Origin of the sequence: Amycolatopsis sp. cmx-11-12, assembly GCF_046269425.1 — a bacterium.
Classification (GTDB): Bacteria; Actinomycetota; Actinomycetes; order Mycobacteriales; family Pseudonocardiaceae; genus Amycolatopsis.
This window is the reverse complement of the sequence record NZ_JADNQM010000012.1, coordinates 1-56,021: the sequence shown is the minus strand read 5'-3', so window position 1 is coordinate 56,021 and position 56,021 is coordinate 1. Positions and strand designations below refer to the sequence as shown.

Annotated in this window: 59 protein-coding genes (1 of these 59 running past the window's edge); 36 read left to right on the top strand and 23 right to left on the bottom strand. The window is 68.0% G+C overall.

Annotation, left to right across the window (positions count from 1 at the left end; all coding sequences use genetic code 11):
- From ACLARN_RS18530 to ACLARN_RS18510, 5 genes are all read left to right on the top strand, one after another.
- Positions 1 to 153, top strand: the final stretch of a protein-coding gene (locus ACLARN_RS18530; protein ID WP_409492672.1) for a nitroreductase/quinone reductase family protein. Its footprint begins 243 nt before the window's first position; the window shows 153 of its 396 coding nt (coding positions 244-396); the start codon falls outside the window, past its left edge; it ends in the stop codon at positions 151 to 153.
- 42 nt (positions 154 to 195) lie between these two features.
- Positions 196 to 591, top strand: coding sequence for a MerR family transcriptional regulator (locus ACLARN_RS18525; RefSeq protein ID WP_409492671.1), 396 nt, complete (start codon positions 196 to 198; stop codon positions 589 to 591).
- A complete protein-coding gene (gene trxA / locus ACLARN_RS18520) occupies positions 592 to 930 on the top strand; it encodes a thioredoxin (RefSeq protein WP_409492670.1) in 339 nt (112 codons plus the stop codon).
- A gap of 701 nt (positions 931 to 1,631) precedes the next feature.
- Positions 1,632 to 2,255, top strand: a complete 624-nt coding sequence (locus tag ACLARN_RS18515) for a LysE/ArgO family amino acid transporter (protein ID WP_409492669.1) — start codon at positions 1,632 to 1,634, stop codon at positions 2,253 to 2,255.
- A 42-nt stretch (positions 2,256 to 2,297) separates the two neighbouring features.
- The gene (locus ACLARN_RS18510; protein WP_409492668.1) at positions 2,298 to 2,720 is read left to right on the top strand and encodes a VOC family protein; all 423 of its coding nucleotides are present in this window, start codon (positions 2,298 to 2,300) and stop codon (positions 2,718 to 2,720) included.
- On the opposite strand, the gene ACLARN_RS18505 is transcribed toward ACLARN_RS18510, so the two are convergent.
- The 5 genes from ACLARN_RS18505 to ACLARN_RS18485 all read right to left on the bottom strand — a co-directional run bounded on the left by ACLARN_RS18505 (position 2,717) and on the right by ACLARN_RS18485 (position 7,089).
- Positions 2,717 to 4,480: a prolyl oligopeptidase family serine peptidase gene (locus ACLARN_RS18505; protein ID WP_409492667.1), complete on the bottom strand. Its 1,764-nt coding sequence runs from the start codon at positions 4,478 to 4,480 to the stop codon at positions 2,717 to 2,719. The genes ACLARN_RS18510 and ACLARN_RS18505 overlap by 4 nt on opposite strands.
- A 19-nt stretch (positions 4,481 to 4,499) precedes the next feature.
- The gene (locus tag ACLARN_RS18500) at positions 4,500 to 4,937 is read right to left on the bottom strand and encodes an SRPBCC domain-containing protein (protein WP_409492666.1); all 438 of its coding nucleotides are present in this window, start codon (positions 4,935 to 4,937) and stop codon (positions 4,500 to 4,502) included.
- Entirely contained in the window at positions 4,934 to 5,251 is a 318-nt protein-coding gene (locus ACLARN_RS18495) for an ArsR/SmtB family transcription factor (protein ID WP_409492814.1), read from the bottom strand. The genes ACLARN_RS18500 and ACLARN_RS18495 overlap by 4 nt, the downstream gene beginning before the upstream one ends.
- 67 nt (positions 5,252 to 5,318) lie before the next feature.
- Positions 5,319 to 6,017 carry a lysoplasmalogenase family protein gene (locus ACLARN_RS18490; RefSeq protein WP_409492665.1) on the bottom strand — a complete coding sequence of 233 codons (699 nt, stop codon included), beginning with the start codon at positions 6,015 to 6,017 and terminating at the stop codon, positions 5,319 to 5,321.
- A gap of 61 nt (positions 6,018 to 6,078) precedes the next feature.
- Positions 6,079 to 7,089, bottom strand: a complete 1,011-nt coding sequence (locus ACLARN_RS18485; RefSeq protein ID WP_409492664.1) for a GlxA family transcriptional regulator — start codon at positions 7,087 to 7,089, stop codon at positions 6,079 to 6,081.
- Positions 7,090 to 7,132: 43 nt separating this feature from the next.
- Here ACLARN_RS18485 and ACLARN_RS18480 point away from each other — a divergent pair, with 43 nt between their 5' ends.
- The gene (locus ACLARN_RS18480; protein ID WP_409492663.1) at positions 7,133 to 7,912 is read left to right on the top strand and encodes an NAD(P)H-dependent oxidoreductase; all 780 of its coding nucleotides are present in this window, start codon (positions 7,133 to 7,135) and stop codon (positions 7,910 to 7,912) included.
- A 3-nt stretch (positions 7,913 to 7,915) separates the two neighbouring features.
- On the opposite strand, the gene ACLARN_RS18475 is transcribed toward ACLARN_RS18480, so the two are convergent.
- Entirely contained in the window at positions 7,916 to 8,485 is a 570-nt protein-coding gene (locus ACLARN_RS18475) for a flavodoxin family protein (protein ID WP_409492662.1), read from the bottom strand.
- A gap of 97 nt (positions 8,486 to 8,582) precedes the next feature.
- On the opposite strand from ACLARN_RS18475, the gene ACLARN_RS18470 reads away from it, so the two are divergent.
- The 9 genes from ACLARN_RS18470 (at position 8,583) to ACLARN_RS18430 (ending at position 15,320) form a co-directional block, all read left to right on the top strand.
- Positions 8,583 to 8,999: a MarR family winged helix-turn-helix transcriptional regulator gene (locus tag ACLARN_RS18470; RefSeq protein ID WP_409492661.1), complete on the top strand. Its 417-nt coding sequence runs from the start codon at positions 8,583 to 8,585 to the stop codon at positions 8,997 to 8,999.
- A gap of 52 nt (positions 9,000 to 9,051) precedes the next feature.
- Positions 9,052 to 9,879 carry an SRPBCC family protein gene (locus ACLARN_RS18465; RefSeq protein ID WP_409492660.1) on the top strand — a complete coding sequence of 276 codons (828 nt, stop codon included), beginning with the start codon at positions 9,052 to 9,054 and terminating at the stop codon, positions 9,877 to 9,879.
- A gap of 68 nt (positions 9,880 to 9,947) precedes the next feature.
- Positions 9,948 to 11,099, top strand: a complete 1,152-nt coding sequence (locus ACLARN_RS18460; RefSeq protein WP_409492659.1) for a histidine kinase — start codon at positions 9,948 to 9,950, stop codon at positions 11,097 to 11,099.
- Entirely contained in the window at positions 11,096 to 11,758 is a 663-nt protein-coding gene (locus tag ACLARN_RS18455) for a response regulator (protein WP_409492658.1), read from the top strand. The genes ACLARN_RS18460 and ACLARN_RS18455 overlap by 4 nt, the downstream gene beginning before the upstream one ends.
- A gap of 59 nt (positions 11,759 to 11,817) precedes the next feature.
- Positions 11,818 to 13,455 carry an acyl-CoA carboxylase subunit beta gene (locus ACLARN_RS18450; protein ID WP_409492657.1) on the top strand — a complete coding sequence of 546 codons (1,638 nt, stop codon included), beginning with the start codon at positions 11,818 to 11,820 and terminating at the stop codon, positions 13,453 to 13,455.
- Positions 13,452 to 13,670, top strand: coding sequence for an acyl-CoA carboxylase epsilon subunit (locus tag ACLARN_RS18445; protein ID WP_409492656.1), 219 nt, complete (start codon positions 13,452 to 13,454; stop codon positions 13,668 to 13,670). The genes ACLARN_RS18450 and ACLARN_RS18445 overlap by 4 nt, the downstream gene beginning before the upstream one ends.
- An 84-nt stretch (positions 13,671 to 13,754) precedes the next feature.
- The gene (locus ACLARN_RS18440) at positions 13,755 to 14,588 is read left to right on the top strand and encodes a helix-turn-helix domain-containing protein (RefSeq protein ID WP_409492655.1); all 834 of its coding nucleotides are present in this window, start codon (positions 13,755 to 13,757) and stop codon (positions 14,586 to 14,588) included.
- 208 nt (positions 14,589 to 14,796) lie between these two features.
- Positions 14,797 to 15,003 (top strand): DUF397 domain-containing protein, encoded by a 207-nt coding sequence (locus ACLARN_RS18435; RefSeq protein WP_409492654.1) that lies wholly within the window; start codon positions 14,797 to 14,799, stop codon positions 15,001 to 15,003.
- Positions 15,000 to 15,320, top strand: coding sequence for a hypothetical protein (locus tag ACLARN_RS18430; protein WP_409492653.1), 321 nt, complete (start codon positions 15,000 to 15,002; stop codon positions 15,318 to 15,320). Before ACLARN_RS18435 ends, ACLARN_RS18430 begins: the two co-directional genes overlap by 4 nt.
- A 223-nt stretch (positions 15,321 to 15,543) precedes the next feature.
- On the opposite strand, the gene ACLARN_RS18425 is transcribed toward ACLARN_RS18430, so the two are convergent.
- Entirely contained in the window at positions 15,544 to 16,923 is a 1,380-nt protein-coding gene (locus tag ACLARN_RS18425) for a serine hydrolase domain-containing protein (RefSeq protein WP_409492652.1), read from the bottom strand.
- A gap of 160 nt (positions 16,924 to 17,083) precedes the next feature.
- Between ACLARN_RS18425 and ACLARN_RS18420 the strand changes: the two genes are divergently transcribed.
- Both ACLARN_RS18420 and ACLARN_RS18415 read left to right on the top strand, forming a co-directional pair.
- On the top strand, positions 17,084 to 17,710 hold the full coding sequence (locus ACLARN_RS18420) for a PadR family transcriptional regulator (RefSeq protein WP_409492651.1): 627 nt from the start codon (positions 17,084 to 17,086) through the stop codon (positions 17,708 to 17,710).
- Positions 17,691 to 19,307 carry a DHA2 family efflux MFS transporter permease subunit gene (locus tag ACLARN_RS18415; RefSeq protein ID WP_409492650.1) on the top strand — a complete coding sequence of 539 codons (1,617 nt, stop codon included), beginning with the start codon at positions 17,691 to 17,693 and terminating at the stop codon, positions 19,305 to 19,307. Before ACLARN_RS18420 ends, ACLARN_RS18415 begins: the two co-directional genes overlap by 20 nt.
- 9 nt (positions 19,308 to 19,316) lie before the next feature.
- On the opposite strand, the gene ACLARN_RS18410 is transcribed toward ACLARN_RS18415, so the two are convergent.
- Positions 19,317 to 19,763, bottom strand: a complete 447-nt coding sequence (locus ACLARN_RS18410; protein WP_409492813.1) for an anthrone oxygenase family protein — start codon at positions 19,761 to 19,763, stop codon at positions 19,317 to 19,319.
- Positions 19,764 to 19,854: 91 nt separating this feature from the next.
- Here ACLARN_RS18410 and ACLARN_RS18405 point away from each other — a divergent pair, with 91 nt between their 5' ends.
- On the top strand, positions 19,855 to 20,433 hold the full coding sequence (locus ACLARN_RS18405; RefSeq protein WP_409492649.1) for a TetR/AcrR family transcriptional regulator: 579 nt from the start codon (positions 19,855 to 19,857) through the stop codon (positions 20,431 to 20,433).
- Between the two features lie 67 nt (positions 20,434 to 20,500).
- On the opposite strand, the gene ACLARN_RS18400 is transcribed toward ACLARN_RS18405, so the two are convergent.
- Positions 20,501 to 22,306 carry a glycoside hydrolase family 3 protein gene (locus ACLARN_RS18400; protein ID WP_409492648.1) on the bottom strand — a complete coding sequence of 602 codons (1,806 nt, stop codon included), beginning with the start codon at positions 22,304 to 22,306 and terminating at the stop codon, positions 20,501 to 20,503.
- Positions 22,307 to 22,472: 166 nt separating this feature from the next.
- Here ACLARN_RS18400 and ACLARN_RS18395 point away from each other — a divergent pair, with 166 nt between their 5' ends.
- Positions 22,473 to 23,120 carry a Maf family protein gene (locus tag ACLARN_RS18395; protein WP_409492647.1) on the top strand — a complete coding sequence of 216 codons (648 nt, stop codon included), beginning with the start codon at positions 22,473 to 22,475 and terminating at the stop codon, positions 23,118 to 23,120.
- A gap of 100 nt (positions 23,121 to 23,220) precedes the next feature.
- The gene (locus ACLARN_RS18390) at positions 23,221 to 24,588 is read left to right on the top strand and encodes a dicarboxylate/amino acid:cation symporter (protein WP_409492646.1); all 1,368 of its coding nucleotides are present in this window, start codon (positions 23,221 to 23,223) and stop codon (positions 24,586 to 24,588) included.
- 130 nt (positions 24,589 to 24,718) lie between these two features.
- On the opposite strand, the gene ACLARN_RS18385 is transcribed toward ACLARN_RS18390, so the two are convergent.
- Positions 24,719 to 25,408, bottom strand: coding sequence for a hypothetical protein (locus ACLARN_RS18385; RefSeq protein ID WP_409492812.1), 690 nt, complete (start codon positions 25,406 to 25,408; stop codon positions 24,719 to 24,721).
- 83 nt (positions 25,409 to 25,491) lie between these two features.
- On the opposite strand from ACLARN_RS18385, the gene ACLARN_RS18380 reads away from it, so the two are divergent.
- From ACLARN_RS18380 to ACLARN_RS18360, 5 genes are all read left to right on the top strand, one after another.
- Positions 25,492 to 25,776 (top strand): SAV_915 family protein, encoded by a 285-nt coding sequence (locus tag ACLARN_RS18380; RefSeq protein ID WP_409492645.1) that lies wholly within the window; start codon positions 25,492 to 25,494, stop codon positions 25,774 to 25,776.
- Positions 25,777 to 25,926: 150 nt separating this feature from the next.
- Entirely contained in the window at positions 25,927 to 27,720 is a 1,794-nt protein-coding gene (locus ACLARN_RS18375; RefSeq protein ID WP_409492644.1) for an acetyl/propionyl/methylcrotonyl-CoA carboxylase subunit alpha, read from the top strand.
- 46 nt (positions 27,721 to 27,766) lie between these two features.
- Positions 27,767 to 28,231 (top strand): DUF1707 domain-containing protein, encoded by a 465-nt coding sequence (locus ACLARN_RS18370; RefSeq protein WP_409492643.1) that lies wholly within the window; start codon positions 27,767 to 27,769, stop codon positions 28,229 to 28,231.
- A gap of 41 nt (positions 28,232 to 28,272) precedes the next feature.
- The gene (locus ACLARN_RS18365) at positions 28,273 to 28,647 is read left to right on the top strand and encodes a DUF1707 domain-containing protein (protein WP_409492811.1); all 375 of its coding nucleotides are present in this window, start codon (positions 28,273 to 28,275) and stop codon (positions 28,645 to 28,647) included.
- A 21-nt stretch (positions 28,648 to 28,668) separates the two neighbouring features.
- A complete protein-coding gene (locus ACLARN_RS18360; protein ID WP_409492642.1) occupies positions 28,669 to 29,199 on the top strand; it encodes a GNAT family N-acetyltransferase in 531 nt (176 codons plus the stop codon).
- A gap of 85 nt (positions 29,200 to 29,284) precedes the next feature.
- Here ACLARN_RS18360 and ACLARN_RS18355 read toward each other — a convergent pair whose 3' ends face one another.
- Both ACLARN_RS18355 and ACLARN_RS18350 read right to left on the bottom strand, forming a co-directional pair.
- The gene (locus ACLARN_RS18355; RefSeq protein ID WP_409492641.1) at positions 29,285 to 30,745 is read right to left on the bottom strand and encodes a benzaldehyde dehydrogenase; all 1,461 of its coding nucleotides are present in this window, start codon (positions 30,743 to 30,745) and stop codon (positions 29,285 to 29,287) included.
- Positions 30,746 to 30,959: 214 nt separating this feature from the next.
- Positions 30,960 to 32,699, bottom strand: coding sequence for a glycerol-3-phosphate dehydrogenase/oxidase (locus ACLARN_RS18350; RefSeq protein WP_409492640.1), 1,740 nt, complete (start codon positions 32,697 to 32,699; stop codon positions 30,960 to 30,962).
- Between the two features lie 234 nt (positions 32,700 to 32,933).
- Between ACLARN_RS18350 and ACLARN_RS18345 the strand changes: the two genes are divergently transcribed.
- Together ACLARN_RS18345 and glpK are read left to right on the top strand one after the other, a co-directional pair.
- Positions 32,934 to 33,689, top strand: a complete 756-nt coding sequence (locus ACLARN_RS18345; RefSeq protein ID WP_409492639.1) for an MIP/aquaporin family protein — start codon at positions 32,934 to 32,936, stop codon at positions 33,687 to 33,689.
- Between the two features lie 13 nt (positions 33,690 to 33,702).
- The gene (glpK, locus tag ACLARN_RS18340; RefSeq protein ID WP_409492638.1) at positions 33,703 to 35,217 is read left to right on the top strand and encodes a glycerol kinase GlpK; all 1,515 of its coding nucleotides are present in this window, start codon (positions 33,703 to 33,705) and stop codon (positions 35,215 to 35,217) included.
- 988 nt (positions 35,218 to 36,205) lie between these two features.
- On the opposite strand, the gene ACLARN_RS18335 is transcribed toward glpK, so the two are convergent.
- The 4 genes from ACLARN_RS18335 to ACLARN_RS18320 all read right to left on the bottom strand — a co-directional run bounded on the left by ACLARN_RS18335 (position 36,206) and on the right by ACLARN_RS18320 (position 39,563).
- A complete protein-coding gene (locus tag ACLARN_RS18335) occupies positions 36,206 to 36,748 on the bottom strand; it encodes a hypothetical protein (protein WP_409492637.1) in 543 nt (180 codons plus the stop codon).
- Positions 36,749 to 36,753: 5 nt separating this feature from the next.
- Positions 36,754 to 37,422, bottom strand: coding sequence for a class F sortase (locus ACLARN_RS18330; protein WP_409492636.1), 669 nt, complete (start codon positions 37,420 to 37,422; stop codon positions 36,754 to 36,756).
- Positions 37,423 to 37,613: 191 nt separating this feature from the next.
- Positions 37,614 to 38,078, bottom strand: coding sequence for a hypothetical protein (locus tag ACLARN_RS18325; RefSeq protein WP_409492635.1), 465 nt, complete (start codon positions 38,076 to 38,078; stop codon positions 37,614 to 37,616).
- A gap of 81 nt (positions 38,079 to 38,159) precedes the next feature.
- The gene (locus tag ACLARN_RS18320; RefSeq protein WP_076163186.1) at positions 38,160 to 39,563 is read right to left on the bottom strand and encodes an NAD(P)H-quinone dehydrogenase; all 1,404 of its coding nucleotides are present in this window, start codon (positions 39,561 to 39,563) and stop codon (positions 38,160 to 38,162) included.
- A 127-nt stretch (positions 39,564 to 39,690) separates the two neighbouring features.
- Between ACLARN_RS18320 and ACLARN_RS18315 the strand changes: the two genes are divergently transcribed.
- Entirely contained in the window at positions 39,691 to 40,143 is a 453-nt protein-coding gene (locus tag ACLARN_RS18315) for a gamma-glutamylcyclotransferase (RefSeq protein ID WP_409492634.1), read from the top strand.
- A gap of 42 nt (positions 40,144 to 40,185) precedes the next feature.
- Here ACLARN_RS18315 and ACLARN_RS18310 read toward each other — a convergent pair whose 3' ends face one another.
- From ACLARN_RS18310 to ACLARN_RS18285, 6 genes are all read right to left on the bottom strand, one after another.
- Complete coding sequence (locus ACLARN_RS18310) at positions 40,186 to 41,079, bottom strand: endonuclease domain-containing protein (protein ID WP_409492633.1); 894 nt, start codon at positions 41,077 to 41,079, stop codon at positions 40,186 to 40,188.
- 178 nt (positions 41,080 to 41,257) lie between these two features.
- A complete protein-coding gene (locus ACLARN_RS18305) occupies positions 41,258 to 42,556 on the bottom strand; it encodes an amidohydrolase (protein WP_409492632.1) in 1,299 nt (432 codons plus the stop codon).
- Between the two features lie 239 nt (positions 42,557 to 42,795).
- Complete coding sequence (locus tag ACLARN_RS18300; protein ID WP_409492631.1) at positions 42,796 to 43,104, bottom strand: hypothetical protein; 309 nt, start codon at positions 43,102 to 43,104, stop codon at positions 42,796 to 42,798.
- A gap of 71 nt (positions 43,105 to 43,175) precedes the next feature.
- Complete coding sequence (gene meaB, locus ACLARN_RS18295) at positions 43,176 to 44,174, bottom strand: methylmalonyl Co-A mutase-associated GTPase MeaB (protein WP_409492630.1); 999 nt, start codon at positions 44,172 to 44,174, stop codon at positions 43,176 to 43,178.
- A gap of 3 nt (positions 44,175 to 44,177) precedes the next feature.
- Complete coding sequence (gene scpA, locus ACLARN_RS18290; protein WP_409492629.1) at positions 44,178 to 46,346, bottom strand: methylmalonyl-CoA mutase; 2,169 nt, start codon at positions 46,344 to 46,346, stop codon at positions 44,178 to 44,180.
- Positions 46,346 to 48,217, bottom strand: coding sequence for a methylmalonyl-CoA mutase family protein (locus ACLARN_RS18285; RefSeq protein WP_409492628.1), 1,872 nt, complete (start codon positions 48,215 to 48,217; stop codon positions 46,346 to 46,348). The genes scpA and ACLARN_RS18285 overlap by 1 nt, the downstream gene beginning before the upstream one ends.
- A 128-nt stretch (positions 48,218 to 48,345) precedes the next feature.
- On the opposite strand from ACLARN_RS18285, the gene ACLARN_RS18280 reads away from it, so the two are divergent.
- Entirely contained in the window at positions 48,346 to 50,148 is a 1,803-nt protein-coding gene (locus ACLARN_RS18280; RefSeq protein WP_409492627.1) for a serine/threonine-protein kinase, read from the top strand.
- On the opposite strand, the gene ACLARN_RS18275 is transcribed toward ACLARN_RS18280, so the two are convergent.
- Positions 50,128 to 50,769 carry a MerR family transcriptional regulator gene (locus ACLARN_RS18275; RefSeq protein WP_409492626.1) on the bottom strand — a complete coding sequence of 214 codons (642 nt, stop codon included), beginning with the start codon at positions 50,767 to 50,769 and terminating at the stop codon, positions 50,128 to 50,130. The genes ACLARN_RS18280 and ACLARN_RS18275 overlap by 21 nt on opposite strands.
- A gap of 120 nt (positions 50,770 to 50,889) precedes the next feature.
- On the opposite strand from ACLARN_RS18275, the gene ACLARN_RS18270 reads away from it, so the two are divergent.
- From ACLARN_RS18270 to ACLARN_RS18240, 7 genes are all read left to right on the top strand, one after another.
- Positions 50,890 to 51,864 carry a hypothetical protein gene (locus ACLARN_RS18270; RefSeq protein WP_409492625.1) on the top strand — a complete coding sequence of 325 codons (975 nt, stop codon included), beginning with the start codon at positions 50,890 to 50,892 and terminating at the stop codon, positions 51,862 to 51,864.
- Positions 51,861 to 52,292: an ABA4-like family protein gene (locus ACLARN_RS18265; RefSeq protein ID WP_409492624.1), complete on the top strand. Its 432-nt coding sequence runs from the start codon at positions 51,861 to 51,863 to the stop codon at positions 52,290 to 52,292. Before ACLARN_RS18270 ends, ACLARN_RS18265 begins: the two co-directional genes overlap by 4 nt.
- Positions 52,285 to 53,070: a purine-nucleoside phosphorylase gene (locus ACLARN_RS18260; RefSeq protein ID WP_409492623.1), complete on the top strand. Its 786-nt coding sequence runs from the start codon at positions 52,285 to 52,287 to the stop codon at positions 53,068 to 53,070. The genes ACLARN_RS18265 and ACLARN_RS18260 overlap by 8 nt, the downstream gene beginning before the upstream one ends.
- A 120-nt stretch (positions 53,071 to 53,190) precedes the next feature.
- On the top strand, positions 53,191 to 54,828 hold the full coding sequence (locus tag ACLARN_RS18255; protein WP_409492622.1) for a phospho-sugar mutase: 1,638 nt from the start codon (positions 53,191 to 53,193) through the stop codon (positions 54,826 to 54,828).
- A 1-nt stretch (position 54,829) separates the two neighbouring features.
- Complete coding sequence (locus ACLARN_RS18250) at positions 54,830 to 55,282, top strand: flavodoxin family protein (protein ID WP_409492621.1); 453 nt, start codon at positions 54,830 to 54,832, stop codon at positions 55,280 to 55,282.
- Positions 55,283 to 55,399: 117 nt separating this feature from the next.
- Entirely contained in the window at positions 55,400 to 55,825 is a 426-nt protein-coding gene (locus ACLARN_RS18245; RefSeq protein ID WP_409492620.1) for an IS5 family transposase, read from the top strand.
- A partial coding sequence (locus ACLARN_RS18240; protein ID WP_409492810.1) for a transposase occupies positions 55,801 to 56,021 on the top strand: 221 nt, incomplete at its 3' end. The genes ACLARN_RS18245 and ACLARN_RS18240, both read left to right, overlap by 25 nt.

Below are 56,021 nucleotides of genomic sequence, written 5' to 3'. Positions count from 1 at the left end.
CGACTCAAGGGCCAGTGGCACACCGGCACGGCGCATCTGCTCCCGGACGACGATCCCCGCGCCAGGCTGAAGGCCCTGCCGAGGTTCAACAGCGCCGCCGTGCAGGCGATCGGCACGAACCTCCTCACCATCCGGGTCGATCTCGACGACTGAACGTTTGCCTTGACGCCAAGGGCAAGGTTTAGGCTCGGAACCATGCGGATCGGCGAACTCGCCGCGCGTACCGGAACCACCACCCGCGCGCTGCGTTTCTATGAGTCACAAGGACTTCTCGACGCACGGCGCGCGTCGAACGGGTACCGGGAGTACGACGAGGACGACTACCGTCTGGTCAACGAGATCCTGACCCTGCAAGCGGTCGGGCTCAGCCTCGAAGACACCAGGCCTTTCGTCGAGTGCTTGCGCGCCGGTCACGAGACCGGCGACTCGTGTGCCGATTCGATCGAGGTCTACCAACGCAAACTCGCCGAGGTGGACGCCTGTCTGGCCAGGCTCAACGACGTGCGGAACAGCCTGCTGGCCAAGTTGGCGGGCGCGCTGAAAACGCCGCCGGGTCCGTGTGTCGTCGTGCCGGAATACGAGGAGACCTGAATGTCACCCCTTTCTGTCGTCACCGATGAAACCTTCCGAGAACTCGTCCTGAAGCAGGACAAACCCGTCCTGGTGGACTTCTGGGCGCAGTGGTGCCCGCCTTGTCACATGATCGCGCCGGTGCTCGCCGAGATCGCCGATGAACGTGCCGACGCGCTGATCATCCGCAAGCTGAACTCCGACGAAAACCCTCTTACGGCAAGGGATTACCAGGTCATGTCCCTGCCGACGCTGATTCTCTTCCGCGACGGGAGTCCGGTGTGGACGACCGTCGGCGCCAAGCCGAAAGCCCGGCTGCTGGCGGACCTGGATGCCATTCTGCAGACGACCGGCGTCTGATCACCTCCCCTTCACCCGGCCTTGCTGCTCACGTTCGACATTAGCACCAGCCGAACATATGTACTAGCGCTAATTCCGTAATGAGCAGCACTGTCATATTCACCTGATAGGTGACTCTGCCCAGATACGGCTGCGACAGTGCGCTATCGAGCCTGACGAACATCTGTCGTGATAGGTCCCTTCAGAGCGCGAAGTGTCCTGAAAGGCCCTATGGCGACATCTCCGGAATTGACTCGCAATACTTCGGCAGCGAGCCATGCGAAGCGCTTTCACCTGCTTCGCAGTTCATGCGGATCGCTGGCGGCCTGACGAGTCGGGCCGCGAGTGATTCGCGCGGAAACACTTCCGTGGCGGCGAAGCTGCCCTCGGCGACCGTTTAAGCGCGAAGGTCAAACACGTAGCCGGAGTCCCGAGTGGCAATTCAGGTTCTCTTTGGGCCGCAGTCGTTGTCGGGTGGCGGGTCGTATCACCGCCTCTCTGCATGGTGACCGGCAGAGACGGAAGGCAGCGAGCCAGGACGGGGGCTTCACCTGGAACCACCGATCGACTGAGCCCATAATTGTGTTGCGCTCGGAGCGTTCAGTTCGCATCCTTCAGCACATGACTTCGACCCTCACCTTCCTGCCGTTGCCCGCCGTCGTCCGACGGGTGCGGGTGCAGCAGCAGGCCGTGACCGGTGGAAGGCCGACTCCAGTCCGACCGTGAGCACCGCGTTCGTCGCGGGCCTGCTCGCCGGCTATGGCATCGCCATACCGGTGGGCGCGGTCGGGACCTATCTGGTGGTGCTGACGGCTCGGGCAGGACTCAGGATCGGCGTGTATGCCGCGTTGGGCGTCGCCACGGCCGACGGGCTCTACGCCTTGATCGCGGTGCTCGGCGGCAGCAGGCTCATCCCGGTCATTCAGCCGATCGCCGTGCCCCTGCGCTGGATTTCGGTGGTGGTACTGCTCGGGCTGGCCCTCCACATCGGATTAACCGGGATCCGGAACTACCGCGACTCCGCGAAGGCCGAAGTGACCCAGCCAGTGGCGATCGGACCACTGAAGGCCTACGCGAGTTTGCTCGGGATCACGCTGCTGAACCCGACGACGGTGGTCTACTTCGCGGCACTCGTGCTCGGCAGCGAGGACATGGCCGCGGCGAGCGGGGCGGAACACGTGGTCTTCGTGATCGCGGCACTCGCGGCCTCCGCGAGCTGGCAACTGTTCCTCGCGGGCGGCGGCGCGGTGCTGGGCAAGGCGCTCACCGGACGGCGCGGGCGGCTGATCACCGCGCTCGCGTCCAGCGTGCTGATCGCGGGGCTCGGTATCCGCCTGCTGTGGTGATCGAGGACTGTAGTTGTCCGCATCGGTTGCGAGGCTGTGCCCATGACCGAAACCACGGAACGCCCGGCCTCCCTCCACTCCTACCTCGCCTACCGCGACGCGCCGAAGGCGCTTCGCTGGCTCGAAAGCGCCTTCGGCTTCGAGACCGTCATGGAGTTCCCCGACGACAAGGGCCTGATCCTGCATTCTGAACTGCGGCTCGGCGGAGCCTCCATCGTCGTGTTCAGCGCCGAGGACGACTACGACCGCGCGACCCGCAAGGGTGAGACCGTCGGCCACGGCCTCTACGTCAGCCTTGCGACGCAAGAGGCCGTGGACGCCGTCTTCGCCTCCGCCATCGAAGCCGGCGCGACGCAGGTCTGGGAACCGGTGAACACCGAATGGGGCAACTACCGCTGCCGGGTCGACGATCTCGAAGGGTACGAATGGACCTTCGGCACGCACATTCCCGGACAGCCAAGCTAGAGCAGGCGCGCGAACCACTCGTGAGTGCGGCGAAGCAGGTCCAGCTGGTGTTCCCGCCCGCGGAACGAATGCCCTTCGCCGGGATATACGACGAGGTCGTGTTCGACGCCGAAGTGGCGTAGCGCGCGGTGGAAGAATTCCGCCTGGGACAACGGGACATTCGTGTCTTCCGCACCGTGCACGATCAGCACGGGGGTCTCGATCTTCGACGCGTAGGAGATCGGGCTGAGCTGATCGTGCCGGTGCGGGCCTGTCCCTTCCCAGCCAATACTCCCGCCATGCGCGGCTTCCATCAGCGGACCGAGTTCACCGGTCGCGGCGAGCATTCCCCAGTCACAGATCCCGGCAACCATCAGCGCCGCCTTGAACCGGCGGGTCTGCCCGACGGCCCAGGCCGTCATGAATCCGCCGTGACTCCCGCCCACGATCCCGAGCCGCTCCGGATCGGCCACTCCTTCGGCGATGAGGAGATCGATCCCGGTCTCGAGATCACCCCATTCCTCCAGGCCTACCCGTCCCGCGACGGAGGCGGCGAATTCATGCCCATGGCCTTGTCCCCCACGGGGATTCGGCAGGAAGACCGCGTGCCCTGCCAGGGCCAGCCACTGCGCAGACGGGAACCAGCCGAGCATGAAGCCGTCCGCGTACCGGTCGTACGGTCCGCCGTGAATCCGCGTGACCAGCGAGAAAGGTCCGTCGGCGCGGGTCTTTCCCGGCGGCAGAACGAGCAGGCCGTCCAAGGCGAGGCCGTCGGACGCCTTGTAGGACAATCGTTCCTGCGAACCCCACGAGATTCCGGCGAACTCCGGCGCCGTATCGCTGACTCGCGTCAACGCTCCACTCAAAGGTCCACAGTGGACATCTTTCGGCCGGTGCGCGGTGCTCAGGACGGTGACCACGATCTCGCCGTTCGAGGCCAGCGCGTCGGCTTGCCCGCGCCAGAACGACACTTCGCCGGACCCGAGCCGATGGAGGGCCGTGTCGAGCCCGTCGGCGACGAGCACCAGAGGAGCACCGGAATCGACCTGCGCGAGCTTGACCGGGCAGGTCGATTCCTCGGTCAGGTTCCGATGCTCCCCTGTTTCCACGGAAACGTCGAAGACCGCCCGGCCACCCACCAGTTCCGGATTCCCGAGATACGCGATGTGCCAGCCGTCCTCGTCCCGCCACCAAACGGGGCTGGTGGCTTCGAACGCGACCCGGCCGAGATCGTGCCGCTCACCGGTTTCCAGGTCCAGCACGGAAAGCCGGGGTTCGAGTCCGCCGTGGTCGAGTTCGGGCGTCGGCCAGGTGACGACGGCGAGAGCCCCCTCGTCCGGGCGGCGGGCGGCGTCGACGACGTGGTCTTCGATCAGCGACCTGATCTCGCCGGTCCGCGGGTCGAAACTCCGCAGCCGCGCCGGGCGAAGGCTCTCGCTCCAGACCCAGACGGCTGGGGCGGGCGTCTCGTCCTCGGCGATGAACACGATCCGGTCGTGCAGCGGAAGGAACCCGGAGATCTCACTCCGCCAAGTGAACAGCTCCTCGTCCCCCGAACAGACACGGCCGTCCCGGAGGAAATAGAGAGCATCCGTGGACCATTGGGGCGAGGACCCTTCGGCCAGCTTCCGCGGCTTTTCGCTGCCGTCCACAGCGGCGAGCCAGATCTCGGGGACGCTTTTCGTGATGGTCGAGACCTGGTAGGCCACCCATTTCCCGTCGGGGGAAAGCGCGGGTTCCGACGGGAAATGGCTGTCGACGATCAGCTCAGCGGTCAGCATGTCCCCATCCTGCCGGAAATTATTGCGACAGTGTTTTGCCCAGTTTGTCGAGCCAGTCGCCGGTTCCCTGCTCCCGCCAGCTCGGTTCTTCGTGCCCGTCGAGGAAGGTGCCCTGTTCGATCAACGTCAGCCGGGTGCCGCCCGCCTCGGCTTCGAACAAGATCGTCGTGACGGACACGGTCGCCAGGACGTCGTTCGCGGAGAGCGTGCCCGCGTAGACGATCCGCTCGTTCTCGGCGATGTCCTCGTAGCGCGCCTCGAAGGCCATCCGCTTCCCGTCATCGGAGGGACCGGTGGTGACCTCCTGGCCGCCGACACGGAAGTCCAAGGAGTGCCCGCCGCCCACCACGGTGAACCAGCCGGCTTTCGCGGCGGGATCGGCCCAAGCGGCGAAAACGCGTTCCGGCGATACCGGATAGACGCGTTCGAGGGTGAAGGTGGCCTGTTTGACGGTCATGACCGTTTCCCTTCATCGGAGTTCAGAAAGTCACCAAGGTGATCGAGCCGGTGTTCCCAGCCGGTGCGCTGCCCGCCGAGCCAGTCCTCGGCCATCCGAAGGCCGTCCGGCTCGAGGTGGCAGGTGCGGACGCGCCCCGCCTTCTCCGACCGGACCAGCCCACAGGTTTCGAGCACCTGGAGGTGCTGCATCACGGCGGGCAACGACATCGACAACGGCTGCGCGAGCTCCCCCACCGAGGCAGGCCCCCGGGTGAGGCGCTCGATCATTTCGCGGCGCGTCCCATCGGACAGCGCCTTGAACACCTGGTCCATCCGTTGGTTAGGCACATGCTTAACTATCCGCCCACGCCGAGCGATAGTCAAGTAGATGCTTAACTTTCTACTTCTCCGCGGTCATCCCCTCGACGAGCAGCCACTGGGAAGCCAGGTACGAGGTCAGCACAAAGGTTTCGAGATTGGCCCGCACCCGCTCACTGGTGACGAAGTTGCGGCGGACGAGGATCGCCAGGTCCGACGCGGAGAACAGCAGTGCGCCGGCAGCGAGCCAGGTCCGGCGGTCGCCCGACGGGACCACCATCCCGCCCGACACGCGAGCCTTCGGCGCCAACGCCGGGTCGGCCGCGAGGGTCGACGTCGTGCTCAGGAGGCCTCCGTAGACCGAAAGCACCGAAGACACCGGAGACGGCTTCGGGAGCGTCATCGCGACAGCGGCTGCGGCCCACGCCCCGAGCCGGGGCGACGCGGTCACGGCACGCGGACGTGCGCCGCGGCGCCACAGGAACGCGGAATACAGCACCTGCATCACGCCGAACGACGTCGCGCCCTTGATCAGTTCACGGTCCTCATGCGACCGGCCCATGAAGTGGTCACCCGCGCCCGCCGCGACCAAGGCGGCGACGAGCAGCCCCTTCTCCCCTGGTGCAAGCGTTTGCGCCCGAGCGACACGAGCCGCGAGTACGGGGACCGCGGCCGGTTTCGTCAGCAGTTGCAGCCGCCGGTTGCCTGTCCTGGCGGAGTACACCGTGCCGATCGCGGCGGCGCCGAACAGGATTCGCTCGGCGATTTTGAGGGCTTTCACTGGCAAACCTCCGGAACTTATTTCCGGGTAAGTTACCAGCCGGTCAGCTCTCGGTCGTCTCCTAAACGGCCTCGCGGAAGGTGTTCCGGTACGCGCTCGGCGAAACACCCAGCGTGGCTTGCAGATGCTGACGCAGCGACGCGGCCGTGCCGAACCCCGCTTCGGCCGCGATCTTGTCCACCGGCAGATCGGTCTCCTCCAGCAGCTGACGGGCCCGTTCGACCCGCTGCTGGGTCAGCCACTGCAACGCCGAAACCCCGACCTCGTCCCGGAAACGCCGCGTGAACGTCCGCGTGCTCATCGACTCCTTCGCCGCGAGTTCGCGCAAGGTCAGCGGCCTGTCGAGGTTCTCCAGCGCCCAGGCCCGTGCCGCCGCCGTCGACGAGGACTGCGGTTCCGGCACCGGACGCCGGATGAACTGCGCCTGCCCGCCCTCCCGATGCGGCGAGACGACCGTGCCGCGCGCGACCTCGTTCGCGACCGCGGCGCCGTGATCGCAGCGGATCATGTGCAGGCAGAGGTCGATGCCGGACGCGACCCCCGCCGCAGTCAGGACGTTGCCGTCGTCGGTGTAGAGCACGTTGGGGTCGAGGTCGACCTTCGGGAACTTCGCCTGGAAGTCCAGCGCCGAGCGCCAGTGCGTGGTCGCCTTCCGGCCGTCGAGCAGGCCCGCGGCGGCGAGCACGAAGGCACCCGTGCAGATCGACGCGATCCTGGCGTCCGGCCGGATCAGGTCCAGTGCCCGCGCGAGCGGTTCGGTGAGGTCGTGCCCGGCGGGCTCGTATTCGGTGGACGACGCCGGGATGACGACGGTGTCGGCCTCGGCCAGCACTTCCGGTCCGAGCGGGACCGAGACGGTGATGTCGCCGTCGGTGCGGACCTGCCCTGGTTCCGGCGTGCAGGTGACGACCTCGTACAGCAGCTCGCCGTCGGCCGCCTTGGCCGTACCGAACAGCCGGACGACGATGCCCAGCTCCATCACCAGCATGCCGTGCCGGACCAGGACGGCGACCCGATGACGGCCCGGACGCGTGAAAAAGCCCATGGCTCGATTCTTGCACATGTTGGCCATCGAGCCACTCGTACCAGTGAACGGACTGCGAGATCTTGGGGACATGAACGTGTTGTGGATCTTCGCCCACCCGGAACCCCGTTCCCTCGGCGGCTCGTTGCGCGACGAAGGGTTGCGCACGCTCCGCGAGGAAGGCGCGGACGTCCGGGAGTCCGACCTCTACACGATGAAGTGGAACCCGGTGGTCGACGCCGGAGACTTCGGCTCAGCCGCACGGGGCGATCGAGAGGGCTACCGGCTGATCGTGGGCGCGACCTCGAAGAACGCCTTCGCCTCAGGGGAACTGAGCGAAGACATCCGTGCCGAGCACGAGAAACTGGCGTGGGCGGACACGGTGATCGTCCAGTTCCCGCTGTGGTGGTACGGAATGCCCGCGATCCTCAAGGGCTGGTTCGACCGCGTGTTCGTCAAGGGTTTCGCTTACGGCGTGCGACGCCCCGACGGCCGGACGTCGCGCTACGGCGAAGGGGTGCTGGCCGGAAAACGCGCCATGGTCCTGCTGACCGCGGGCGCGCCGGAAGCCACGATCGGACCGCGCGGCGTGAACGGCGAGATCAACGACGTGTTGTTCCCGCTACAGCACGGAACCCTTTGGTACGCCGGGATGTCCGTCCTTCCCCCGCTCACGGTCTGCGGCGCCGACCGGGTTTCGCCCGAGCAGTACGACGTCGCCGCCGAAGCATTGCGGGGCAGGCTGCGCACCCTGTCCACCAGCGACCCGATCCCATTCCGCTCCCAGAACGGCGGCGACTACGACGAGAACCTCGTCCTGCGCGACGACCTCGCTCCCGGCCGGAGCGGAATCGGCGTCCACACGTCCTGAAGCTCAGGCGCGCACGAGATCCGCCCCGGCGAAGAAGGTCTCGGCCGCTTTGAGCGCGCTCTCGTCCAGCAGGACGTCGCCAGGGCGGCTCCCGTTGCCGAGTAACTGCCCACCCCAATGCGTTCCGAGATATTCGGCGGTCTTACGCAGGGTTCCGATCAGCGGTTCCGCCTGCTCCGGCTGCTCGGCAAGCACGCTCACCCCCCACAAGGTCTTGCCGCGCATCTGCTCCTTGAAGCGGAGTTCCGGCTGGTCCAGCCAGCTCGCCCAGTGGTCGAAGTACAGCTTCACCGACGCCGACACGCTGTACCAATAGACCGGCGACGCGATCACCAGATCCGTGGCCGCCATGGTCGCGTCGAACAGTGATCGCTCGTTCCCCGCGGGCGGGACGAACTCCTCGCCGTCGTGTTTCCGGTCGACGAACGGCGCCAACGGCAACTCGGACGTCCGGATCCATCGCTGCTTCACAGCGCGAGGCAACTCCTTCGCCGCCCGCCTCGCCAGGATCTCCGTGTTGCCGCCCGCGCGGGCGCTCCCGAGCAGGAACAGGAAGCTTCGATCGTCGGTCATCGCGATCCCCTCCGAAGTGATTTCAATGTACATGTATGTGCAAGCAGATGCTGTCACTGCATGTAAACTCGTGTCAAGCAAATCCAGGGAGGTCGCCGTGACCGCCGATGAACTGGCGTGGGGCCGTGTCCTCACGCTGCACGGGCGCATCGAGCAAGAACTCGCGAAGGCACTGCAACGACGGCACGGACTCGGACTCTCCGAGTTCCGCGCGCTCGGCAAGCTGGCCGCCACCGAGAAGGGTGTCCTGCGCATGCAGGAACTCGCCGAGGCGATCGGGCTCAACCAGAGTTCCGTGAGCCGGATGGTCGTCCGCCTCGAAGACGCCGGCCTGACGGAGCGCGATCCCTGCGAGAACGATCGCCGCGGGGTGTACTCGTGCATCACCAAGGAAGGCAGGAAACGGTACGCCGAAACCGAACCGACCTATCACGAGGTCTTGGCGGCGGCCCTCGACAAGGCCCACGCCGACCCCGAACTGAAGAGCGCGGTGGCCGCCCTGCGCGGCGCTTGACCCAATATTCCCTCGCGGTTATATTCCCCTAACGGCACATTAGGAGGTAACCGTGATCGCTCGCGCCCGGTTGGAAACCGTCGGAGAACGTCCCGCGCTCCGCCTCGAACGGCGGCTCGCGCACAGTCCCGAACGTGTCTGGCGGGCGGTCACCGAGCCGGCGGAACTCGCGAAATGGTTCCCCGCCGCGGTCACTGTCGACCTGCGCCCCGGCGGAACGATCGAGTTCACCTTCGAGGGTGAAGAGGTCCCGACAGCGGGCAAAGTCCTCGAAGCCGACGAGCCTCGCGTCTTCGCGTTCAGCTGGAACGACGACGTCCTCCGCTGGGAGATCACCCCGGAGGAGGACGGCAGCAGGCTGCTCTTCACGCATACGTTCGGCCGGGGTGAACCCGCCATCGCCAGGATCGCGGCGGGCCGCACGGCCGCCGGCTGGGACAGCTGCCTCGTCGCCCTCACCGCACACCTCGACGGCGAAGAGAACGAGCCGCCCGAGGACTGGGTCGGCCCCATCGAGGCCTACGTCGAGGAGTTCGGGCTCGCGGACGGCGAAGTCCTGGAAACCGGCGACGGCAAGGTGATCCGGTTCCGCCGCGATCTGATCTGGAAGCCACTCGACGACGTCTGGGCACTGCTCACCCCGGAAAGGGCGGTGATCGGGGCGGGCACGGTCACGCGCGAGGAACCGCCGCGACTGCTGGAGTTCTCCTTGCCACGAGGAGGCGTCGTCCGGTGGGAGTTCACCCACTCCGAACTCGAAGGGACCATGGTCGAGGTGACCCAAACGGTTCCCGACGGTCAAGACGACGTCGTCCCCGAGGCGCTGCGAAGCTGGCGCGAGAAGCTGAAGGAGTTCTTCGCGGCGGCGCACAGGAGCTGATCTCCACCCTGGGGATGACCTCCGCCGGACGGACGCGCGAAAGCCACGCTCCCGGCTAGGTTCGCCGTATGAAACAGCCGTCCGCGCTGCCCGGCCGGGTGCCGCACATCATCGACGTGATCGTCGCGCTGGTGCTGGTGGTGGCCGTCGGCGGGAACCTCGCCGCGAAGACGTGGACGTTCACCGTCGCCATCCCGATGTGGCTCGCCTGGGCAACGGTCGCCGCGTGCGCGATCGCGATCGTGGTGCGGCGGCACTGGCCCGTGGCGGCCTACGGCCTCGGCCTGCTCAGCCTGATCCCGGCCGTGCTCGCGGGCAACGGCCTTGGCCCGGCCGCGATTCTGGCCATGGCTTGTGCCCTCTACACCTTGACGCTGGAGTACCCGCGAGCCCGCTCGCTGATCGCCTTGGGCCTCGGCCTGCTCATCGTCGCGGTCCTCGAACTGGTGCGGCTCGGACCCACGACGCTCGCGTCGACCGCGTTCGCCGGCGGCGGGGTGGCGGGCTCGTGGGCGCTGGGCTGGACGGCGCGTCAGCGACAGGCGAACCTCGCCCTGCTCACCGAGGCCCACGCCGATCAGGCGGTCTCCGACGAACGCCTGCGGATCGCGCGCGAAATGCACGACGTCGTCGCGCACAGCATGAGCCTGATCGCCGTCAAAGCGGCCGTGGGCAACCACGTCGCGAAGGAACAGCCCGAAGAAGCGCGCGAAGCGTTGCGGGTCATCGAACTCACCAGCCGCGAGACCCTCGTCGAACTCCGGCGGATGCTCGGCGTCCTCCGCTCCGGCGACGGCAAGCCCGAGGCCGCGCTCGGCCCCGCGCCGAAACTCGCCGATCTACGGACACTGGCCGAACGCGCCGGCCAGGCCGGAGTCCGCGTCGAGCTGACCGGCGAGGTGGTGGACGAGCTTCCCGAAGGTGTCGCGCTTTCGGTCTACCGCATCACGCAGGAGGCGGTGACCAACGTCGTGAAGCACGCGGGGCCGTCACTCTGCCGGGTCACGATCACCGAAGGGCCCGGCGAAATCAGCGTCGAGATCGTCGACGACGGACGCGGCGAAGGCTCGGCCGCGACCATGGGCGGGCACGGTTTGATCGGCATGCGCGAACGCGTCGCCGTCTACGGTGGTGACTTCGAAGCGGGGCCACTGCCCGCTGGGGGATTCCGGGTGTTCGCGCGGTTGCCGTACGCCGTCGAGGAAGTGGGGACACGATGATCCGCGTACTGATCGCCGACGACCAGGCGTTGCTGCGCGGCAGTTTCCGCGTGCTCGTCGACAGCGCGCCGGACCTCGAGGTCGTCGGCGAGGCGGAGAACGGCGTGGAAGCGGCGGAACTGGCCGAGAAGGAACGCCCCGACGTCGTGCTGATGGACGTCCGCATGCCGGAACTGGACGGGATCGAAGCGACCCGGCGGATCTGCGCGTCGGCCGCCACCGAAGGCGTCCACGTGCTGATGCTGACGACGTTCGACCTCGACGCCTACGTCTATTCGGCCCTGCGCGCGGGTGCGAGCGGCTTCCTGCTGAAGGACACCCCGCCCGCCGAGTTGCTGACCGCGATCCGGGTCGTCGCGGCGGGCGAAGGACTGCTCGCGCCCTCGATCACGCGAAGGCTCATCGCCGAGTTCGCCCGGCTGCCCGACCCCGGCCAGCGCGTCGCGGCGTCGCTCGACAACATCACCACCCGCGAACGCGAGGTCTTGAGCCTGATCGCACGCGGCCTGTCGAACGACGAGATCGCCGGAACACTGCATCTCGGACTGGCGACGGTGAAGACGCATATCGGCCATCTCCTGCACAAACTCGCGGCACGGGACCGGGCGCAGCTGGTGATCGCGGCCTACGAATCCGGCCTGGTGCGAGCCGCGCGGTAGCCCGGAACGTTGCCTACGCCACACGCGAAGTGACCGCCGAGTAGCTAGGCTGCGGATTCATGAGCAGTGCGACGGAGCCGCTCGGGACGCCGCCCGAGGACGAACCGGACATCCACACCACGGCCGGCAAGCTGGCCGACCTGTACCGCCGATACGACGAGGCGGTGCACGCGGGTTCCGCGAGGGCGGTGGAGAAACAGCACGCCAAGGGCAAGAAGACCGCTCGCGAGCGGATCGACCTGCTGCTGGACGAAGGCTCGTTCGTCGAGCTCGACGAGCTGGCGAAGCACCGCTCGGTCAACTTCGACCAGGAGAAGAACCGGCCCTACGGCGACGGCGTCGTCACCGGCTACGGCACCGTCGACGGCCGTCCGGTGTGCGTGTTCAGCCAGGACGTCACCGTCTTCGGCGGTTCACTCGGCGAGGTGTACGGCGAGAAGATCGTCAAGGTGATGGACCTGGCGATCAAGACCGGCCGCCCGATCATCGGCATCAACGAGGGCGGCGGCGCGCGGATCCAGGAAGGCGTCGTCTCGCTCGGGCTGTACGGCGAGATCTTCAACCGCAACGTCAAGGCGTCCGGCGTGATCCCGCAGATCTCGCTGATCATGGGCGCCAACGCGGGCGGGCACGTCTACTCCCCCGCGCTGACCGACTTCGTGGTGATGGTCGACAAGACCTCGCACATGTTCATCACCGGCCCCGACGTCGTGAAGACCGTGACCGGCGAAGAGGTCACCTTCGAGGAGCTCGGCGGCGGGCGCACGCACAACACCCGTTCGGGCGTAGCGCATTACCTCGGCTCCGACGACGAAGACGCCATCGCCTACGTCAAGGAACTGCTCTCGTTCCTCCCCGCGAACAACCTGTCCGAAGCGCCGTTGTTCGAGACGGACGCGCCTGCTGGTGGCTTCTTTGACGACGTCACCGAGTCGGACCGCGAGCTGGACACGCTCATCCCGGACTCGCCGAACCAGCCGTACGACATGCACGAGGTCATCAACCGCGTCGTCGACGACGGCGACTTCCTCGAGGTGCACGAGCTGTTCGCGCCCAACATCCTGGTCGGCTTCGGCCGGGTGGACGGCCGCAGCGTCGGCATCGTGGCGAACCAGCCGACCCAGTTCGCCGGCTGCCTCGACATCGACGCGTCCGAGAAGGCCGCGCGATTCGTGCGCACCTGCGACGCGTTCAACATCCCGGTCCTCACCTTCGTCGACGTCCCCGGCTTCCTGCCCGGCACCGACCAGGAGTGGAACGGCATCATCCGGCGCGGCGCGAAGCTGATCTACGCCTACGCCGAAGCGACCGTCCCGCTCGTCACCGTCATCACCCGCAAGGCGTACGGCGGCGCGTACGACGTCATGGGGTCGAAGCACCTCGGCGCGGACGTCAACCTGGCATGGCCGACCGCGCAGGTCGCGGTCATGGGCGCGCAGGGCGCGGCGAACATCGTGCACCGCAAGACCCTTTCCGCGGCCGCCGCCGACGGCAAGGACGTCGACGCGCTGCGGGCCGAGCTGATCCAGGAGTACGAGGACACCCTCCTGAACCCGTACGCGGCTGCCGAACGCGGTTACGTCGATTCGGTGATCGTGCCCGCGCACACCCGCGGTCACATCACGAAGGCGCTCTCGCTGCTCCAGGGCAAACGAGAGACGCTGCCGCCCAAGAAGCACGGGAACATCCCGCTGTGACCGCCCCCGAAACCCCGCTGCTGCGGGTCGTCCGCGGTAATCCGAGCGACGCCGAAGTCGCCGCGCTGACCGCCGTCGTCGCGGCGGCGGCGAGCGCGCGGGCCCCGGAGCCGTCGCCGAAACGGGATTCGTGGTGGGCGGACAAGGCCTCGCTCGTCCGGGCCCCGCTTTCCCCCGGTGACGGCGCCTGGCGGGCTTCGGCCCTCCCGCGCTGAAGCGACCCCGCCGAACAGCGCGGATCCGGTTTCCGCGGGCTATCGTGACAGGTCTTCGAGCCGATACGCCCCAGAAAGCCGTGCGTGACGAACCAGGACCAGCTCTCCACCGAATTGCGCCGTCTGCGCAAAGCCGCCGGGTTGTCCGGTACCGAGGCGGCGAACCTGACCGGCCTCAGCCAGTCCAAGGTCTCGCGGGTCGAAACCGGCGCGTTCATGCCGACCGAGGATCAGGTCGTCGCGTTGTGCAGTGCCTATGGCGCGCCCGCGAAAGTCCGGCGGGCACTCGTCGCGATCACCCGTGATCTCCGCGAAGAAGCGGCGTCCGCCCGCGTCGTCTTCCAGCGGGGTGCCTGGCGGATGCAGCAGCGGATCGGCAAGATCGAGTCCGCGTCCGCCCGGATCCGGAGTTTCCAGCCGACGATCGTGTTCGGCCTGTTGCAGACCCGCGACTACATCACCGCGCTGTTCGGCGATTCCCTGCCGGACGGCGAACGCGATCAGACGGTCGAAGCCCGGCTGGAGCGCCAGCGGATCCTCGAATCGAACCGTGAATTCCACTTCGTGCTGACCGAAGGCGCCCTGCGCTGGAACATGGGCGGGGCGGCGACCATGCTGGCCCAGCTCGGCCACCTCATCGACCTGTCCTGCCGCGGGCGGGTGCGGCTGGGCGTGATCCCGTGGACCGCGCCGGTGTCGGTCCCCGTTCTCCACGGTTTCGACATCTACGACTCGCGCGCGGTACTCCTCAGCACGCAGACGGCGACGGCGCTCGTCACGGACGAACGCGAAGTCGCCGACTACGAGAAGAACTTCGCCGAAGTCGAGCGCTACGCCACCTACGACGGCGTCGCGTGCTCGCATCTGGCCAGGATCGCGGATGACTACCGACAGCTCGCGGCTGAATCACACCAGTGACCAAGGACTCTTGGCGCTATGCACCCTGAGAGTGCATCGTGAGTAAAGCAGCTGTCGGTGAAGGTCCCCTTTTCTGCGCCGAGCGCGATCTTGAGGGCCTTCCAGGACCGTTCGCCGACCAGCAACGGCAGATCACTCGAAATTGACAACTTTGCCTCCGCGCAACCCGTCTACTTGCCGAAACAGTCACTCGGGAAAGGCGACTCCGATGACCACCTGGCACGAACGCATGACCGACTGGCACAAGTCGACCTACACGCACTGGGAAGAGAACGCCTGCGTCGAGGTCGGCCGACTGCCCGGTCTGGTCGGCATCCGAGACACCAAGCAGTGGGCACTGCCGGACGAGACCCGGCCGATCCTGGTGCTCCCGGCCTCGTCCTTCGCCGCCCTGATCGATCACTTGGGCCGATGAACGACGTCGCCGAGCCGTACATGGTCCATGATCCGCGGGAGATGGCGGGCCAGCTGATCAACGGCAACTGGATCGTCGCGCGGTGGGAGCACCTCGGCGAGGACGAGGACCTTGACCATTGGACGGCCGTGCTTCGCGAGCACTGCGAAGAACTCGGTGTCGATCCGTACGTCATCAACATCCCGCGGAAGAACCTGACGATCGTCTTCAACGGCGCGCTCCCCGCCCCGACGTTCGAACAGCTGGAGAATTCGATCGCGGCCATCGAGTACCACCGCTTCCTCGAACGCGAAATCGGGCCGAGACGCCTGAACTAGGCCGTGTCCTTCGGATCACAACCACTCCGCCAAGCCGAGTTGACCGTCCACACCACACGCGCCGGGCATGTCGCGAAAGCCACTTTCGGGACGTCTGATGTCCCGAAAGTGGCTTTCGCGACATCCAGATCAGCACCCGGCGAGCGCGTAAGACACCACCTTTGCCCTACCCCTCAAGAGAACCCGAATCGCCACTCACGACACGAACTTCCGACTCAGGGGCTTAGGCGATCTTGGGGGCAGCGCGCATCCCGATGTAGACGCATTCTGTGCCGTTCGAAAGCGTCGAGAACACCACGGGCATCCAGTCCTCACTGAACGACGGGCCAGCTCCTGAAGCGGCGAAAACCGTCTCAGTGACGGGGACCAGGTCCATGTCCAGCGTCGGCGAGAAGTCCTTCATCCCGCCGACGAACTCGTACGTCAGCTTCCGGTCTTCGGTCACCGTGATGACCACACCTTCGCGCCGATAGACACCCGCGAACCGCTCCAGATCCACGACCGGCGGTTCGGCGGGCGGCGCGAAGGCGTCGGGAATCCGGACGTCGGCGAACTCGCCGAGCAGCTCACGGAACAGGGCCGCGTAAAGCTGCCGGGCGCCGCCGCCGTTGGTCACCAAGGCGACGGCCACGCCCGCCGACGGGACCACCCGCAGATACGCGTACTGCCCGACGGCCGCGCCGTCATGGCCGAAGCCGGTCGTGCCGTCCCAGTCGTAGAGCGTCCAGCCGAGCCCCCAGCCGTCCGCGCTGACCGTCCACTTGTCGGGGACGTCGGTCTCGCGGTGCTGCATCGCCGCCACCGATTCCGGTGCCAGGACACGGGTTCCGTCGGGCGCGAGACCGCCGTCGAGGTGCATCCGCGCGAGCCGGACGACGTCACCGGCGGAGGCGATGACCCGGGCGCCCGGTCCCGCCGACCGCGGCATCAGATCCCAGGCGGGCGCGGGCTCCGGGTCCTGCCCCGGCTCGCCGAGATGACTCATCGCCGCGCGGAAACTCAGGGCTTCTTCGGGCAAGGTCATCGACTGCTTCAGCCCGAGCGGCGCGAAGATCAGCTCCTTGAGGGCCTGATCCCAGGTCAACCCGGTCAGCACCTCGACGATGCGGCCGAGCACCAGGTAGCCGACGCCGCTGTAGGAGACCGCGGTCCCCGGCGGGCAGTCCATCGCGATGCCCTTGCTCGCCTCGACGAAGCGGGCGATGCAGTCGTCACCCCGGCCGGTGTCGAGGTGGAAGTCGCAGGTGAGTCCGCTGGTGTGGCTCAGCAGTTGCCGGACGGTGATCGCCCCTGTCGCCTCGGGATCGATCGTCTCGAAGTCCGGCAGCACCTCGATGACCGGTGCATCAAGGTCCAGTTCGCCGGTTTCGGCCAGCCGCATGACCAGGGTGGCGGTGTAGATCTTGGCGATCGAACCGAGCTGGAACACCGAATCGGTCGTCGTCTCGACCCCGGTCCCGCGGTGCAGAACGCCACTCGCGAGTTCGTGGATCTCGCCGTCCACCAGGATCGCGAGCACGGCGCCTGGAACGTGATGGGCCTCGCGGAGCTCGTCCAGCCTTGCCTGCCAGCGTCCGGCGTCCCAGGTCACGGTGTTCGTCATGCTCTTCCCTCTCGTTCGTGAGTACGTTGTTCTCGTCTTGCGCACACTGTACGCATACGCGATCAGCGTGCGCAAGCAGGAAGTCGCTTGTCCACGGGCCGAGTTCTGCCATATAGTCCACGCGGAATAATCGATACGGAATCCTCCGAGAGGACCATGAATGGCCGCGAAGCTCACCCCGCTCGCCATGGCGGTGCTGGAACTCCTCCACGAGCGGCCCATGCATCCGTATGAGATGGCACAGCTGATGAAGGAGCGCTACGTCAGCACCCGCGTCAAAGTGAAGGCCGGGTCGCTCTACCACACGGTGGATCGCTTGCAGCAGAACGGTTTGATCGAAATCGTCGAAACCCAACGGGACGGGAAACGCCCCGAACGCACCGTGTACGCGATGACGGACGCCGGCAGCGACGAGTTCGTCGACCGCGCGCAGGACATGCTGAGCACCCCGGCGGAGGAGTTCCCCGAGTACCTCAGCGCGCTCGCCGTCATCGACGAACTGGGCCCGGAGACGTCGATCACCCAGCTCAAGCACCGGGTGCTGCGACTTCAAGCCTCCGCCGCCGCCGACCAGGTGGTGCTCCGAAGCCTGGTCGAAGAGCACGAACTCCCCGAGGTCTACTGGCTCGATTGGTCCTACGCCACCGCGCGCCGGACCTTCGAACTCGAGTGGACCCAAAAACTGGTCGAAGACCTGGAATCCGGCCGCATCCGATTCCAGGGCCACTGCAAGCCGAACTTGAATCTGGTCGCCGAGGAAGACACCGATGAACGCAAGACAAGCTAACCCCTGGGCCGCGCTTTCCGCGCTGTGCCTGGGTTTCTTCATGATCCTGCTGGACACCACGATCGTTTCGACCGCGATTCCCTCGATGCTGCGCGAACTCGGCGCCGGGCTGAACGCGATCGTCTGGGTGATCAGCGTCTACCTGCTCACCTACGCGGTGCCGATGCTGTTCGCCAGCCGCCTCGGCGACCGGTTCGGCCCGAAACGGGTCTACCTGACCGGCCTCGTGGTGTTCACGCTGGCGTCGTTGTGGTGCGGCCTCTCCGGATCGGTCGAGATGCTCATCGCGGCCCGCGCGGTGCAGGGCCTCGGCGCCGCCTTGATGACGCCGCAGACCCTGGCGTTCATCAGCCACCTGTTCCCGCCGTCGAAACGCGGCCCCGCCATGGGACTTTGGAGCGGTGTCGCCGGGATCGCGGCGATCGTCGGGCCACTGCTCGGCGGCGTGCTCGTCGACCACCTCGGCTGGGAATGGATCTTCTTCGTCAACCTGCCGGTCGGCGTGGTCGCGTTCGCGCTGGCACTGCTCAAGGTGCCGGACTGGCAGCCGAAACACTCGCATTCCTTCGACGTGCCAGGGATCCTGCTCTCCGGCGCGGGGTTGTTCCTCGTCGTGTACGGAGTCCAAAATGGACAGCACTACGACTGGGGACGTGTACTCGGCCCGATCACCGTATTCGAGATCATCGGCGCCGGGCTCGCCCTGCTGATCGCTTTCGTGGTGTGGCAACGGTTCAACCGCGACGAACCGTTGCTACCGCTGGGTGTTTTCGCGAATCGCAACTTCTCGGCGGGAACGCTGACGTCGGTCACCGTCGGGTTCGCGATGACCGGCATGTTCCTGCCGCTGGTGATCTACATCCAGGCCGTCCTCGGCGAATCGCCGACGATGTCCGGCCTGCTGTTCGCGCCGATGTCCTTGCTGGCGGGCATGATCGGCCCGTTCGTCGGGCGCGCTTCGGACAAGCTCAACGGCAAGGTCCTGCTCATCATCGGGCTGACCGCGCTCTCCGCGGGGCTGGCTCTCGTCGCGCTGATCGCGCGGGCGGGCGCGAACGCGTGGGCGCTCACCCCGGCACTGCTGGTGGCGGGCGCCGGGATCGGGTTCATCTTCGCGCCGATGGGCAATCTGGCGATGAGTTCGGTCGAGCCGCGGCTCATCGGGACCGCGTCGGGCATCTTCAACACCGCCCGGCAGGTCGGCGGCGTGCTCGGCAGTGCCGCTGTTGGAGTGCTGTTGCAGGCCCGGATCAGCGCGTCGATCGCCGACGAGGCGGCGACGGCGGCGACCGCCTTGCCGGAGCAGTACCGTGCGCCGTTCGCGGAAGGGATCGCGAAGGCCGCGGAATCGACCGGCGAGTTCGGTTCTTCCGGACCGGCGGCCATCCCTGGACTTCCCGCCGATGTGGCGGAGCAGGCTCAGCGGCTCGCGCTCGAAGTCGTCCACAATGGACTGACAGACGCCGCCAGGGTGACTCTGCTGCTGCCCGCGGCTGTCCTGCTGCTGGGCGTACTGGCGGCGCTGACGATGCGGCGCCCGGCACCGCGGACCCCCGCTCCGGCCTCGGCTCCGACGGCCGCCGCCACCGCCGCCTGAGCCCACGACTCAGGCGAGGGCGGTGGCCAGCAGGGCGAAGGCGGCGATGATGACGGCGACACGGACGTAGTGGAAGCGGTCCCAGCGGTTCATCTGCTCCTTCCAGTCCTCGGGCCGGTTCTCGGGGGTCCACGTCTTGCCCCGGTCGTTGATCGGGACGAGCAGCAGGATCGACATGACCACGCTCACGATCAGCAGCCCGGCGGCGATGACGACGAGGACGGCGCCGGGCTGATGCCATCCGGCGATGGCCCAGATCGCGCTCAGAATGAGCGAGCCGATGTACCAGAACGGCATGATGGCGCCGAGCATCCGGCCCCCGTGGGCTCGGCCTAGCTGATTGCTGTCGTCGGGAAGTCCGTTGAGGATCGGATTGATGACGAAGGCGACGGAGAACTCCACCCCCACCATCAGGCCGACGACAACGACGGTGAAGACCTCGAGTGCTTCGAGCAACATGACCCCTCCAGGGAACTAGCATCGCTAGGTATTGATTCGACGCTAGCATTGCTGCCGCTCGGTTGTCTAGCGGTGCTAGGATCGGGTCATGTCGGTACAGGAACGCAAGGAGCGTGAACGGGCGGACCGCGAACGCCTCATCGTGGCGACGGCCCGTGAACTCGCCGAGCAGCAGGGCTGGGACGCGGTCACCACCCGCCGGCTCGCCGAGCGCATCGAATACAGCCAGCCCGTCCTCTACAGCCACTTTCGCGGCAAACGCGAGATCATCGGCGCCGTCGCCCTCGAAGGTGCCACCGAGATGGCCGTGGCACTGCGGGCCGCGACCTCCGCCGCGGACGGTCCGCGCGCCAGGGTCACCGCCCTCGCCCGCGCCTACCTCGACTTCGCCGACCGCAACCCGGCGGTCTACGACGCCATGTTCCAGCTCGACGGCGGTCTGGCGTTCGCGAAAGAAGACACCCCGGAGCCGCTGAAGGACGCCTTCGCCGCCCTGCTGGAGAGCCTCGCCGAGGTCGCCGGGGACGGCGTCCACCCGGGCCTGTTCACCGAGTTGTTCTGGGCGGCCCTGCACGGGCTGGCCACCCTGACCCGGGCGGGACGGCTGCCGCCGGAGTACGCCGAGCGGCGGATGGAGCTACTGGTGGACCGGCTCGCCGTGGTCTGACAGATCGTCCTGGCTGGCGCGATGAAAGCCCCGTTCATCGCGCCAGCCAGGCAAGGGCGGAAGTTTCCTACCGGCGGTACCGCAGGCCGAAGCCGTACGGGAACAGCGCCTTCTTGCCGTCACCGACGTTCACCGGTTCCTGAGCCGCACTGACCGGCCAGCTGAACGTCAGTTTCCCGGTCGGGTTGTAGTCGCCGTAAAGGACATCGGCGACACCGGCGCCTTCGCTACCCGGCAGCCAAGCCGCGACCAGACCGTTGAACCCCGGCAGCTGCGGAGCGATGTCGAGCGGCCGTCCGGACACGGTCACCACGACGACGGGGACCCCGGAACTCTTCAGTTTGGCGATCGTGGCGAGGTCTTCCGCGTCGAGTCCGAAGCCGTTCGGACGGTCTCCCTGCCCTTCGGCGTACGGCGTTTCTCCCACCACGGCGACCGCGACCCGGTAGCTCTTGTCGATTCCGTCACCCGCACGGTCATAGGTCACCGTGGTTCCCTTCCCCGCCCCCGACTTCAGCCCGTCGAGAACGGTGGTGCCCGGGATGACCGGGCCGCTCTGGCCCTGCCAGGTGAGCGTCCAGCCGCCAGCCTGATTGCCGATGTCGTTCGCGTTCTTGCCCGCGACGAAGATCTTGTTGTTCTTCTTCGCCAGTGGCAACACACCGTCGTTCTTCAGCAGCACCTGCGATTCGCGGACGGCCTGCCGGGCCAGTTCGCGATGTTCCTTGCCGCCGAACGTCTTCTGGAGGGAACGGTCGGTGTACGGGCGCTCGAACAGGCCGAGCTTGAACTTCTCCGCCAGGATGCGGCGGTTCGCGTCGTCGATCCGGCCGCGCGTGACCCGGCCCGCTTCGACCTCGGCCTTGAGGTAGGCGATGAACTGCGGCGCGTCCCACGGGACCATGAACATGTCGATGCCCGCGTTGACCGAAAGCCGCACTTCTTCTGGCGTGAAACCTTCCTGCCCGTCGATCTGGTTGATCGCGTTGTAGTCCGAGATCACCAGGCCCCGAAACCGCAGTTCCTTCTTGAGGACGTCGGTGATGAGGTACTTCTGGGCGTGCATGCGCACGCCTTGGAAACTCGAGAACGAGATCATCACCGAGCCGACACCGCGATCGATCGCCTCGCGGAACGGCGGCAAATGGATCTGCCGCAGCTCGCGTTCGCTGACCTCGGTATCGCCCTGGTCGACGCCGTTCGTGGTGCCACCGTCGCCGATGTAGTGCTTCGCGGTCGCGAGCACCGAACCCGGCTTCTCCCCGAGCCTGCGCCCCTGGAGACCGGTGATGGCCGACGCGTTGGCGATCGCGTCGCGCGGGGTTTCGCCGAAGGACTCGTAAGTCCGGCCCCAACGATCGTCACGGGCGACGCAGAGACACGGCGAAAAGTCCCACTGCGGTCCCGTTCCGGCGACTTCCAGCGCCGTCGCGCGGCCGATCTTCTCGACCAGGCGCGGGTTGTTCGCGGCGCCGAGGCCGATGTTGTGCGGGAAGATCGTCGCGCCGTAGACGTTGTTGTGGCCGTGCACGGCGTCGACGCCGTAGATCGTGGGGATGCCGAGCGGCGTCGAAACCGCCGCTTTCTGGTACGAGTCGACCATGTCGGCCCAGCCGTTCGGCGTGTTGCTGGCGGGTACGGAACCGCCGCCGGACAACAAGGACCCCAGTTTGAGCGCGGCGGCCTGGTCGGGGGTGACCGCGCCGCGTTCGGCCTGGGTCATCTGGCCGATCTTGTCGTCGAGACTCATCCGCCTGAGCAGGTCATCGACCCGCGCGGACGTCGAAGCGTGGGGATTCTTGTACAGCGGCCCCGGGGCGGCGGACGCCATCGGAGCCAGCGCCGAACCGGCCAGGAGCAGGCCTGCGAGCACTGTGGTTTGCGTCGTGCGAAGTGATCTTCTGACGCGGAGGCGGGACGGCATTGGTTCCTCCGTAGCTCGAACAATCCATATGTTGCGCGCCACAACAAACTAGCTCCAGGCCCGGGTGCCCCAGGTCACAATCGGACAACGGAGCGCCGTCGAGTACCGTCCGGAGGTGCGTTTCGTCCTTGCTTCCCAGTCCCCCGCCCGTCTCGGCGTCCTGCGTTCCGCCGGTTTCGACCCGAGCGTCGTCGTCTCCGGCGTCGACGAGGACGCGGTGGCCGCGTCCCTGACCGACCCGGCCCCGGTGGAGCTGGTCCGGGCACTCGCCGCCGCGAAGGCCGAGGCGGTTTTCGAAACGCTCGTCGGGTCTCACAGTGACCATGTCGGAAGCGCCGACATGGTCATCGTGGGCTGCGATTCGATGTTGTCGATCAACGGCGAAATGGTCGGGAAGCCGATCACGCCGGAGGCCACGCGCGAGCGGTGGGCGTCGATGGCGGGCAAATCCGGCGAACTTCTGACCGGCCACGCGATCATCCGCGTCGAAAACGGTGAGAAGACGAAAGAAACGTCCGGCACCGAAGGAACAACTGTCCGCTTCGGAACACCGTCACAGGAAGAAATCGACGCCTACATCGCGTCCGGGGAACCGCTCCAGGTGGCGGGCGGTTTCACGCTGGACGGGCTCGGCGGCTGGTTCATCGAAGGAATCGACGGCGACTTCTCGAGCGTCATCGGGATCAGCCTGCCGCTGACCCGGCGCCTTCTGGCCGAGGTCGGCGTGAGTGTCGTCGATCTTTGGACGCGTCCCGCATCCTGAGACAGCTCCCACACGATCGGGTGATCCGGAAGAGTCCTGCCTTGCCGAGCGTTCTTCACGTTCGGCCAATCAGGAAACTTTCACGCACCGGAGTCGCCCCGTGTCTTTCATTCGGACCTACACCAGGCCAAAAGTCTTCGCGGTGGCAGTCCTCGGCTCACTCGTCGTGGGTGCCCTCCTCGGCGTTCTCGCCAGGTCGACCGAGGCGAGCTGGCTGACCGAACTGCTCGACCAGATCGGCACGATCTTCACGACGCTGCTGCAGATCGCGGTGATCCCGCTGGTCTTCACGGCGATCGTGGTCGGCATCAACAGCCTGCGCAACCTCGGCGGTGGCAAGAAGGCCGCCCGGCTGGGGGGCAAGACCGTCCTGTGGTTCGCGATCACCTCGCTCATCGCGTCCCTGATCGGCATCGGTGTCGCGAAGCTGTTCAATCCGGGCAGCGGCGGCCTCGGCGAAGGTGTGGCCGCGACCGCGAAGAACGCCGACAAGGCGACGAAGAGCGTGGACAACTGGGGCTCCTGGAGCGCCTTCGTCGACGGCTTCCTGCCGAAGAACTTCCTCACCGCCTTCACCGAGGGCGAGACACTCCAGGTGCTGTTCCTCGCCGTGCTGATCGGCGCGGCCGCCTACAGCCTCGGTGACAAGGCCAAGCCGTTCGTCGACTTCACCACCAGCGTCTTCGAGATCATCCAGCGTTACCTCGGCTGGATCGTCCGGCTGGCCCCGATCGGCATCATCGGCCTGATCGGCGCGGCGGTGGCGAACTACGGTGACGCGCTGTTCCGCCCGCTGTTCACCACCACTCTCGCGGTGTACGTCGGTTGCCTCCTGGTCCTCTTCGTGGTGTACCCGATCCTGTTGCAGTTCGTGGCGAAGGTCAGCCCCGTCAAGTTCTTCGCCAAGGCGGGCACGGCGATCCAGTTCGCGTTCGCTTCGCAGTCCTCGGGCGCGACGCTGCCCCTGACCCGGCAGTCCGCCGTGAACCTGGGCGTCCAGCCCGCGTACGCCGCCTTCGCGACTCCCCTGGGCAGCGCCACGAAGATGGACGGCTGCGCCGCCGTGTTCCCCGCGATCGGCGCGGTCTTCATCGCGAACCTGTCGGGCGTTTCGCTGAACATCTGGCAGTACGGCGGGATCGTGCTGGTCGCCGTCCTCGGCGCGCTGGCCACCGCCGGCACCACCGGCTGGCTGACCGCGCTGACCCTGACCACCGCGTTCATCGGACTCGACGCGCAGCAGGTGGCGCTCGGCATCGCGCTGATCTACTCGGTCAACCCGATCATGGACATGATGCGGACCGCGACCAACGTCGCGGGCCAGATCGTCGTGCCGGTCGTCGTCGCCCGCAGCGAAGGTCTCCTGGACGACGAAGTCCTCAACTCGCCGACAGACCCTTCGCCCACCTCCGACGGCGAAGCGGCCACTACCTCGGAGAAGGAGCCTGCCGCGGCTGGCGCCAAGTAACCCCACAGCAACGCGCGTGAAGGCCCCCTTCCCTCGGCTGACCCGAGGGAAGGGGGCCTTCACGCGATTCAGGCCGAGTCCGACGCCGGTTACTTAGCCAAGCTCAGCAAGTGATAGCAAAGGTCCCTTGCTACCGCTCAGGGCAAGCCCGCAGGTCAGCGCGGGTGAGCCGGACATCCGGCCAGCCCCTCAGCTCCGAAGGCGCGGTGTACCGGCGCGTGCAGCCCACCGAACCGCTGGCGACGTCGTAGACCTCCGCGAGCACCGGCGCCGCCTGGCACCGGGCCGATCCGGACTGCGCGTCGGGGCACTCGTGCCACACGACGATGACGTCCGCGATCCCGTCGGCGGTCACGTCGTTCAGGGCGATCGTCCCGGCGTCGGAGAAGTACGGTTTCCCGGGGTCCCGCCAGATCCCGCCGCGTGAGACGAACAGTTCGCCAGCCGAACCGCCGTCTGTCTCACCGCGCACCAGGCAGACCGGCGTCGCGCCGTCGACACAGCGCAAAGAATCGCCCTTGAGGGTGACCCCCATGTCGTTGATGATCAACGGGAACACCGAGTCCGCCCCGATCCGGACCACGCCCTGCTTCCCAGCTTCGTCGGCCAGCAAGACGACGGGCACCCCGCCGACGGTCATCGCGCCGATCTCCCGGCAGGCCGAGTGGCCGCAGTTGGTCCCCGGCGCGGCCGGGGCGCCGTCAGGAAGCGGAGGCACACCGGGCTCGCCGGCGGGCACCGGAGCGGGCTGGCGGAGCAGGAACACGGCCACGATGACCCCCACCGTCACCACGACGGCCAGCAGCGCGGTGAACAGCACGGATCGCGGCGTCCGCGCTTCCTGAGTCCGCATATCCGAGAGCGTAAGTGATCTAGCGGAGAGTGCACGTCTATGTTGTTCCGGTGACGAACCCCGGATTGCCCAACTCCCTGTTCCTCCCCACGGCGAAAAAGCCGAAGGATTTCACGAGCGCGGAGATCGAGCTCCGCCCGACCAAGGACGGCCGGATGGCACTGATCGCCTTCAGCTCGGTGCAGCGCCTGGTCGAATGTTGCGGCCCGCACCAGCCGTGGGCGCTGGTGCGGGCCGAGCACCTCGGCCGGGTCTACCAGGCCCAGCCGTACGACCTGATCGTGCTCGATTCCGACCTTCCGGAAGAACTGCGACACCGCGACGCGCTGGTGTAAGACCTTCTAGGAGAACTGGGACACCGGGACACGCGGTATAAACAAGTGTCACTGGGTGGCCTTGCTCTCACTCAACCAGAGCCGGAACTTCCGTAAACTGCTGCGGAGCCGCATCGGGGCGGCCCGACGTGCGAACGCAGGAGGTACGGCGTGACCGAGCAGGCCGGCAAAGGTGGTCCGGTGACCAAGATCCTGATCGCGAACCGCGGCGAGATCGCGGTACGGGTGATCAGGGCGGCGAAGGACGCCGGGCTGACCAGCGTCGCCGTCTACGCCGATCCGGATCGTGACGCACCCCACGTCCGTCTCGCCGACGAGGCCTTCGCTCTCGGCGGCACCACCGCGGCGGAGAGCTATCTCGTCTTCGACAAGCTGCTCGACGCCGCCAAGCGGTCGGGCGCGGACTCCGTCCACCCCGGCTACGGGTTCCTCTCCGAGAACGCGGACTTCGCGCAGGCCGTGATCGACGCCGGGCTGACCTGGATCGGGCCGAGCCCGCAGGCCATCCGCGACCTCGGTGACAAGGTCACCGCGCGCCACATCGCGCTGCGCGCCGGCGCTCCCCTCGTGCCCGGCACGAAGGACCCGGCCAAGAACGCCGACGAGATCGTCGCTTTCGCCGACGAGCACGGCCTGCCGGTCGCGATCAAGGCGGCGTTCGGCGGTGGCGGCCGCGGCCTCAAGGTCGCCCGCACCCGCGAGGAGATCCCGGAACTGTTCGAGTCCGCGACCCGTGAGGCGATCTCCGCCTTCGGCCGCGGCGAATGCTTCGTCGAGCGCTACCTGGACAAGCCGCGCCACGTCGAGGCCCAGGTGCTCGCCGACCAGCACGGCAACGCCATCGTCGTCGGCACGCGCGACTGCTCGCTGCAACGCCGCCACCAGAAGCTGGTCGAGGAGGCGCCCGCGCCTTACCTGACCGACGAGCAGCGCAAGCGCATCCACGAATCCGCGAAGGCGATCTGCAAGGAAGCCGGCTACTACGGCGCCGGGACCGTCGAGTACCTCGTCGCCGTCGACGGCACGATCTCGTTCCTCGAGGTCAACACGCGGCTGCAGGTCGAGCACCCGGTGTCCGAGGAGACCACGGGCCTCGACCTCGTGCGCGAGATGTTCCGCATCGCGCGCGGCGAGAAGCTGCGCATCACCGAGGACCCGGAACCGCGCGGCCACTCGATCGAATTCCGCATCAACGGTGAGGACGCCGGCCGCGGCTTCCTGCCCGCGCCCGGCACCGTGACGAAGTTCGTCGCGCCGAGCGGCCCCGGCGTCCGCGTCGACTCCGGCGTCGAGTCCGGCAGCGTCATCGGCGGCCAGTTCGACTCGATGCTCGCGAAGCTGATCGTCACCGGATCGGACCGGCAGAACGCGCTCGAGCGCAGCCGGCGGGCGCTGGCCGAGATGGTCGCCGACGGCATGGCGACGGTCCTGCCGTTCCACCGCGTGATCGTGGACGACCCGGCCTTCATCGGTGACGAGAACGGGTTCAGCGTGCACACCCGCTGGATCGAGACCGAGTTCGAGAACACCATCGAGCCGTTCGTCGCCCCGGAGGCCGCCGAGGCTGAAGAAGAGCAGCCCCGCCAGAACGTCGTCGTCGAGGTCGGCGGGCGTCGCCTCGAAGTGTCGCTTCCCGGTGGGTTCTCGCTCGACGCCGGTGGTGGCGGCGGCACGGCCGTCAAGGCCAAGCCGCGCAAGCGTGCGGGCGGCACCAAGGCCGCGGTCAGCGGCGACGCGGTCACCGCGCCGATGCAGGGCACCATCGTCAAGGTCGCCGTCGAAGAAGGCCAGCGGGTCGAAGCGGGCGAGCTGGTCGTCGTGCTCGAAGCGATGAAGATGGAGAACCCGGTCACCGCGCACAAAGCGGGCACCGTGACCGGACTTTCGGTCGAGGTCGGCGCGGCGGTCACCCAGGGAACCCAGCTGTTCGAGCTGAAAGACTGACGAATGTCGTGGAAGACGGCGCCTCGCTCGGCCTACCATCGAAAGAGTGAGCGAAGCGCCGTCTCCGCAGCTGCGGATCAGTGACCAGGATCGAGAGTCCGCGCTGACCGCGCTCGGGGAACACCTGAGCGTGGGCCGGATCGACATCGACGAATTCGGCGAGCGATCGGCTCAGGTCACCGCCGCCAAGACGCGCGGAGAGCTGTCCGCGTTCTTCCTCGATCTGCCCGAACCGCACCCCGTCTTCGACGCACCCAAGACGGCCGTGACCGAACCGGAGAAGCCGGCGTCGCCGTTGGCGGGGATCTCGCCGATGCAACGCGTCATGGGTGCGCTCCTGCCGATCCTGTTCATCGCCTCCATCGCGCTCATCGTCACCACCGGCGTCACCTGGTGGTTCATCCTCGTCCCGATCGGGATCAGCGCCGTCGGCGAAGGCATCTGGGGCAAGGGCTGGGACAACGCCCACAAGAAGCTCGGGAAGCAGCGCCGCCGGGAACTGGACGGCTGATCCGCCCGTAGACTCGGGACGTGAGTGCCGAGAGACCGGACATGCGGCTGAGCGACGCCGAACGCCAAGACGCGCTCGACGCGCTGGAAGAGCATGTCCGCACCGGCAGACTCGACCTCGACGAGTTCGGCACGCGCTCGGCCAAGGTCAGCGCCGCGAGGATGGCGAGCGACCTCGAGCCGCTGTTCACGGACCTGCCCTCACCCCGGCCCAGCGCGCTGCTGCCACTGCCCCCGATGCCCGGCGTCGCGCAGGCGGCCGCGAAGAGCGAGGCCCCGCCGTCGAAATGGCTGACCGCGAGCGCCGTGCCGATCGCCGCCGCGGTCGCGATCGTGTTGTTCTTCTTCACCCGGGGGACGTTCCTGGTGTTCCTGCTGCCGCTGGCGGTCGCGCTGATCATGAGCCGCCGTCGCTGAAGATCCGGTTACCCTCGAAGGGTGGAACCGGTGGAGATCAACGCGGGCGAGTACTACCTGCGGCAGCTGCGGGCGGACAAGGCCCTCGACGACCGTCCGGCGCTGGTCGCGGCCTTCGCCGATCCGACACACCGCAAGTACGTCCTGAACTATCGCTTGCGGGACCTCGACGAGGCGACCGAGTACGTCGCGCTGCGCGCCGCTCAGTGGGCCGGTGACGAACGCTGTTCCTGGGCGGTGGCCGAGCCGACCACCGGGGATCTGCTGGGCGAGGTCGGTCTGCGGGATCTCGATCTCGACCTCGGGTACGCGGAGGCGTCGGTCTGGGTACGCGCGGCGTCCCGGGGCAAAGGTGTCGCGAGCACGGCGCTCAACGCGGCCCTGCGGTTCGGTTTCGGTGGACTCGGCCTGCGTGAGGTCAGCTACCGCTACGAAGAGACCAACGAGATTTCGGCGTCGGTCGCCCGCAAATGCGGGTTCACCCTGGTGGGGCCCGAACTGGACCCGGCCCCGACCGGGGAACGCCTCATCCGCTGGCGCCGCACCGCCTGACCCTGCCGCAATTAGTCACCTACTTGCCCTGATCGAGGTCCGGCGCCGGTAAGCGCCCAGGCAAGTAGGTGACTAATTGCGTGCGTCAGAAGGGGTAAGCGGGGGGAGAGCGGCGGACGGTGACCCAGCGGGTTTCGGTGAAGGCCTCGACATTCGCCGCCGCACCGCCGAAGCGGCTTCCGGTGCCCGAAGCAGCGACGCCACCGAAGGGGCTGTTCGCCTCGTCGCTGACGGTCTGGTCGTTGATATGCACGATCCCGGTCGGGACCCGGTCGGCCAGGTCCAGTCCTTTGAGGACGTCACGGGTGACGATCCCCAGCGAGAGCCCGTATTCGCTCGCCGTGGCGAGGCGGACGGCCTCCTCCGCGTCGGAAAACCGCACGACCGGCGCGACCGGGCCGAAGATCTCCTCGGCGACCGCCGGCGCCGTCGGCGGCACGTCGGCAAGCACCGTCGCGGAATAGAACAGCCGGTCGTATTCGGCACCGGCGGCGACCCGCGCGCCCGCCGCGACACTGGACGTGACCAGCGCGTGGATCTTGTCCCGCTGCCCGGCGTCGATGATCGGCCCGAGCGCGACCTCGTCCCGCGCCGGGTCGCCCACCCGGATCGCGGCCGCCTTCGCCGCGAGCCGCTCGACGAAATCGTCGTAAATCCGCTCGTGCACCAGATGCCGCCCGGTGGTCATGCAGATCTGGCCCTGATGGAAGAAGGAGCCGAACGCGGCGACTCCGGCGGCCTCGTCCACGTCCGCGTCGTCGAGCACGATGAGCGCGGAGTTCCCGCCCAGCTCCAGATGTGCCCGCTTCAGATGCTTTCCGGCGAGTTCGCCGACCTTGCGCCCGGCACCGGTCGACCCGGTGAAGGAGATGACCCGGACCGCCGGATGCGTCACCAGCGTCTCGCCGACGTCCGCGCCACCCGGCAGCATTTGCAGCACTCCCGGCGGCAGTCCCGCTTCCTCGAAGATCCGCGCGAGGACAACGCCACCGGTCACGGCGGTGCGCGGGTCCGGCTTCAGGATGACGGCGTTGCCCAGCGCGAGCGCCGGGGCGACCGAGCGGATGCCCAGGATGATCGGCATGTTGAACGGCGAGATCACCGCGACGACGCCTGCCGGGACACGGCGTGCCATCGAAAGGCGCGGTTCTTCACTCGGCAGGAGTTCGCCGTACGGGCGGCCGGGCAAGGCCGCCGCCTCGTAGCACTCCTGTTCCGCGACGTGCAGCGAGAAGCCCGCGACTCCCGGCACCGCCCCGACCTCGCGCACGTTCCACCAGCGGATCTCGTCGGCGTACTCGGACCACAGCCGCGCGGCTTTGCGCAGGATCGCGGCACGCTGGACGTGCGGTGTCGCCGCCCAGGACCGTTGCGCTTCGGCCGCGGACGCCGCTTTCGCGGCGTCCGCGGCCGAAGCGATCCCGACGCTGCCCAAGACCGCACCGGTCGCGGGCTCTGTGACGTCACGGGTGCCACCGGTGCCGGGCACCCACGAGCCTCCGGCGAAGATCCGGTCCGTCCACGTCGACGAGTCGAGGAACACCACAAGGCCGCCTTCCGTCAGTGTCTGATCAAGGAGCCCGCGGCCGCGATCGACGTCGGCAGGGCGCTGATCAAACTTCTCCCGTTCGCGGACAGGGGCCCTGCCACCGCGATAGCGGGGCCTTCGGCCGCGCGGGCTGGGACGGCCGACGCTATGCCAGATTCACCCGATCAGGCAACGATCTCTGCGCGCGTGGCACACCACCCAGCAGCAGGGATCAACTCACCGGTTCGATGATCCCGGAGCGTGCTTCCGGCGCGGACGACCGCAACGCGTCGGCGGCCTCGTCGCTCGGCTGCGACTGGGACTTCCGTTCCGCGTCCACCCGTGCCTTGTAGACCTCGACCTCGCGGGTGATCTGGTCCTTCGACCAGCCGAGCACCTCGCCCACCAGGACGCCGACCTGCTCGGCGCAGTCGACGCCGCGGTGCGCGTACTCGATCGAGATCCGCGTCCGGCGCGCGAGGACGTCTTCCAGGTGAAGCGCGCCCTCGTGGCTGGCCGCGTAGACGACCTCGACGCCGAGGTAGTCCGGCGCGTGCTCCAGCGGCTTGAGCAGTTCCGGCCGTCCTTCGCCGAGCGCGAGGACCTCGTGCACCATCGAGCCGTACCGGTCGAGCAGGTGACGGACGCGGTACGGGTGCAGGCCGTGCTCGATGGCCAGGTGGTCGGCCTGGTTCACCAGCGCGTGGTAGCCGTCGGCGCCCAGCAGCGGCACCTTGTCGGTGATGGACGGCTGCGGCCTGCCGGGCAGGTCGACGGCCGCGGCGTCGACGGCGTCGGCCGCCATCACCCGGTAGGTGGTGTATTTGCCGCCCGCGATCGCGACCAGTCCCGGCGCGACCCGCGCGACCGCGTGCTCACGCGAAAGCTTCGACGTCTCTTCGCTTTCCCCGGCGAGCAAAGGCCGGAGTCCCGCGTAGACACCTTCGATGTCGTCGTGCGTCAGCGGTGTCGCGAGCACGGTGTTGACGTGTTCGAGGAGGTAGTCGATGTCGTGCTTCGTCGCGGCGGGATGCGCGAGGTCGAGGTTCCAGTCGGTGTCGGTGGTTCCCACGATCCAGTGGTTGCGCCACGGGATGACGAACAGCACGGACTTCTCGGTGCGCAGGATCATGCCCGATTCCGAGACGATCCGGTCGCGCGGGACGACGATGTGCACGCCCTTGCTCGCCCGCACCCGGAACCGGCCGCGGCCACCGGAAAGCCGCTGCAGTTCGTCGGTCCAGACGCCGGTGCAGTTGACCACCGCGGAAGCGTGGATCTCGGTCTCGCGGCCGTCTTCGACGTCACGCACGCGGACACCGGAAATACGGTCCGCCTCGCGGAGGAAACCGACCACCTGGGTGGAGGTGCGCACCACGGCGCCGTAGTGCGCCGCGGTGCGGGCGACGGTCATCGTGTGGCGCGCGTCGTCGGATTGCGCGTCGTAGTAACGGATCCCGCCGATCAACGCGGACCGCTTCAGCGCCGGGACCATCCGCAGCGCGCCCGCGCGGCTCAGGTGCTTCTGGCCGGGGACCGACCGCGCGCCGCCCATCGTGTCGTACATCAGCAGGCCCGCCGCGGTGTACGGACGCTCCCAGATCCGGTGCGTCAGCGGGTACAGGAAGCTGACCGGCTTCACCAGATGCGGGGCGATCGTCGTCAGCATCAGCTCGCGTTCCCGCAGAGCTTCGCGCACCAGGCCGAATTCCAGCTGTTCGAGATAACGGAGCCCGCCGTGGAAGAGTTTGCTGGAGCGGCTCGACGTCCCTGAGGCGAGGTCGCGCGCTTCGACCAGCGCGACCCGCAGGCCACGCGTCGCGGCGTCGAGCGCCGTACCGGCCCCGACCACTCCGCCGCCGATCACGACGAGGTCGAATTTGTCCTCACCCAGCCGCTGCCACGACTCTTCCCGCTTGAGCGGTCCCAGCCTGGCGGGGCTGTTTTCGGCTTCGCGCTGAGAGCTTGCCACGTGACATTCCTCCTTGTGCCGCTGTGGCTCCAGCATCGCACGATCGGCCACGACCGGTCCGTTGTGCGGGTGACACGTGTGGCGTAACCCTCGCTGATCTTGCAAGAATTCGTCCGCTCAACGCCTGGAAGGAACAAATACGCGACGGTAACGTGCGTCGGACGTGGGTCGGCAAGGGCGCCGTAGCACACCGTGTACGACCCTGCGCGGAATGTCCAATGTGGAGGTCGTACGGTGAGTGTGGGAGCCATATTCGTCTGGGAACTGCTGGGAACGGCGGTCCTGATCCTGCTGGGTAACGGCGTGGTCGCCAACCACGTGTTGCGCAAGAACAACGGCCACAACGGTGGCGTCGTGATGATCACCCTCGGGTGGGCGTTCGCGGTCTTCACCGGTGCCAGCATCGCCGCGCCGAGCGGCGCGCATCTCAACCCCGCGGTGACACTGGGGCTCGCCATCGCGGACAAGACGAAGTGGGCGGACGTCCCGATCTACTTCGCCGGGCAGATGGTCGGCGCGATCCTCGGCGCCGTGCTCTGCTGGGCCACCTACAAACTCCAGTTCGACGACCACCCGAACCGCGACGAGACGCTCGGCATCTTCTCGACCGCGCCGCAGATCCCGAACAGGGCCTGGAACCTCGTCACCGAGATCATCGGCACCTTCGTGCTGGTGGCGTGGATCCTGCTCAGCCCGGTCTACGCCAACGCCGCGGGTGAGAGCGGAACGCCGAGTTTCGGCAACTCCGCGCTCGGCTACGCCGGTGTAGCGTTCGTCGTGCTGGTCATCGGCCAGTCCCTCGGTGGCCCGACCGGTTACGCCATCAACCCGGCCCGAGACCTCGGCCCCCGCATCGCGTACGCGTTCCTGCTGCCCATCAAGAACAAGGCCAACCCGAACTGGGGTTACTCCTGGGTCCCGGTCGTCGGCCCGCTGGTCGGCGGTGCCCTGGCCGCCCTGTTGTTCCTCGCCGTCCACAACCTCACCTGAGACTGGAGCTTCGATGACTTCGTACGTAGCCGCGATCGACCAGGGCACCACGTCGACCCGCTGCATGATCTTCAACCACTCCGGCCGGGTCGTCGCCGTCGACCAGCGCGAACACGAGCAGATCTTCCCGAAGGCAGGCTGGGTCGAGCACAACGCCGAGGAGATCTGGGAGAACACGCGAGCGGTCGCGGCGGGCGCGCTCGCCAAGGGAGACCTGGTCGCGAGCGACATCGTCGCGGTCGGCATCACCAACCAGCGCGAGACCACGCTGGTCTGGGACCGCACCACCGGCAAGCCCGTCTACAACGCCATCGTGTGGCAGGACACCCGCACCGACAAGATCGTCAACGACCTCGGCGCGCTCGGTGGCGGGCAGGAGCGCTACCGCGAGAAGGTGGGCCTGCCGCTGGCGACCTACTTCTCCGGACCGAAGATCAAGTGGATCCTCGACAACGTTGACGGCGCCCGCGCCAAGGCCGAAGCGGGCGACCTGATCTTCGGCAACATGGACACCTGGGTGCTGTGGAACATGACCGGCGGGGTCGACGGCGGCGTGCACGTCACCGACCCGACCAACGCCTCGCGGACCATGCTGATGGACCTCGACACGCTGGCATGGGACGCCGAGATCGCCAAGGAGATGACGATCCCGCTGTCGATGCTCCCGGAGATCCGGTCGTCCTCGGAGACCTACGGCAAGGTCCGTGAGAAGGGCGCGCTGGCCGGGGTCCCGATCTCGGGCATCCTCGGCGACCAGCAGGCGGCGACCTTCGGGCAGGCGTGCCTCTCGCCGGGTGAAGCGAAGAACACCTACGGCACCGGCAACTTCATGCTGCTCAACACCGGCACCGAGAAGGTCATGTCGGACAACGGGCTGCTCACCACGGTCTGCTACAAGATCGGCTCGAACGACACGGTGTACGCGCTCGAAGGGTCGATCGCGGTCACCGGTTCGCTCGTGCAGTGGCTGCGGGACAACCTCGGCCTGATCGGCTCCGCGGCCGAAGTCGAGGAGCACGCCCGCACCGTCGAGGACAACGGTGGCGCGTACTTCGTGCCGGCGTTCTCGGGCCTCTTCGCCCCATACTGGCGCTCCGACGCCCGCGGGGCGATCGTCGGCCTCACCCGGTTCGTCAACAAGGGGCACATTTCGCGGGCGGTCCTGGAGGCGACCGCGTTCCAGTCGCGCGAGGTGATCGACGCGATGAACGCCGACTCCGGCGTCCCGCTGAAGTCGCTGAAGGTCGACGGCGGCATGGTCGTCAACGAACTGCTCATGCAGTTCCAGGCCGACATCCTCGGCGTGCCCGTGATCCGCCCGGTGGTCAACGAGACCACCGCGCTCGGCGCGGCCTACGCGGCCGGTCTCGCGGTGGGCTTCTGGAAGAGCGAGGACGACATCCGCAACAACTGGGCGCAGGACAAGCAGTGGGACCCGTCGATGGACGAGGCCCGCCGCGAGTCCGAGTACCGCAACTGGAAGAAGGCCGTCACGAAGACCTTCGACTGGGTCGAGGGCGAAGACTGACCTGGTGAGTACATGAAGGCCCCCTTCCTTGCGCCTACGTACAGGAAGGGGGCCTTCATGTACTTCAACCGAGTGCTCCGCCACCGGTCTGCGGAGCGCCTTGTGGCGTCACCTTCACCTGCGGCTTCTTACCCGGCGACGGCGTGCCGCACGGCTTCGTCAGCGCTCCGTCGCCGACGCCTGCGGGGCGAGGAACACCCTCGCCGTCATCGCGAGCAGACCCGCGCCCGCGACGATTCCCTTGATCTTTCTCCCTCAACGCGAGCCCTCGCACAAAGGAACACAATTCGGGAAAGGGAATCGGTTGCCTTCCCGCGAAAAGACTCGTGAGCGGTAAGGACGGTTATTTGAGGGGTAAGGCAACCGTGGCGAGTGGCTCTGGCCGTGAAGGCCTCCTTGCCTACCCTGAGGGTCAGGGTCCCGGCAAAGTCGAGATCTTGCAGGTCAGGTGGCTATTCGCCGTCTGCGTGAGGCTGACGATGAAGGAATGGGGACGTTCAGTGTCCCCATTCCTTCACCGTCACGGGTCACACCGGTTGCGGAGCCCCCTGAGCGGGGAGGATTCCGGACGTTCAACGTCCGGAATCCTCCCCGCTCGACCCTTGCGGGCACCAGCGATATCAAGCCCGGATTACCAAAAGCAGCGCTGACCAGCAGCCCTGCGACTTTGCCGGAACCCTGGCGCCTAGGTAGTGAAAGAGTCCTTCACTACTCGCCGCTGTGATCCTTGGTGGCGCTGGGACGGAGGCGGCGCCAACCTCCCTGCCGAAGGTGTTCCCAATGCCGCATTGGGGACACTGAGCGTCTCCAATGCGGCATTGGGGGCAGCGGCTCTCGTCGGGGTGGGGGGTCGCGCCACCGTTGCCCTTCCCCTCACTGTTCCGGAGCTGATGATGTAGGAATTGGGACGTTCAGTGTCCAGATTCCCCATCGTCACCGAGTCGTGTCGGCTCAGACCTTGATCAAGCCGGTCCTTACCACTCACGAGTCAGCGAGCGGTTCCGCCGCCACCGGTTTGCGGCGCCCCCACCGGAATCTTCGAAACCTGACGCCCGGCCGCCGGTTTCACCGGCTGAACCGATTTCGGCGGCGTCCCCTTCGACGGTTTGGTCGTCGGAGGCGGGGTCACGGTCGGGGTCTTGCCCGGCGTGACTTCGAGATTGATCGTCACCGTCGTCGTCTTGCAGGTCGCCTTGACCGCGTAGAAGCCCGGCTTCGCCTTGTCGCTGATGTGCGCGACCGCGCCGAGGATCACCGGATCCTCGGAGGTCACCTCGAACTTCCCGATCTTGTCCAGCACCATCGACGTCACCTCGCCGAAGTCGGCCACCGCGCAGCCGACCGAGACCAGGACGTCCTCCCCCGCCGTCGACTTCGACGGGGACACCGCGACGAACGGGTACTGCATGGGCGGCGGGGTGAACGTCGTGGTCGGCGTGGATGACGGGACGTCGTCCTGCGCGAACGCGACGGCGGGAGCGGCGAGGGCCACCCCGCACGCCACCACCAGGGCGGACCGGTACCTGATCATGGGACTCACCTCGCGAGCAGCCGAGCGAAAACGATGATGTTGTCGAGATAGTTGTGCGACGCCTTGTCGAAGACCCCGCCGCAGGTGATGAGCCGCAGTTCCGGCTCGGTGGTGTCGCCGTAGACCGCGTCGGTGGGGAACTTGTCCTTCGCCACCCGCTCGACCTTCGTGACCGCGAACTCGGCCGTCGTACCGTCCTTGCGGGCGATCGAGACCTTGTCGCCGGGCGCCAGTTCCTTCAGCCGGAAGAAGATGCCCTTCTGCTTGTTCCCGTCCACGTGCCCGAGGATCACCGAAGGCCCGACCTCCCCCGGGGTCGGCCCGTTCACGTACCAGCCCGCCTGCATCGGCTTGGTCACCGGCGGCACCTCGACGGTGTTGTCCGCGTTGAGCCCGAGCGGGACCAGACTGGACTTCGCCTCGATCTTCGGCACGTCGATCGAGACCGGATCGGCCTTGGGCATCCCGTCGGCGGTGACGGCCTCGCCTTCCGGCTCGGCGCTCGGCGCCACCGGCGCCACCGGCGCCACGGACTGCTCCGTGACCTGCGGCGGAGCGGCCTGCCCGGTTTCCCCCGGACCGGACAGGACGACCGCCAGCGTCGCCAAGACGGCCAGCAGGACGACGACGAGCACCAGCGGTGCCCGTCGTCCTCGCCACCATGTCGACTTCATGTTCACCCCTCAAGGAAGCGGTGCGAGAGCGACGGAGCCGGTCCCGGCCCCCAGACCGGGACCGGCTCGATCGTTCACCCCCACGCCTGGCAAACGCCAGGCGCGACCGGACGGTTGCCCGCCCAGGTCACGAAATGGTCGCGATCGGTTCCGTGCTCCGGTTCCCCACAGCGGTTTCAAAGGGGCGAAGTTCAGGACGCCATGCTGCCGTCACCCGCGCGAGCGGCGCCGGAAGGTATCGCGCTCACCTGCCGGGGAGGAACGGAAAACGTTGCCGTATAAGTCTTTCCGTTGCAGTTGACGGTCAGCGGGTAGTGACCCGGCGCCGTGCCCTCCTTGAGGTCGACCTCCGCGCTGACGTTCGCCGGGACCCCGACGAGCGGGCCGTAGTCGTATTTGCCGACGCTCAGCACCGGCGAAGCGAACGTCGTCGACGTCGGCGCCTTCAGCCCATCGCCGGGGCACTGCGCCAGCGCCACATTGGACTCGCCGTACACGTACTTGTTGACGAGCCCGAGATCGTAGGCGGTGTCGTCGTTGAGCTGCACCGTGACGCCGGGGGTATCGGGCTGGGGCTGCTGGGCGAAACCGGTCGCCGGCCCCGCCAGCACCGCCGCACCGATCGCCACCACTCCGACGAGAACCCTGCGCACCACGAAAAACCCCTAGCTGTCAACGAAACACCCGACACGCGCTAGACGCGGGCATCCCCGCGATGGTTGCTCCGCCGGAGAAGATCAGTCCAAGTCGTCGTGGCGCATCAGCTGGCGGCCCGCCTCGGTGATCGATCCCGAGAGCGACGGGTACACCGAAAATGTCAGTGCCAAGTGTTCCACTGTGAGCTGGTTCTGGACGGCGAGCGCGATGGGAAGGATGAGTTCGCTCGCGTTCGGGGCCACTACCACCCCGCCGACGACCACGCCGGTGGCGGGGCGGCAGAACAGCTTCACGAAACCGCGTCGCAGGCCTTCCATCTTCGCGCGGGCGTTCGTCGCGAGCGGGAGCATGATGGTGCGGGCGGGCACCTCACCCGAGTCGATCGCCTGCTGGCTGATGCCGACGGTCGCGATCTCGGGGTGGGTGAACACGTTGGCGGCGACGGTCTTCAGCTTGATCGGCGCGACACCTTCGCCGAGCGCGTGCCACATCGCGATGCGGCCCTGCATGCTGGCCACCGAGGCGAGCATGAGCACGCCGGTGCAGTCGCCCGCGGCGTAGATGCCGGGCGCGCTCGTGCGGGAAACACGGTCGACGCCGATGAAGCCGCCGGGGCCAGGCTCGATGCCGACCTTCTCCAGGCCGATGTCGACGGTGTTGGGCACGGAACCGACGGTCATCAGCGCGTGGCTGGCTTCGATCACGCGGCCGTCGGCGAGGTGGATCTCGACGCCCTTTTCGGTGCGCTCGACCTTGTCGGCGCGGGCCTGCTTGGCGACCGTGGTGCCGCGCTGCGAGAAGACCTCTTCGAGTACGGCGGCGGCGTCGGCGTCTTCGTGCGGCAGGACACGGTCGCGGCTGGACACGACGGTGACCTTGACGCCCATTTCGGTGTAGGCCGAGGCGAACTCGGCGCCGGTGACGCCCGAACCGATGACGGCCAGGTGCTCGGGCAGTTCGCGCAGGTCGTAGAGCTGGCGCCAGTCGAGGATGCGCTCGCCGTCCGGCACCGCGCCGGGCAGTACGCGCGGGGTGGCGCCGGTCGAGATGAGGACGACGTCGGCGTCGAGGACCTCGACGGTGCCGTCGTGGGTGGTGACGGCGACCTTGTGCGTGGCGAGGCCGGTCTCTTCGTCGTCGAACCGGCCCTGGCCGATGAGGACGCGGACGCCTTCGCGCTGGACGCGGGCGCGGATGTCGGCGGACTGCGCGAGCGCGAGGCCCTTCACGCGGCCGTGGACGGTCGGCAGGTCGACACTGGTGTCCGCCATGTCGGTGTTGATGCCGAGTTCGCGGAGGTCGTGCATGTTCGCGAGCGCGCCGGAGGAGGCGATGAACGTCTTCGACGGAACACAGTCGTAGAGCACGCACGCGCCGCCGAGACCGTCGCGTTCGACGATGGTGACGTCGGCTCCGTGCTGGGCCGCGACCAGTGCCGCTTCGTAACCGGCGGGGCCTCCGCCCATGATCACGATCTTGGTCACTGGTCTCCTCCTCGCAGCGGTGTCTGTGACTGCGTTTACCGTACGCGGGCGACCGCTGGGCGGATTGAGTGGCCGGACACGGCATGTACGTCCGGCCGGGTGACCGCCGGGTCGCTAGGCTGTCGCCGTGCCGTTGTATGCCGCGTATGGATCCAATATGGAGCCCGCCCAGATGTTGGAGCGCGCTCCGCACTCGCCCATGGCCGGCACCGGCTGGCTGGAAGGCTGGAGGTTGACCTTCGGCGGCGAGGACATGGGCTGGGAAGGCGCGCTGGCCACGATCGTCGAAGACCCGGGCTCCCGGGTCTTCGTGGTGCTGTACGACGTCACCCCGCTGGACGAGGACGGCCTCGACCGCTGGGAAGGCGGCGAGCTCGGCATGCACACCAAGCTCCGCCTGCGCGTACAGACCATGGACGGCTCCGTCCTGCCCTGGCTGTACGTCCTGGACGCCTACGAGGGCGGCCTCCCGTCGGCGCGCTACCTCGGCGTTCTCGCCGACGCGGCCGAGGCCGCGGGCGCCCCCGCCGACTACGTCGACGCGCTCCGCACCCGCCCCTGCCAGGGCATCTCCGGCTGATCACGCGTGTTCTCCGCCCAATCACGCGAGGTCTCCGCCTGATCACGCGACCGCGCGCATCTCGAACGCCCTGGTCAGCTCGGCCAGGACACGTTGGGGATCACGCAGGTCCGCCGCCGACGCCCGGATCGTGATCCACCCCCGTCGAGCCATCCGTGCGTCTCGCTCGGAGTCATAGTCGTTGCGCCCCTCGTGGGAAGCGAAGCCGTCGTACTCCAGCGCGATCCGCCGCGACGGCCACGCCATGTCGAGTACGTACAGCTTGCGACCCTCGATCGTGGTGATCTCGTACTGCACCTCCGGTATCGGGAATCCTGCCTCGACGACGATCAGCCGAAGGATGCTTTCCGGCGGGGATTCCGCCTTGCCGGTCGCCAGGTCGAGCAGCAGAAGAGCCCTGTGGATACCTCGCCGGTCGCGGCGATCCATGATCCGGTCCCGGACGTTCTCACGCAGTGCCCGGACATGGTCCGGCGCAAGCCCGTGCATCGCCTCGTCCAGCGCGGCGATCGCGGTTCGCTTGTCACCGTCGCAGAGAAAATCGGCCAGCGCCAGATCCAAGGAGAACGTCGCGAGCCCGTCGAGTTCGATGACGTCCGAAGGCCGAAAATCGGCGTAGTGGATGACCAAACCCGGCTTCGGCTTGTTCCGTCGCGAGGAGGGCACCGTCACGTGGATGCTCGTGTCGTCCACAGCCGATATCCCATGTAGCGCAAGGGATGTAGCTCCTGACAAGGCAGCAGGTTGCTCCACCACGAGCAGAGCGGCCTGCGCCCGCGTGGTCAGTTCGAGCGAATCGGCGGCATGGATGACGACTCCCCGCCATGGCTGCGCCAGGACACCCGTGGCCAGTCCTTCAAGGACCATCCGGCGTCCCAGAATCCTGTCGGCCTCACTACGCGAGACCGCCCCATGTCGTCCTCCCCAGTCGATCATGACTTCGAGAGTCGCCGGTTCCGGAGCTTCTGGAAAGCCCCTATCCACAACCTGTGGATAACTCCATAGGTTGTGGATAACCCTGTGGACAGGTGTTCGACACCGGAAGTGGCGAACACCTGTGACCAGGTGGAGGTCACGCGTGATCAGGGGGAGAACACGCGTGATTGGATGGAGATCAGGCCAGGGTGGCCAGGGCGGTGTGGACCAGTGTGCGGACACCGCACAGGAGGGCACGCTCGTCGAGGGTGAACGTCGGGCGGTGGATGTCGGCCATGGGGCCTTCACCGGGCCAAACGCCGAGGCGCGCGAAGGCGCCTTGGACGTGCTCCAGGTACCAGCCGAAGTCCTCGCCGCCGGACGACTGCTCGGTCCCGGCCACGCCGGTCTCGCCCAGCGCGGCTTCGACACCGGCCCGCATCAGCGCGGTCGACTCCGGGTCGGAGACGACCGGCGGGACGCCGCGGCGATAGTCGAGCGAGAACCCGACGCCGGTCGGCGCGAGCAGCGACTCGACCGAAGACGCGACGAGCGGCTCCAGCATCGTCCAGACCTCGTGGTCCGCGGTCCGGAGCGTGCCGCGCAGCACCCCGTCCTGCGGGACGGCGTTGGCCGCCTGCCCGGCGTGCACCGCACCCCAGACCAGCACGGTCCCGGAACGCGGGTCGACGCGCCGCGACAGGACCGCGGGCAGCGACGTGATCACGGTGCCGAGGGCGTGCACCAGGTCCGCGGTCAGATGCGGCCGCGAGGTGTGCCCGCCCGGCGAGGTGAGCCGCAGCTCGATGAGGTCCGCGGCGGACGTCAGCGCGCCCTCGCGCAGGCCGACCTTGCCGACCTCGAGCCGCGGATCGCAGTGCAGCCCGTAGATCCGCTCGACGCCTTCCATCGCACCCGCGGCGATCATGTCCAGCGCGCCGCCGGGCATGACCTCCTCGGCGGGCTGGAAGATCAGCCGCACGCGTCCCGGCAGCTCCGGCGCGCCGGCCAGTGCCCGCGCCGCGCCCAGCAGGATCGCGGTGTGCGCGTCGTGCCCGCACATATGCGCGGCGCCGTCGGTCTTGGAGGCGTACGGGAGCCCGGTGGCCTCGGTCAGCGGCAGGGCGTCCATGTCGGCGCGCAGCGCGACGCAGCGGTCGCCGCTGCCGATGTCGCAGACGACGCCGGTGCCCACCGGGAGCACCCATGGCTTCAGCCCGACCGAGCGGAGCAGGGACATGACCATCTCGGTGGTCGCGAATTCGTGGCGGGAGAGTTCCGGGTGCGCGTGAATGTGCCGTCGCCACGCGAGGACGTCGGTCGCGTTCGCGCGAAGCCAGTCGTCGAGCCAGAAGGGGCCACGCCCGGCACCCAGATCATCCACAGGTGTCATGCTGACGCCGGCCTCGGAGATCAGCGCGGTGGGCGCCTCTTTAGGGGCAACGACGCGACCCTCGGGGTCGCCTGGAATGTCCGGACGTGAATCGAGCACCGTCACGCCGCACCTCCTCCCGCAACACAGTTGCCTTCGTCTACCACCGTACGAGTGGTCACTGAAGACACGCTGGGTGCCGTTCGATCTGTGATACGCATTTGCGATAGATCGTGCACCATGCAGATGACAAGCCGCTCGTCGAGTGATCGAGCTGGAGATGGCCGGTAGTGGATCTGCGTTGAACGGCTTCGAGGAGTTCTGCCCGGGCTAAGCGGAGAGTCCTTCTACTTACCGGTAGCGGTTCAGGACTTTTTCTTCTTGGAACGGGCGCGACGACCGAGGACGACCAACCCCAGCAGTACCACCGCGATGACGCCCGCGATGATCTTGTTCTTGGTCTCCTGGCTGTTGGCCTTGTCGGTCTCGGCGGGGTCGAGCACCGGTCCCGGCGGCACCTGCGACGGCACCTCGTGCACCGTCGCTGCCTGCATGATCACCGGCGAAGCGGCCGGGATCGCCGCGGCGGGCGCGGCCTGCGCGACCGGAGCACAGACGACCAGCCCGGCGGCGATCAGCCCGGCCAGCTGCCCGAGGCGAGACCTTTTCGGCATGACTCCCTTTCGTCGGCACTCGTTCGTCGACAGAGTGCGGATCCGATTCTGCACTCTGCCGCGTCCCCGCGTCAGCCGCCACGCGGAGGACCGGAAAACGCCGACAGGATCCGTTGAGCGGCCAGCGTCGGGGTCAGTTCACCGTCCCGGACCGCCCGTTCGACGTCCGGAACGACCGCTCGCACGTCCGGATGCGCGGCGAGCCGCCCGAGCAGCTGTTCGCGGACCATCGCCCAGGTCCATTCCACCTGCTGCCGCCGTCGCCGCCCGTCCAGTTCACCGGACGCGGTCAGCACGTCACGGTGACGGCCGATCGCGGCCCACACCTCGTCCAGCCCGACGTCGGTGAGCGCACTGCACGTCAGCACCGGCGGGGTCCACTCGGCGTCACGTCCGTAGATCATCCGCAGGGCACCTGCGAGTTCGCGGGCCGCACGCTTCGCATCGCGTTCGTGGTCGCCGTCGGCCTTGTTGACCGCGATGACGTCGGCCAGTTCGAGGACGCCCTTCTTGATCCCCTGCAGCTGGTCGCCGGTGCGGGCCAGCGTCAGGAACAGGAAGCAGTCGACCATGTTCGCCACGGTCACCTCGGACTGCCCGACGCCGACGGTCTCGACCAGCACGATGTCGTATCCGGCCGCTTCCATCAGCACGATCGTCTCGCGGGTCGCCCGCGCGACACCGCCGAGAGTCCCCGAAGTCGGCGACGGACGGATGAACGCCTTCGGGTCCACCGCGAGCCGCGCCATCCGGGTCTTGTCGCCCAGGATCGAGCCGCCGGTCTTGGTCGACGACGGGTCGACGGCCAGCACGGCCACCTTGTGCCCCGCCTCGGTCAGGTCTGTGCCGAGCTGGTCGATGAAGGTCGACTTGCCGACCCCCGGGACGCCGGTGATGCCGACCCGTCGTGCGCCGCCCGCGTGCGGGAGCAGCTCGATCAGCAGCTCCTGCGCCTGCGCCCGATGGTCTTCCCGGTTGGACTCGACGAGTGTGATCGCCCGCGAAAGCAGGCCGCGGTCACCCGCGAGGACGCCCTTGGCCAGCGCCCCGACATCGATCTTGCGCGGCAAGGTTCAAGACTCCTGGACGGTCAGCTGTCCGATGAGGTCGATCGCCGCGTCGGCGATGACCGTGCCGGGACCGAAGATCGCCGCCGCGCCCGCCGCGCGCAGCTCCTCGTAGTCCTGCGGCGGGATGACGCCGCCGACCACGACGATGATGTCCTCGCGGCCCTGTTCGGCGAGTTCGGCGCGCAGCGCGGGGACCAGCGAGAGGTGCCCTGCCGCCAGCGACGAAACCCCGATGACGTGCACGTCCGCCTCGATCGCCTGCCGCGCGACCTCGCCGGGCGTGGAGAACAGCGGGCCGACGTCGACGTCGAAACCGATGTCGGCGAAGCCCGTCGCGATCACCTTCTGGCCGCGGTCGTGACCGTCCTGGCCCATCTTCGCGACCAGGATCCGGGGACGGCGGCCTTCCTCCTCGGCGAACTTCTCGACCAGCTCGCGCGCCTGCTCGACGTTCTCGGCCTTGCCGACCTCCTCGCGGTACACACCGGAGATGGTACGAATCTGACCGGAGTGGCGCCCCCAGATCTTCTCCAGCGAGTCGGAGATCTCGCCGACCGTCGCCTTCGCCCTGGCGGCGTCGATGGCCAGCGCGAGCAGGTTGCCGTCGGACTGAGCACCCGCCGTGAGCCGCCGGAGCGCGTCCTGCGTCGCGTCCTCGTCCCGCTCTTCGCGCAGCCGCCGCAGTTTCTCCAGCTGCTGCGTGCGGACGCCGGCGTTGTCGACCTTGAGCACGTCGATCTGCTCGTCGTCGGTGACCTTGTACTTGTTGATGCCGATCACCGGCTGACGGCCGGAGTCGATCCGCGCCTGGGTCCGCGCCGCGGCTTCCTCGATCCGCAGCTTCGGGATGCCCGCGTCGATGGCCTTCGCCATCCCGCCCGCCTGCTCTACCTCGGTGATGTGGCCCCACGCCTTGCGGGCGAGGTCGTACGTCAGCTTCTCGACGAACGCGCTGCCGCCCCACGGGTCGATGACGCGCGTCGTGCCGGATTCCTGCTGCAGCAGCAACTGCGTGTTCCGCGCGATGCGGGCCGAGAAGTCCGTCGGCAGTGCGAGGGCCTCGTCGAGGGCGTTGGTGTGCAGCGACTGCGTATGCCCCTGGGTCGCCGCCATCGCCTCGACGCAGGTGCGGACGACGTTGTTGTAGACGTCCTGCGCGGTCAGCGACCAGCCGGAGGTCTGCGAATGCGTGCGCAGCGACAGGGACTTCGACGACTTCGGTTCGAAGCCCTTCACCAGTTTCGCCCACAGCAACCGCGCCGCGCGGAGCTTCGCGACCTCCATGAAGAAGTTCATCCCGATCGCCCAGAAGAAGGACAGTCGCGGCGCGAACTTGTCGACGTCCAGCCCGGCCTCAGTGCCGGCGCGGAGGTACTCGACGCCGTCCGCGAGCGTGTACGCCAGCTCCAGATCGGCGGTCGCCCCGGCTTCCTGCATGTGATAGCCGGAGATGGAGATCGAGTTGTACTTCGGCATGTTCCGCGAGGTGAACGAGAAGATGTCCGAAATGATCCGCATCGACGGCTGCGGCGGGTAGATGTAGGTGTTGCGGACCATGAACTCCTTGAGGATGTCGTTCTGGATGGTCCCGGCCAGTTTGTCCGGCGTGACACCCTGTTCCTCGGCCGCGACGACGTACAGCGCGAGCACCGGCAGGACGGCGCCGTTCATGGTCATCGAAACGCTCATCTTGTCGAGCGGGATGCCGTCGAAGAGCTGGCGCATGTCGTAGATCGAGTCGATCGCGACACCCGCCATGCCGACGTCACCGGCGACGCGCGGGTGGTCGGAGTCGTAGCCGCGGTGCGTCGCGAGGTCGAAGGCGACCGAAAGACCCTTCTGCCCGGCGGCGAGGTTGCGGCGGTAGAAGGCGTTCGACTCCTCGGCGGTGGAGAAACCCGCGTACTGGCGGATGGTCCACGGCTGGTTGACATACATCGTCGGGTACGGGCCGCGCAGATACGGCGCGACACCGGGATACGTGCCGAGGAAGTCCACTCCGGACAGATCGTCGGCGGTGTAGACCGGTTTGACGCCGATGCCTTCCGGCGTCTCCCACGCGAGCGCGTCGGGGCCCTTGCCGGTGGCGGCGTGCAGGGCTTCGGTCCACTGAGGACGGTCGACCGGGTCTGGGGTGCCGAGGTCGACGCCGGCGAAGTTCGGGATCGTCATCACTGCACTCCGAGCTCGTTCAACGTGCCGGTCAGGACTTCGAGGGCGTCGCAGCCCGTGAAGAGATAACCCGAGACGTCCGCGTGATCGCCGGGTTTACCGGCGAGAAGCACGGACGTGGCGCCTGCTTCCTTCAACGCCTTCGCGACGCTGTCGGCTTCCTCCGCGTAGGAAGTGTTGCTTCCGCAGAGGCAGGCGATCTTCGTTCCGCTGGCCCGGAATTCCGCCACGACGTCGTCGGGGGCGCCGGGGTTCACGGCTTCGATCCCGCCCGCTTGGAACAGGTTCGCCGCGAAACTCGCCCGTCCGGTGTGCGCCGCGACGGGGCCGAGAGTGGCGAGGAAGACGCGGGGACGGCTGGGGTGCGCGTCCGCCCGGTCCCGCAGGGCTTCGAAGGCCTCGGCGTACCGATGCCGGGGCAGGCCGCCGTCCGGCAGGTCTTCGACGGGATCACGAACGACCGATTTCTCGGTCAGGTTGGGGAATTCGCTGACGCCGGTGATCGGGTCGCGACGAGTGGAGAGCCGCTTCGACCGCTTTTCCCAGGTTTCGGCGAGGCGTCCGGCGAGCGCGCCGGAGGCCAGTTCGGCCTCGATCCCGCCCGCTGCCTCGATGGCGGTGAACTCGCGCCACGCGGCCTTGGCGAGATCGTCGGTGAGGTTCTCGACGTACCAGGAGCCGCCCGCCGGATCGATGACACCGGCGAGTTTGGACTCCTCCAGCAGGACGGCGTGTGTATTGCGCGCGATCCGCGCGGAGAACGCGTCCGGCTGGCCGATCGCGGCGTCGAACGGGAGCACGGTGATCGCGTCCGCGCCGCCGACCCCGGCGCCGAAACAGGCGAGCGTGGTCCGCAGCATGTTCACCCACGGGTCACGCTGGGTCAGCATCGCGGGCGAGGTGACCGCGTGCTGCCGCATACCGGAAGCCTTGCCGTCCTTGCCGCTGGCAACCTCGGTGACCCTGGCCCACAGACGCCGCGCGGCACGGAACTTCGCGATCGTGAGGAACTGGTCGGCCGTGGCGGCGAGCCGGAACTCGAGCTGACCGGCCGCGGTGTCGACGTCCAGCCCCGCTTCGGTGAGCACCCGCAGGTAGGCGACGCCCGCCGCGATGGTCGCGCCGAGTTCCTGCGCGTCCGAACCGCCCGCCTCGTGGAACGGCAGGCCGTCGGCCACGATCGTCCGCACCTTCGGGTGACTGGCGGCGACGCGCGCCGCCAGTTCCGCGGCGGGGGCGAGCGGATGCGCCGAACCGGTGCGCGCGGTCAGGCCGATCGGGTCGGCGCCGAGCGTCGCGGTGACCGCGCTCGCCGGGATCTCCCGTTCGGCGAAGAGTTCCAGCAGAGCCGCGGCCGCCGCTTCGTACTCTTCGCCCGCGTCGAGGGTGACAGGCGCTAGGTCGACGTAGACCTCGTTCAGCGCGTCGGCCAGATCGGCGACAGGGACGCCGGTCGCGCCCACACGCAGCCAGATCGAGCTGACGCCGCCTTCGAGGTCGGCGAGGATCGCGGTGTTCGTGACCTTGGCGTCGCGGCGCGCGTACCGGGCGCGGATGTCCCAGCCCGTCGTCACCGAACCCTCCGGGCGGGCGCTTCTCACGAACGGCGGAAGACCGGGGAAGCCCGTTCCCTCGACCGTGTCATCGGCGGTGTAGAGCGGCTGGATCTCCAAGCCGTCATACGTCCGGGTGACTAGCTTGCTTTCGGGCAGGCCGTCGAACCCCTCGTCGATCGCGCCGCTCTTGCGCAGCACTCCGGCGACGAGTTCGCGCCACTGCTCGCGGCTCGCTTCCGGGAACTCGGCCGCGAGGGCCAACTCCTCAGGCTCGTCGGGGGTCCGCACTGACTCCGTCTCGGCCACTTCCGTCATAACCAACGATGTTAACGGCCCATAACAGGACTCACTTGTGACGCTAGTCGCGCCGAGGGGTGGCCTCTTCACTCCTCCAGGGCACGGCGCATCGGCCCGCCACACGGGCATACGACACAATTGGGGCCGTGCCGTCCGACACCACCGAGTCCAGCGAGAGCCCCGGCGACGAGAAGCGTGTCGTAGCCGGGCGATATCGGTTGCGCTCGGTGATCGGATCGGGGTCGATGGGCACCGTCTGGTCGGCCTACGACGAGTTCCTGCACCGCCCGGTCGCGGTCAAAGAAGTCCGCCTCCCGCCCGGCGTCCCGACCGCGCAGGCCGACGAACTGCGCGAACGGACCCTGCGCGAAGCCCGCGCGATCGCCGTCCTGAGTCACCCGAACGTGATCATCCTGCACGACGTCGCGCGCGAGAACGACGAACCCTTCGTGGTCATGGAGCTGCTGCCGTCCCGCAGCCTCGCGCACATCCTGCGCGACCACGGACCGCTGACGGTCGAGCAGGCGGCGGCGGTCGGCATCGCGGTGGCGTCCGCCCTCGAAGCCGCGCACGCCGCCGGGATCACCCACCGTGACGTCAAACCGGGGAACGTCCTGGTCGCGGGCGACGGCCGGATCAAGCTCACCGACTTCGGCATCGCCAGGAACGTCTCCGAAGCCACCATGACCCGTACCGGGATGATGCTGGGCTCCCCCGCCTACATCGCGCCCGAAGTCGCCTCCGGCGGTGCCGTCGTCCCGGCCGCGGACCTGTGGGGCCTCGGCGCGACGCTGTTCGCCGCCATCGAGGGCTCGCCGCCCTACGACGCCGACGGCGACCCGCTCGAAACGGTCGGCAAGGTCGTCAACGGCAAGGTGCCGAAGCCCGGCCCCGGCCCGCTGTCCGACGTCATCGGCGCGCTCATGAAGAAGGAGCCGTCGAAGCGGATCACCCTGCGCGAGGTGCGGCGGCGCCTGTACCCGTTGCAGGCCAAGACCCTGATCGACCTCTTCCCCGCCGAGCTGTTCCACACGCCCGACGGCAAGAAGACCACCGCGCACCTGGACGCGACCGACACCCAGGTGATCAAGCCGGTCCTCCCCGACAAACCGGGCGAGGGCACGAGTTCCGAACTCGCCGCCGACCCGGGACCACTGCCGTTCCTGAACCCGCCCGCGGCGGCTCCGGAACCCCGCCCCTCGGAACCCCGGCCGTTGGCGCACCCGGCCGAACCCGCGCCGATGCCGACGGTCACGCCCGCGGTGCCGCGTCCGCCGAGCCGGTCGACGGCGGCAACGGTGGCACTGGCGCTCGCGTCGGTCATCGTGTTCCTCCTGGCCGCGGGCGGCGGGTTCGTCCTGGCCAGGACGGTCGGCGGGCAGGATTTGCGACCACCGGAAGGGGCGCCGCAGGGCGGCACGATCGTCACTCGGCCGCCGCCCGAGCTGGTCACACAGCAGGGTGACGCGAGCACGGTGAACGGCGTCAAAGGCGGCCGGTTCAGCATCGGTGTGCCGAAGGACTGGAAGAAGTTCGTCGCCCCGCACGTCACCAGGGGTGTGCCGAGCACGGTGGTCCAGTACGTCTCGCCCGACGGCGGGCAGGTCATCCGGATCGAGCGGCTGACCGGCTTCCTCTCCGACAATCCGCCTCCGGCCTACTTCAGCTGGCTGAAGTCGCAGAGCCCCGAGGTCTCCCTCATCGGGGAACCCGCCCCCGTGCCCGGCCGGGGCGACAACAGCATGCGGTACGTCTACCGGACGACCGAGCGCTCCGCCGCGGCCAGGGACTCCTCGAACGAGAGCATCACGCGCACGACGTTCATGGACTTGTTCAGCGGGGGCGTCGACCTGTGGATCCTCTCGGTGACCTCGCCGATCGAGCAGGAGACGTCGGCGAAGACCGCGGTCTTCGAGCCGGTCGCGCAGTCACTCGTCGTCGACGGCTAGCCGCGCGAAGTACGCCTTCGAAGCCCGCTGCTGCGCCAGCCTCCGCAGTATCGAAAGCAGCCTGTCGCCGAGCACGGTCTCCACGACGGCGATCTCGATGATCCGTTCCACCGACTCGACCCCGGCGATGCCTTCGAGGTCCAGGTCGGCGGTCCGGTCCGCGACCTCGGCGTAGGCGTCGAGCTTTTCGAGGTACCAGCCGTGCCCAACGTCCCGGATCGCGCACAGGACGCCGACCAGGGCCTGAATGATCGGGTCGTCGTCGTCCTTGCACGGCCAGTCCCGGCGCCCGGCGAGGTCACGAACCGTGCCGAGCGCCCATTCCCGGCTTTCGTCGTCGACGACCTGGCGGGAACTCGTGATGCCGTCCTGTGCGATGCCGAGGATGCGGTGGGGGCTGGCTTCCCCGGCGTCGACCGCGGCGAGCACCTCACCGACCGTCGCGAGCGAAAGGCCGCCGACGTCCATCAGCGCCCTGATCAGCTTGATCCGCTGGACGTGCCCGTCGTCGTACTTCGCCTGATTGGGGCTGGTCCGCTCGCCCGGCGGGAGCAGCCCTTCCCGCAGGTAGTACTTGATCGTGGCGACCGGGACCCCGGCCTTTTCGCTCAGCTCCGCCATCCGCACGCGTTGTCACTCCGATCTCGGGGACGGTTCCAGGGTCATCCCTGAAGACTTCTCAGGATGGATAGTTTAGCTTCCCATAACGGAGAGCATGACTATCCATTCCGGGAGGGACCCATGACCATCTTGACCGATCTCCGCGAGAGAACCCGCACCTGGCATCGCGGTTCGTATCGCTGCGCCCAGGCCTTCGCCGTGATCACCGGGCTTTGCGTGCTGGCCATGCTGATCGACCAGCGGACGCTGAACGGCGCGCCGCTCTGGGCGAAACCGTTCAAATTCGCCGTCTCCGCCGTGCTGTACTTCTTCGCGTGGAGCTGGCTCGTCTCGCTGCTGCCGAAGTTCCGGCGGACGGCGAGCGTGCTGACGAACGTCCTCGTCGTGATCTTCGCGGCCGAGTACGCCCTGATCGTGTTCCAGGCCGCCCGCGTCCGGGCGAGCCACTTCAACAACGCGACCTCGCTGGACAACACGATCTTCCAGGTCATGGGCGGGATGATCGCCACGCTGTGGATGGTCAACCTCGTCCTGACGATCGTCGTCATGTTCACCCGGCTCCCCGACCGCGCGACGACGTGGGCGGCCCGGATCGGCGCGGTCCTCGGCATGATCGGGATCTCGCTGGCGACGCTGATGAGCGGTCCCACCCCGGACCAGCAGGCCTTGCTCGACGCGACCGGTCAGTCCGCGATGATCGGCGCGCATACCGTCGGGCTCGCCGACGGCGGCCCCGGCCTGCCGATCCTCGGCTGGAGCACGGTCGGCGGCGACCTGCGGATCCCGCATTTCATCGGCCTGCACGGTCTTCAGGCACTTCCGCTGCTCGCACTCGCCCTCGGCGTCCTGGCCGCGCGGTACCCGCGGCTTCGCGACGACGTCGTCCGGCTGCGACTGGTCGTGATCGCCGGTGTCGGCTACGCGGGACTTCTCGCCCTGCTCACCTGGCAGGCGCTGCGCGGCCAGTCGATCGTCGCCCCCGACGGTCGAACCCTGATCGCGGTCGCCTTGCTGGTCGGGGGCGTCGCCTTTAGCGGGCTAATCGCGATCGGGCGGCCGGCGAAGGATCGAGAGCTGGATGGCTCCCTGCGATGAGCGTCGAGACCCTGTTCACCTGGACCTTCCCGCTGGCGACGCCGTTCTGGCTGCTGATGATCTTCCTGCCGGGCTGGTCGTGGACCCGCCGGATCATGGCCTCGCCGTGGGTGCCGCTGCTGCCGCTGATCCCGTACTTCGCGCTCGCCATCCCGCATCTCGGCGAGTTGTGGACAGCGGTGAGCAGGCCGGAGCTGGACGTCCTCAGCGCGTTCACCGGTTCGCCGTACGGGGCGGCCGCGATCTGGGCGCACCTGATCGCGTTCGACCTGTTCATCGCGCGGTGGATGTACCTCGAATCCCGCGAGCACCGCATCCACCCGCTGATGACGGGCCCGATCCTGGCGCTCACGATCTTCCTGTCCCCGTTCGGGCTGGTGGCGTTCCTGCTCGTGCGAAGTGTCCGGATACGCTCGTCGCATGAGTGAGAACGAGGTCGCGGCGGCCGCCGCCATCGCCGAACGCACCGGCGTCGAGAAGCACGACATCGCCGTCGTGCTCGGTTCGGGCTGGCGCCCGGCGGCGGACGTCATCGGGGAGCCGGACGCGGAGATCCCGCTGGGCGAACTGCCCGGATTCGTAGCGCCGGGCGCGGTCGGGCACGGGGGAACCGCCCGGTCGGTCCGCGTCGGCGAAAAGCGCGCGCTGATCATGCTGGGCCGCACCCACTTCTACGAGGGCAAGGGCATCGACCCGGTCGTGCACAACGTGCGCACCGCCGCGGCCGCGGGCGCACAGACGGTGCTGCTGACCAACGCGGCCGGCGGCCTGCGCGAGGGTTTCCGTGTCGGTCAGCCGGTGCTGATCTCCGACCACCTGAACCTGACCGCGCGCTCACCGATCGTCGGCGCGAACTTCGTCGACCTGACGGATCTCTACTCGAAGCGGCTGCGCGACATCGCGCGCGAAATCGACCCCTCGTTGGAAGAGGGTGTCTACGCGGGGCTGACCGGGCCGCATTTCGAGACTCCGGCGGAGATCCACATGCTGCGGACGCTCGGCGCCGACCTCGTCGGCATGTCGACGGTGCTGGAGGCCATCGCCGCCCGCGCCGCCGGGGTCGAGGTGTTCGGGCTTTCGCTGGTGACCAACCTGGCGGCCGGGATGACCGGCGAGCCGCTGAACCACGAAGAGGTGCTCGAAGCGGGCCGCCAGTCGGCGACGCGGATGGGCACCCTGCTGAAGGAACTCGTCACCCGCGCCTAGAAGTACATGAAGGCCCCCTTACTTGCGTCTAGCGCAAGCAAGGGGGCCTTCATGTACTTGTCAGCCCGCGACCTCGGCAGATCGATCGCGCCCTCTCCGACGTACCCGTAGGCTGACTCGGTGACGACTTCCTTGACCCCGGAGCTCCGGGATCGGGCGTTCCGCTGGATCGCCGACGATCCGGACGACGATTCCCGTGTCGAGCTCCAGAACATCCTCGCCCGCGCGATGGGCGGCGAAGCCGGTGCGGTGGACGAACTCGCGGACCGGATGGCGGGCCCGCTCGAGTTCGGCACCGCCGGACTGCGCGGCCCGGTGCGTTCGGGCCCCAATGGGATGAACGTCGCGGTCGTCACCCGCACCACCGCCGGAGTCGCGGCCTGGCTTACCGCGCAAGGACATTCGGGCGGGGTCGTGGTGGTCGGCCGCGACGCGCGACACGGTTCGGAGGCCTTCGCCAAGGCCGCCGCCGAGGTGCTGTCGGCCGCAGGATTCGCGGTGAAGGTGCTGCCAGGTCCGCTGCCGACGCCGGTGCTCGCGTTCGCCGTGCTGGAACTCGGCGCTGTCGCGGGCATCCAGATCACCGCGTCGCACAATCCCCCCGCCGACAACGGTTACAAGCTCTACGACGCGACCGGCGGCCAGATCGCCCCGCCTTCGGACGGCCAGATCGAGCGAGCCATCGAAGCCGCTCCCCCGGCCGTCAGCGTTCCGCGCGAGCCGGGCGCCGAGGTGCTGGGCGACGAACTCCGGGACGCGTATCTCGCCAAGGTCACCCTTCTGCCACGTGGCCCGGAACGCGGGGTCAAGGTCGCCGCGACGGCGTTGCACGGCGTCGGCGCGGAGACTCTGCGTGCCGCTTTCGACCGCGCGGGTTTCACCGAGCTGAGTTTGGTGGCCGAGCAGTCCACGCCGGACCCCGACTTCCCGACGGTCGCCTTCCCGAACCCGGAGGAACCCGGCGCGACGGACCTTTTGCTCGCGCTGGCGTCCGAAGTGGACGCCGATCTGGCGATCGCGCTCGACCCCGACGCCGACCGGTGCGCGCTGGGTGTGCGCGAACGGGACGGTGCGTGGCGGATGCTGCGGGGCGACGAAACCGGCGTCCTCCTCGGCTGGCACGTTCTGTCTACTGTGGACACTGTGGATCCGCTCGTGGCGACCACGATCGTGTCGTCGTCGATGCTGGGCGAAGTCGCGAAGGAATTCGGAGCGCGCTACGCGGAGACGTTGACCGGGTTCAAATGGCTGGTCCGCGCGGGCGATGGCCTCGTGTTCGCCTACGAAGAGGCGCTCGGCCTCTGCGTGAACCCCGGTTTCGTGCGCGACAAGGACGGTATCGCCGCCGCCGTGCTCGCCGCGGGACTAACCGCCTCCCTGCGCGCGGCGGGCCGCGGACCGCTGGACGTCCTCGACGAACTGGCCGTGAAGCACGGGGTGCACGTGACGGATCAGGTCTCGCTCCGGGTCACCGATCTGTCGGTGCGGGAGAAGCTGATGGCCGGCCTGCGCGCCGCTCCCCCGGCGTCACTGGGCGGCACCGACGTCACGATGGAGGATCTCCTGCCCGACGCCGACGTCCTCCGCCTGACCGGCGAAGGCCTGCGCGTGGTGATCAGGCCGTCCGGGACCGAGCCGAAGCTGAAGGCGTACCTGCAGGTGAAACAGCCGGTGACCGGCGACCTCGCCGAGGCGCGCACCTCCGCCGACGCGCGGCTGGCCGCGCTCCGGGCCGACATCGAGTCCCGTCTGGCCTGACATGCCCAAGCTGCTGATCGTCCACCACACGCCTTCGCCCTCCACGCAGGCGATGTTCGAAGCCGTGCTCTCCGGCGCGAAGCATCCGGACATCGAGGGCGTCGACGTCGTGCGCCGCCCGGCACTGGGCGCGACCGTGCCCGACGTCCTCGACGCGGACGGCTACCTGCTCGGCACCCCGGCGAATCTCGGTTACATGTCCGGGGCGCTGAAGCATTTCTTCGACACCGTCTACTACCCGTGCCTGGATTCCACGCGCGGGCGGCCGTTCGGTTTCTTCGTGCACGGCAACAACGACACCGCCGGGACCGTGCGCGGAATCGAGAGCATCACCACCGGCCTCGGCTGGGAGCGCGCGGCTTCCCCGGTCCTCGTCACCGGCGAACCGGGCAAAGAGGATCTGGCGGCTTGTTTCGAACTGGGCGGCACCCTCTCGGCCACCCTCATGGCCTGAGGTAGCGAAGGACTCTTTCACTACCTTCAGGGTAGGCAAGGAGGCCTTCACGACATCGAGGGCCGACGCAACTAGGGCCTGTTTCAGAAGTGGGTCTTGGTTTGAGATGATCTTCGTGTGGGGCGTGGTGACCTGACGGATGAGCAGTGGGCGAAGCTGGAACCGTTGCTGCCTATTGGGAAGAAGCCGGGTCGTCCGCCGGTGCATCCGCGGCGGCAGTTGATCGACGGGATCCGGTTTCGGGTGCGTACGGGTGTTCAGTGGCGGGATGTGCCGGCCCGGTATGGGCCCTGGCAGACGGTGTATGGGTTGTTCCGGCGGTGGCAGCGGGACGGGACCTGGAAACGGATTCTGGCCCTGTTGCAGGCCCAGGCGGACGCGGATGGGCTGATCACGTGGGATGTGAGTGTTGATTCCACGGTGGCTCGCGCGCACCAGCATGCTGCTGGTGCGCGAAAAAAGGGGCTGAGCAGCGTGAACCGCCGGGCGGGGTCGACGTCGAGCCGGACGATCACGGGATCGGCCGATCGCGGGGCGGGCTGAGCACCAAGCTGCATCTGTGCTGCGAACAGGGCCAGAAACCCCTGTCGATGGTGGTCACCGCCGGGCAGAGGAATGACTCGCCGCAGTTCACGACCGTGCTGGAGCGGATCAGCGTGCCCCGGTCCGGGCGGGGACGTGCTCGCAGCCGACCGGACCGGGTGCTGGCGGACAAGGCATACGGTTCCCGCGCCAACCG

Bases quoted from the DNA above. Each gene is read 5' to 3' on its own strand.
- ACLARN_RS18525 (WP_409492671.1), top strand. From the start codon at position 196: ATGCGGATCGGCGAACTCGCCGCGCGTACCGGAACCACCACCCGCGCG.
- trxA (WP_409492670.1), top strand. From the start codon at position 592: ATGTCACCCCTTTCTGTCGTCACCGATGAAACCTTCCGAGAACTCGTC.
- ACLARN_RS18510 (WP_409492668.1), top strand. From the start codon at position 2,298: ATGACCGAAACCACGGAACGCCCGGCCTCCCTCCACTCCTACCTCGCC.
- ACLARN_RS18505 (WP_409492667.1), bottom strand. From the start codon at position 4,480: ATGCTGACCGCTGAGCTGATCGTCGACAGCCATTTCCCGTCGGAACCC.
- ACLARN_RS18500 (WP_409492666.1), bottom strand. From the start codon at position 4,937: ATGACCGTCAAACAGGCCACCTTCACCCTCGAACGCGTCTATCCGGTA.
- ACLARN_RS18495 (WP_409492814.1), bottom strand. From the start codon at position 5,251: ATGGACCAGGTGTTCAAGGCGCTGTCCGATGGGACGCGCCGCGAAATG.
- ACLARN_RS18485 (WP_409492664.1), bottom strand. From the start codon at position 7,089: ATGGCCAACATGTGCAAGAATCGAGCCATGGGCTTTTTCACGCGTCCG.
- ACLARN_RS18480 (WP_409492663.1), top strand. From the start codon at position 7,133: ATGAACGTGTTGTGGATCTTCGCCCACCCGGAACCCCGTTCCCTCGGC.
- ACLARN_RS18475 (WP_409492662.1), bottom strand. From the start codon at position 8,485: ATGACCGACGATCGAAGCTTCCTGTTCCTGCTCGGGAGCGCCCGCGCG.
- ACLARN_RS18460 (WP_409492659.1), top strand. From the start codon at position 9,948: ATGAAACAGCCGTCCGCGCTGCCCGGCCGGGTGCCGCACATCATCGAC.
- ACLARN_RS18455 (WP_409492658.1), top strand. From the start codon at position 11,096: ATGATCCGCGTACTGATCGCCGACGACCAGGCGTTGCTGCGCGGCAGT.
- ACLARN_RS18450 (WP_409492657.1), top strand. From the start codon at position 11,818: ATGAGCAGTGCGACGGAGCCGCTCGGGACGCCGCCCGAGGACGAACCG.
- ACLARN_RS18435 (WP_409492654.1), top strand. From the start codon at position 14,797: ATGACCACCTGGCACGAACGCATGACCGACTGGCACAAGTCGACCTAC.
- ACLARN_RS18430 (WP_409492653.1), top strand. From the start codon at position 15,000: ATGAACGACGTCGCCGAGCCGTACATGGTCCATGATCCGCGGGAGATG.
- ACLARN_RS18425 (WP_409492652.1), bottom strand. From the start codon at position 16,923: ATGACGAACACCGTGACCTGGGACGCCGGACGCTGGCAGGCAAGGCTG.
- ACLARN_RS18420 (WP_409492651.1), top strand. From the start codon at position 17,084: ATGGCCGCGAAGCTCACCCCGCTCGCCATGGCGGTGCTGGAACTCCTC.
- ACLARN_RS18415 (WP_409492650.1), top strand. From the start codon at position 17,691: ATGAACGCAAGACAAGCTAACCCCTGGGCCGCGCTTTCCGCGCTGTGC.
- ACLARN_RS18405 (WP_409492649.1), top strand. From the start codon at position 19,855: ATGTCGGTACAGGAACGCAAGGAGCGTGAACGGGCGGACCGCGAACGC.
- ACLARN_RS18365 (WP_409492811.1), top strand. From the start codon at position 28,273: ATGCGGCTGAGCGACGCCGAACGCCAAGACGCGCTCGACGCGCTGGAA.
- glpK (WP_409492638.1), top strand. From the start codon at position 33,703: ATGACTTCGTACGTAGCCGCGATCGACCAGGGCACCACGTCGACCCGC.
- ACLARN_RS18335 (WP_409492637.1), bottom strand. From the start codon at position 36,748: ATGATCAGGTACCGGTCCGCCCTGGTGGTGGCGTGCGGGGTGGCCCTC.
- ACLARN_RS18330 (WP_409492636.1), bottom strand. From the start codon at position 37,422: ATGAAGTCGACATGGTGGCGAGGACGACGGGCACCGCTGGTGCTCGTC.
- ACLARN_RS18310 (WP_409492633.1), bottom strand. From the start codon at position 41,079: ATGATCGACTGGGGAGGACGACATGGGGCGGTCTCGCGTAGTGAGGCC.
- ACLARN_RS18300 (WP_409492631.1), bottom strand. From the start codon at position 43,104: ATGCCGAAAAGGTCTCGCCTCGGGCAGCTGGCCGGGCTGATCGCCGCC.
- scpA (WP_409492629.1), bottom strand. From the start codon at position 46,346: ATGACGATCCCGAACTTCGCCGGCGTCGACCTCGGCACCCCAGACCCG.
- ACLARN_RS18285 (WP_409492628.1), bottom strand. From the start codon at position 48,217: ATGACGGAAGTGGCCGAGACGGAGTCAGTGCGGACCCCCGACGAGCCT.
- ACLARN_RS18275 (WP_409492626.1), bottom strand. From the start codon at position 50,769: ATGGCGGAGCTGAGCGAAAAGGCCGGGGTCCCGGTCGCCACGATCAAG.
- ACLARN_RS18270 (WP_409492625.1), top strand. From the start codon at position 50,890: ATGACCATCTTGACCGATCTCCGCGAGAGAACCCGCACCTGGCATCGC.
- ACLARN_RS18265 (WP_409492624.1), top strand. From the start codon at position 51,861: ATGAGCGTCGAGACCCTGTTCACCTGGACCTTCCCGCTGGCGACGCCG.
- ACLARN_RS18260 (WP_409492623.1), top strand. From the start codon at position 52,285: ATGAGTGAGAACGAGGTCGCGGCGGCCGCCGCCATCGCCGAACGCACC.
- ACLARN_RS18250 (WP_409492621.1), top strand. From the start codon at position 54,830: ATGCCCAAGCTGCTGATCGTCCACCACACGCCTTCGCCCTCCACGCAG.